This window comes from Exiguobacterium sp. s189 (genome assembly GCF_018617615.1).
In the GTDB taxonomy this organism is placed as follows: domain Bacteria; phylum Bacillota; class Bacilli; order Exiguobacteriales; family Exiguobacteriaceae; genus Exiguobacterium; species Exiguobacterium aestuarii_A.
This window is the reverse complement of record NZ_JACSKM010000003.1, coordinates 286,147-343,817: the sequence shown is the minus strand read 5'-3', so window position 1 is coordinate 343,817 and position 57,671 is coordinate 286,147. Positions and strand designations below refer to the sequence as shown.

At 47.1% G+C, this 57,671-nt stretch carries 58 protein-coding genes and 1 other annotated feature (1 of these 59 running past the window's edge); of the genes, 18 read left to right on the top strand and 40 right to left on the bottom strand.

Going from position 1 to position 57,671, the window contains the following annotated elements; genetic code table 11:
- From KNO99_RS06415 to dnaE, 7 genes are all read right to left on the bottom strand, one after another.
- On the bottom strand, positions 1-344 hold the 5' portion of the coding sequence (locus KNO99_RS06415) for a DUF441 domain-containing protein (protein ID WP_074033425.1). Its footprint begins 121 nt before the window's first position; only the first 344 of its 465 coding nucleotides appear in the window; the start codon lies at positions 342-344; its stop codon lies beyond the left edge, outside the window.
- A gap of 67 nt (positions 345-411) precedes the next feature.
- Positions 412-2,154, bottom strand: coding sequence for a pyruvate kinase (gene pyk, locus KNO99_RS06410; RefSeq protein ID WP_214693235.1), 1,743 nt, complete (start codon positions 2,152-2,154; stop codon positions 412-414).
- Between the two features lie 93 nt (positions 2,155-2,247).
- Positions 2,248-3,216: a 6-phosphofructokinase gene (pfkA, locus tag KNO99_RS06405; protein ID WP_214693237.1), complete on the bottom strand. Its 969-nt coding sequence runs from the start codon at positions 3,214-3,216 to the stop codon at positions 2,248-2,250.
- A 160-nt stretch (positions 3,217-3,376) separates the two neighbouring features.
- On the bottom strand, positions 3,377-4,327 hold the full coding sequence (locus tag KNO99_RS06400) for an acetyl-CoA carboxylase carboxyltransferase subunit alpha (RefSeq protein ID WP_214693239.1): 951 nt from the start codon (positions 4,325-4,327) through the stop codon (positions 3,377-3,379).
- Positions 4,305-5,159 (bottom strand): acetyl-CoA carboxylase, carboxyltransferase subunit beta, encoded by an 855-nt coding sequence (gene accD, locus KNO99_RS06395; RefSeq protein ID WP_214746516.1) that lies wholly within the window; start codon positions 5,157-5,159, stop codon positions 4,305-4,307. Before accD ends, KNO99_RS06400 begins: the two co-directional genes overlap by 23 nt.
- A gap of 14 nt (positions 5,160-5,173) precedes the next feature.
- Complete coding sequence (locus KNO99_RS06390; RefSeq protein WP_214746457.1) at positions 5,174-5,728, bottom strand: FadR/GntR family transcriptional regulator; 555 nt, start codon at positions 5,726-5,728, stop codon at positions 5,174-5,176.
- Between the two features lie 77 nt (positions 5,729-5,805).
- On the bottom strand, positions 5,806-8,973 hold the full coding sequence (gene dnaE, locus KNO99_RS06385) for a DNA polymerase III subunit alpha (RefSeq protein ID WP_214746454.1): 3,168 nt from the start codon (positions 8,971-8,973) through the stop codon (positions 5,806-5,808).
- A gap of 102 nt (positions 8,974-9,075) precedes the next feature.
- On the opposite strand from dnaE, the gene KNO99_RS06380 reads away from it, so the two are divergent.
- A complete protein-coding gene (locus KNO99_RS06380; RefSeq protein WP_074033430.1) occupies positions 9,076-9,267 on the top strand; it encodes a YtzJ family protein in 192 nt (63 codons plus the stop codon).
- A 16-nt stretch (positions 9,268-9,283) separates the two neighbouring features.
- On the opposite strand, the gene KNO99_RS06375 is transcribed toward KNO99_RS06380, so the two are convergent.
- Entirely contained in the window at positions 9,284-10,252 is a 969-nt protein-coding gene (locus KNO99_RS06375) for a DHH family phosphoesterase (RefSeq protein WP_214746451.1), read from the bottom strand.
- A 75-nt stretch (positions 10,253-10,327) separates the two neighbouring features.
- Here KNO99_RS06375 and KNO99_RS06370 point away from each other — a divergent pair, with 75 nt between their 5' ends.
- Positions 10,328-10,642: a YtpI family protein gene (locus KNO99_RS06370; protein ID WP_251130971.1), complete on the top strand. Its 315-nt coding sequence runs from the start codon at positions 10,328-10,330 to the stop codon at positions 10,640-10,642.
- 39 nt (positions 10,643-10,681) lie between these two features.
- On the opposite strand, the gene KNO99_RS06365 is transcribed toward KNO99_RS06370, so the two are convergent.
- Entirely contained in the window at positions 10,682-11,992 is a 1,311-nt protein-coding gene (locus tag KNO99_RS06365) for a DRTGG domain-containing protein (RefSeq protein WP_074033433.1), read from the bottom strand.
- Positions 11,993-12,157: 165 nt separating this feature from the next.
- Here KNO99_RS06365 and KNO99_RS06360 point away from each other — a divergent pair, with 165 nt between their 5' ends.
- The gene (locus KNO99_RS06360; RefSeq protein ID WP_214746449.1) at positions 12,158-13,255 is read left to right on the top strand and encodes a M24 family metallopeptidase; all 1,098 of its coding nucleotides are present in this window, start codon (positions 12,158-12,160) and stop codon (positions 13,253-13,255) included.
- 42 nt (positions 13,256-13,297) lie between these two features.
- Here the strand turns inward: KNO99_RS06360 and KNO99_RS06355 are convergent, their stop codons facing one another.
- Both KNO99_RS06355 and KNO99_RS06350 read right to left on the bottom strand, forming a co-directional pair.
- Complete coding sequence (locus KNO99_RS06355) at positions 13,298-14,020, bottom strand: metallophosphoesterase family protein (protein WP_214746446.1); 723 nt, start codon at positions 14,018-14,020, stop codon at positions 13,298-13,300.
- A gap of 11 nt (positions 14,021-14,031) precedes the next feature.
- The gene (locus KNO99_RS06350) at positions 14,032-14,757 is read right to left on the bottom strand and encodes an SDR family oxidoreductase (RefSeq protein ID WP_214746444.1); all 726 of its coding nucleotides are present in this window, start codon (positions 14,755-14,757) and stop codon (positions 14,032-14,034) included.
- A gap of 183 nt (positions 14,758-14,940) precedes the next feature.
- Here KNO99_RS06350 and KNO99_RS06345 point away from each other — a divergent pair, with 183 nt between their 5' ends.
- Positions 14,941-15,378, top strand: a complete 438-nt coding sequence (locus KNO99_RS06345) for a universal stress protein (RefSeq protein ID WP_012726732.1) — start codon at positions 14,941-14,943, stop codon at positions 15,376-15,378.
- Between the two features lie 52 nt (positions 15,379-15,430).
- Here KNO99_RS06345 and KNO99_RS15455 read toward each other — a convergent pair whose 3' ends face one another.
- The 4 genes from KNO99_RS15455 to tpx form a co-directional block, all read right to left on the bottom strand.
- Positions 15,431-16,027, bottom strand: a complete 597-nt coding sequence (locus tag KNO99_RS15455) for a 3D domain-containing protein (protein WP_214693259.1) — start codon at positions 16,025-16,027, stop codon at positions 15,431-15,433.
- Between the two features lie 377 nt (positions 16,028-16,404).
- Complete coding sequence (locus tag KNO99_RS06335; protein ID WP_214693261.1) at positions 16,405-17,616, bottom strand: acetate kinase; 1,212 nt, start codon at positions 17,614-17,616, stop codon at positions 16,405-16,407.
- 119 nt (positions 17,617-17,735) lie between these two features.
- Positions 17,736-18,629: a class I SAM-dependent methyltransferase gene (locus KNO99_RS06330; RefSeq protein WP_074033439.1), complete on the bottom strand. Its 894-nt coding sequence runs from the start codon at positions 18,627-18,629 to the stop codon at positions 17,736-17,738.
- A 96-nt stretch (positions 18,630-18,725) separates the two neighbouring features.
- Positions 18,726-19,214 carry a thiol peroxidase gene (gene tpx / locus KNO99_RS06325; protein ID WP_214746441.1) on the bottom strand — a complete coding sequence of 163 codons (489 nt, stop codon included), beginning with the start codon at positions 19,212-19,214 and terminating at the stop codon, positions 18,726-18,728.
- A 149-nt stretch (positions 19,215-19,363) separates the two neighbouring features.
- Between tpx and KNO99_RS06320 the strand changes: the two genes are divergently transcribed.
- Positions 19,364-20,182: an NAD kinase gene (locus KNO99_RS06320; RefSeq protein ID WP_214746511.1), complete on the top strand. Its 819-nt coding sequence runs from the start codon at positions 19,364-19,366 to the stop codon at positions 20,180-20,182.
- 53 nt (positions 20,183-20,235) lie between these two features.
- Here KNO99_RS06320 and KNO99_RS06315 read toward each other — a convergent pair whose 3' ends face one another.
- Both KNO99_RS06315 and ezrA read right to left on the bottom strand, forming a co-directional pair.
- Entirely contained in the window at positions 20,236-21,807 is a 1,572-nt protein-coding gene (locus tag KNO99_RS06315; RefSeq protein ID WP_214746438.1) for an amidohydrolase, read from the bottom strand.
- A 74-nt stretch (positions 21,808-21,881) separates the two neighbouring features.
- Positions 21,882-23,612, bottom strand: coding sequence for a septation ring formation regulator EzrA (gene ezrA, locus KNO99_RS06310; RefSeq protein ID WP_214746436.1), 1,731 nt, complete (start codon positions 23,610-23,612; stop codon positions 21,882-21,884).
- A 234-nt stretch (positions 23,613-23,846) separates the two neighbouring features.
- On the opposite strand from ezrA, the gene KNO99_RS06305 reads away from it, so the two are divergent.
- The gene (locus KNO99_RS06305; protein WP_214746433.1) at positions 23,847-24,329 is read left to right on the top strand and encodes a GAF domain-containing protein; all 483 of its coding nucleotides are present in this window, start codon (positions 23,847-23,849) and stop codon (positions 24,327-24,329) included.
- Between the two features lie 222 nt (positions 24,330-24,551).
- Positions 24,552-25,151 (top strand): 30S ribosomal protein S4, encoded by a 600-nt coding sequence (rpsD, locus tag KNO99_RS06300; RefSeq protein ID WP_074033444.1) that lies wholly within the window; start codon positions 24,552-24,554, stop codon positions 25,149-25,151.
- A 34-nt stretch (positions 25,152-25,185) separates the two neighbouring features.
- On the opposite strand, the gene KNO99_RS06295 is transcribed toward rpsD, so the two are convergent.
- Both KNO99_RS06295 and tyrS read right to left on the bottom strand, forming a co-directional pair.
- Positions 25,186-25,812 carry a GTP pyrophosphokinase gene (locus KNO99_RS06295; RefSeq protein WP_214746430.1) on the bottom strand — a complete coding sequence of 209 codons (627 nt, stop codon included), beginning with the start codon at positions 25,810-25,812 and terminating at the stop codon, positions 25,186-25,188.
- A gap of 96 nt (positions 25,813-25,908) precedes the next feature.
- On the bottom strand, positions 25,909-27,156 hold the full coding sequence (gene tyrS, locus KNO99_RS06290; RefSeq protein WP_214746427.1) for a tyrosine--tRNA ligase: 1,248 nt from the start codon (positions 27,154-27,156) through the stop codon (positions 25,909-25,911).
- Positions 27,157-27,204: 48 nt separating this feature from the next.
- Positions 27,205-27,402: a binding site (T-box leader), on the bottom strand.
- Between the two features lie 168 nt (positions 27,403-27,570).
- Here tyrS and KNO99_RS06285 point away from each other — a divergent pair.
- Complete coding sequence (locus KNO99_RS06285) at positions 27,571-30,030, top strand: transglycosylase domain-containing protein (RefSeq protein ID WP_214746424.1); 2,460 nt, start codon at positions 27,571-27,573, stop codon at positions 30,028-30,030.
- Between the two features lie 43 nt (positions 30,031-30,073).
- Here KNO99_RS06285 and acsA read toward each other — a convergent pair whose 3' ends face one another.
- Entirely contained in the window at positions 30,074-31,780 is a 1,707-nt protein-coding gene (gene acsA / locus KNO99_RS06280) for an acetate--CoA ligase (protein ID WP_214746421.1), read from the bottom strand.
- A 155-nt stretch (positions 31,781-31,935) separates the two neighbouring features.
- Here acsA and KNO99_RS06275 point away from each other — a divergent pair, with 155 nt between their 5' ends.
- From KNO99_RS06275 to KNO99_RS06265, 3 genes are read left to right on the top strand one after another with little or no spacing between them, the layout of a single operon-like run.
- Positions 31,936-32,565, top strand: a complete 630-nt coding sequence (locus tag KNO99_RS06275; protein WP_214693289.1) for a GNAT family N-acetyltransferase — start codon at positions 31,936-31,938, stop codon at positions 32,563-32,565.
- Positions 32,566-32,576: 11 nt separating this feature from the next.
- On the top strand, positions 32,577-33,209 hold the full coding sequence (locus tag KNO99_RS06270; RefSeq protein ID WP_214746420.1) for an acetoin utilization AcuB family protein: 633 nt from the start codon (positions 32,577-32,579) through the stop codon (positions 33,207-33,209).
- Positions 33,206-34,375 carry an acetoin utilization protein AcuC gene (locus KNO99_RS06265; RefSeq protein ID WP_214746418.1) on the top strand — a complete coding sequence of 390 codons (1,170 nt, stop codon included), beginning with the start codon at positions 33,206-33,208 and terminating at the stop codon, positions 34,373-34,375. The genes KNO99_RS06270 and KNO99_RS06265 overlap by 4 nt, the downstream gene beginning before the upstream one ends.
- 51 nt (positions 34,376-34,426) lie before the next feature.
- Here the strand turns inward: KNO99_RS06265 and ccpA are convergent, their stop codons facing one another.
- The 4 genes from ccpA to KNO99_RS06245 all read right to left on the bottom strand — a co-directional run bounded on the left by ccpA (position 34,427) and on the right by KNO99_RS06245 (position 37,879).
- Entirely contained in the window at positions 34,427-35,440 is a 1,014-nt protein-coding gene (gene ccpA, locus KNO99_RS06260) for a catabolite control protein A (RefSeq protein WP_214746416.1), read from the bottom strand.
- 127 nt (positions 35,441-35,567) lie between these two features.
- Positions 35,568-36,659, bottom strand: coding sequence for a bifunctional 3-deoxy-7-phosphoheptulonate synthase/chorismate mutase (locus KNO99_RS06255; protein WP_214741397.1), 1,092 nt, complete (start codon positions 36,657-36,659; stop codon positions 35,568-35,570).
- Positions 36,660-36,792: 133 nt separating this feature from the next.
- Positions 36,793-37,341 carry a YtxH domain-containing protein gene (locus tag KNO99_RS06250; RefSeq protein WP_214746413.1) on the bottom strand — a complete coding sequence of 183 codons (549 nt, stop codon included), beginning with the start codon at positions 37,339-37,341 and terminating at the stop codon, positions 36,793-36,795.
- 25 nt (positions 37,342-37,366) lie between these two features.
- On the bottom strand, positions 37,367-37,879 hold the full coding sequence (locus tag KNO99_RS06245) for a DUF948 domain-containing protein (RefSeq protein ID WP_214746410.1): 513 nt from the start codon (positions 37,877-37,879) through the stop codon (positions 37,367-37,369).
- A 169-nt stretch (positions 37,880-38,048) separates the two neighbouring features.
- On the opposite strand from KNO99_RS06245, the gene KNO99_RS06240 reads away from it, so the two are divergent.
- Complete coding sequence (locus KNO99_RS06240; protein ID WP_214746407.1) at positions 38,049-39,161, top strand: aminopeptidase; 1,113 nt, start codon at positions 38,049-38,051, stop codon at positions 39,159-39,161.
- A 41-nt stretch (positions 39,162-39,202) separates the two neighbouring features.
- On the opposite strand, the gene KNO99_RS06235 is transcribed toward KNO99_RS06240, so the two are convergent.
- From KNO99_RS06235 to KNO99_RS06210, 6 genes are all read right to left on the bottom strand, one after another.
- Positions 39,203-39,655, bottom strand: a complete 453-nt coding sequence (locus KNO99_RS06235) for a Dps family protein (protein ID WP_214693309.1) — start codon at positions 39,653-39,655, stop codon at positions 39,203-39,205.
- 97 nt (positions 39,656-39,752) lie between these two features.
- Positions 39,753-41,060 carry a UDP-N-acetylmuramate--L-alanine ligase gene (gene murC, locus KNO99_RS06230; protein ID WP_214746404.1) on the bottom strand — a complete coding sequence of 436 codons (1,308 nt, stop codon included), beginning with the start codon at positions 41,058-41,060 and terminating at the stop codon, positions 39,753-39,755.
- A gap of 85 nt (positions 41,061-41,145) precedes the next feature.
- Complete coding sequence (locus KNO99_RS06225; protein ID WP_214746402.1) at positions 41,146-41,850, bottom strand: hypothetical protein; 705 nt, start codon at positions 41,848-41,850, stop codon at positions 41,146-41,148.
- Between the two features lie 54 nt (positions 41,851-41,904).
- Complete coding sequence (gene ytpR, locus KNO99_RS06220; RefSeq protein WP_214746508.1) at positions 41,905-42,519, bottom strand: YtpR family tRNA-binding protein; 615 nt, start codon at positions 42,517-42,519, stop codon at positions 41,905-41,907.
- A gap of 54 nt (positions 42,520-42,573) precedes the next feature.
- Complete coding sequence (locus KNO99_RS06215) at positions 42,574-43,368, bottom strand: DUF1444 family protein (RefSeq protein WP_214746399.1); 795 nt, start codon at positions 43,366-43,368, stop codon at positions 42,574-42,576.
- Positions 43,369-43,374: 6 nt separating this feature from the next.
- On the bottom strand, positions 43,375-43,686 hold the full coding sequence (locus KNO99_RS06210) for a thioredoxin family protein (protein WP_074033461.1): 312 nt from the start codon (positions 43,684-43,686) through the stop codon (positions 43,375-43,377).
- A 116-nt stretch (positions 43,687-43,802) separates the two neighbouring features.
- On the opposite strand from KNO99_RS06210, the gene KNO99_RS06205 reads away from it, so the two are divergent.
- Positions 43,803-44,135 carry a hypothetical protein gene (locus KNO99_RS06205; RefSeq protein WP_214746395.1) on the top strand — a complete coding sequence of 111 codons (333 nt, stop codon included), beginning with the start codon at positions 43,803-43,805 and terminating at the stop codon, positions 44,133-44,135.
- A 37-nt stretch (positions 44,136-44,172) separates the two neighbouring features.
- Here KNO99_RS06205 and KNO99_RS06200 read toward each other — a convergent pair whose 3' ends face one another.
- A complete protein-coding gene (locus KNO99_RS06200) occupies positions 44,173-45,189 on the bottom strand; it encodes a PTS sugar transporter subunit IIC (RefSeq protein WP_214746392.1) in 1,017 nt (338 codons plus the stop codon).
- Between the two features lie 152 nt (positions 45,190-45,341).
- A complete protein-coding gene (locus KNO99_RS06195; protein ID WP_214746390.1) occupies positions 45,342-46,415 on the bottom strand; it encodes a M42 family metallopeptidase in 1,074 nt (357 codons plus the stop codon).
- Positions 46,416-46,553: 138 nt separating this feature from the next.
- Between KNO99_RS06195 and KNO99_RS06190 the strand changes: the two genes are divergently transcribed.
- The 4 genes from KNO99_RS06190 (at position 46,554) to dhaM (ending at position 48,907) form a co-directional block, all read left to right on the top strand.
- Positions 46,554-46,856, top strand: coding sequence for a PepSY domain-containing protein (locus tag KNO99_RS06190; protein WP_012726763.1), 303 nt, complete (start codon positions 46,554-46,556; stop codon positions 46,854-46,856).
- Between the two features lie 102 nt (positions 46,857-46,958).
- Positions 46,959-47,936 (top strand): dihydroxyacetone kinase subunit DhaK, encoded by a 978-nt coding sequence (dhaK, locus tag KNO99_RS06185; protein WP_214746387.1) that lies wholly within the window; start codon positions 46,959-46,961, stop codon positions 47,934-47,936.
- 19 nt (positions 47,937-47,955) lie between these two features.
- Entirely contained in the window at positions 47,956-48,546 is a 591-nt protein-coding gene (gene dhaL, locus KNO99_RS06180; protein ID WP_214746384.1) for a dihydroxyacetone kinase subunit DhaL, read from the top strand.
- Positions 48,547-48,556: 10 nt separating this feature from the next.
- Positions 48,557-48,907 (top strand): dihydroxyacetone kinase phosphoryl donor subunit DhaM, encoded by a 351-nt coding sequence (gene dhaM / locus KNO99_RS06175; RefSeq protein ID WP_256441180.1) that lies wholly within the window; start codon positions 48,557-48,559, stop codon positions 48,905-48,907.
- A 39-nt stretch (positions 48,908-48,946) separates the two neighbouring features.
- On the opposite strand, the gene KNO99_RS06170 is transcribed toward dhaM, so the two are convergent.
- A complete protein-coding gene (locus KNO99_RS06170; RefSeq protein WP_251126055.1) occupies positions 48,947-49,456 on the bottom strand; it encodes a hypothetical protein in 510 nt (169 codons plus the stop codon).
- Positions 49,457-49,561: 105 nt separating this feature from the next.
- The gene (gene trmB / locus KNO99_RS06165) at positions 49,562-50,209 is read right to left on the bottom strand and encodes a tRNA (guanosine(46)-N7)-methyltransferase TrmB (RefSeq protein ID WP_214746381.1); all 648 of its coding nucleotides are present in this window, start codon (positions 50,207-50,209) and stop codon (positions 49,562-49,564) included.
- Between the two features lie 138 nt (positions 50,210-50,347).
- Here trmB and KNO99_RS15535 point away from each other — a divergent pair, with 138 nt between their 5' ends.
- A complete protein-coding gene (locus KNO99_RS15535; RefSeq protein WP_012726769.1) occupies positions 50,348-50,458 on the top strand; it encodes a hypothetical protein in 111 nt (36 codons plus the stop codon).
- A 36-nt stretch (positions 50,459-50,494) separates the two neighbouring features.
- Here KNO99_RS15535 and KNO99_RS06160 read toward each other — a convergent pair whose 3' ends face one another.
- The 6 genes from KNO99_RS06160 to pepV are packed head-to-tail and all read right to left on the bottom strand — an operon-like array spanning position 50,495 to position 57,513.
- Complete coding sequence (locus tag KNO99_RS06160; RefSeq protein ID WP_214746379.1) at positions 50,495-51,289, bottom strand: phosphotransferase family protein; 795 nt, start codon at positions 51,287-51,289, stop codon at positions 50,495-50,497.
- A gap of 49 nt (positions 51,290-51,338) precedes the next feature.
- Entirely contained in the window at positions 51,339-53,504 is a 2,166-nt protein-coding gene (pulA, locus tag KNO99_RS06155; RefSeq protein WP_214746377.1) for a type I pullulanase, read from the bottom strand.
- A gap of 19 nt (positions 53,505-53,523) precedes the next feature.
- Positions 53,524-54,363 carry an NERD domain-containing protein gene (locus KNO99_RS06150; RefSeq protein ID WP_214746374.1) on the bottom strand — a complete coding sequence of 280 codons (840 nt, stop codon included), beginning with the start codon at positions 54,361-54,363 and terminating at the stop codon, positions 53,524-53,526.
- Positions 54,333-54,908, bottom strand: a complete 576-nt coding sequence (gene thpR / locus KNO99_RS06145; RefSeq protein ID WP_214746371.1) for an RNA 2',3'-cyclic phosphodiesterase — start codon at positions 54,906-54,908, stop codon at positions 54,333-54,335. The genes KNO99_RS06150 and thpR overlap by 31 nt, the downstream gene beginning before the upstream one ends.
- 5 nt (positions 54,909-54,913) lie before the next feature.
- Positions 54,914-56,065, bottom strand: coding sequence for an MFS transporter (locus KNO99_RS06140; RefSeq protein ID WP_214746367.1), 1,152 nt, complete (start codon positions 56,063-56,065; stop codon positions 54,914-54,916).
- Between the two features lie 59 nt (positions 56,066-56,124).
- Positions 56,125-57,513, bottom strand: coding sequence for a dipeptidase PepV (gene pepV / locus KNO99_RS06135; protein WP_371743045.1), 1,389 nt, complete (start codon positions 57,511-57,513; stop codon positions 56,125-56,127).
- Positions 57,514-57,671: the final 158 nt, after the last annotated feature.

Here is a 57,671-nt window from a genome sequence, read left to right as displayed (position 1 = left end):
AGTGCCGTCGTGACGACCGGGTCGACGCGCATCAATTGAACGCCTTGTGCCGCTGCTAAAGCTACAAATATTCCTGAACCAAATGCAACGATTCCAACTGGGCCACGAATACTATTCCACAATTCTTTAAAACCGATATCACCGGTTGCAATCGGGACGAGTACGGCAATGGTAATAATCGTCACACCCCAATTGATTCCTTTCGATGCAAGTGTCGGAAATAATTGATCACCAAACCCTAATGCTTTGATGATAAGTAACGCACTGCTCGCGATAATGATTGACTGGTTTTGTGCAATGACGCCAATTAGCACCAATAGAATTAAAAATAAATATGCACTCATACGTATTCCTTTCTTCGAACGGAAAAAGAACCGACCTTTGTAGAAGGCCGGTTCGATTGTCGTTCAATTATGCGTTGTAGATTTTACCTGTGAGTGGGTCGATTGAAATCATCTGACCGTCACGAAGTGAAGTTGTGGCTGTATCCACACCTACGATGACTGGCTTACGGAGTGATGGTCCAACGATACCAGCGTGGCTTGTCAATCCGCCGTCTTCCGTGATAATTCCAGCCGCTTTTTCGATGGCAGGCATCATTTCTTTATCTGTGAAAGGCGCGACGAGAATCATGCCGTCTTTCGCTTTCGCGTTTGCTTCTTCCGCATTTTTTGCGACAACGACTTCTCCAACGACACCGCGCTCACCGATTCCACGTCCGTCTGCGAGAGCATGACCGACGATGTGGACTTTCATCATGTTCGTCGTACCAGCTGTCGCTGCAGGAATACCAGCTGAGATGACAACGAGGTCACCGTCAGTGACGAATCCAGCGTGACGTGCTGCTTCTGATGCTTGAACCAACATTTCATCCGTGTTGTTTGGCATCGTCTCAGCAACGATCGGGTATACGCCCCAAACGAGGTTCAATTGACGAGCAACGCGCTCTGATTCAGTGACTGCAATGATGTTCGCTTCTGGACGGTATTTCGCCGTACGAGCCGCTGTGTATCCTGATTGTGTTGGCGTCAAGATCGCTTTCGCGTTCAAGTTGATTGCTGTGTGAGCAACCGCTTGTGAGATTGCATCCGTTACCGTATGCTCACTGCGCTTCTGACGATCTTTCAACAAGTTTTTGTAGTCGAGCATGCGCTCAGTGCGTTCTGCGATTGCAGCTTGCATTTGGACTGACTCGATTGGGTAGTCCCCTGCAGCTGTTTCACCAGAAAGCATGACTGCATCTGTTCCGTCCAAGATCGCGTTTGCTACGTCAGATGCTTCCGCACGTGTCGGACGCGGGTTACGTTGCATCGAGTCGAGCATTTGCGTTGCAGTGATGACCGGCTTACCGAGGTCGTTACACTTCTTGATGAGTTCTTTTTGAACAGGTGTTACTTCTTCTGTCGGGATCTCGATACCGAGGTCACCACGAGCAACCATCAAGCCGTCAGAGATTGCCAAGATTTCTTCGATGTTATCCACACCTTCTTGGTTCTCGATTTTCGGGTAAATCTTGATGTGTGACGCGTTGTGTTTTTCAAGAAGTTGACGAATTTCTACCACGTCAGACGCACGACGTACGAACGATGCTGCGATGACATCGATGTCTTGTGAGATACCGAACTCGATGTCCGAGATATCTTTGTCTGTGAGGGCAGGAAGGTTTACCTTGACGTTTGGCAAGTTAACACCTTTCTTCGTCTTGATGATTCCTTCGTTTTCGATCACGCAACGGAGGTCGCGGTTCGGAAGTTTTTCAACGACACGGAGTCCGATGAGACCGTCGTCGAGCATGATGTGTGAACCGACTTCTACGTCTTCGTAAAGACCTTCATACGTTACAGAGAAACGATCTTTCGTTCCGACGATTTCTTCGCTTGAAACGATTGTGACTTCTTTTCCTTTTTCAAGAAGAGCTTTTCCATCTTCAAACGTATGTGTACGGATTTCTGGACCTTTCGTGTCAAGAAGGACTGTGACCACTTTCCCAGCTGCTTTCGCCGCTTCACGGATGTCACGGATACGTGCACCGTGCTCTTCATAGTCACCGTGTGAGAAGTTGAGACGGGCAACGTTCATTCCAGCTTCAATCATTTCAGGAAGACGCTTCTCAGAAGCCGGTCCAATCGTACATACAATTTTCGTTCTACGCATAATATAAAAACCTCCTAGGGGATATAGTGCAACTTACATACAGAAAACGGGGGGCCATGGACCTGATCCCGTCTCTGCAACTTCTAAAATCAATTAGATTGACAATTGGTTGACGAGGTCAATCAATTGCATATCGATTGTGTGCTTGTTGTGGTCGAGCGCCTCATCGATATCAAGATCCATCATCTGGTTATTACGGATTCCGACGACGCGGCCCGCTTTCCCTTCAAGAAGAATCTCAACAGCGTATGCACCCATACGACTTGCAAGTACACGGTCTGCAGCAGTTGGGGAACCACCACGTTGAATGTGTCCGAGAATCGTAACACGTGTCTCCGAGTTCGTCTTCTCAGCAATCAATTTGCCGATTTCTTCAGCACTTCCGGCACCTTCAGCAACGATGACGATCGAGTGCTTCTTACCGCGGGCAATCCCGTGATTGATACGTTCCACGATTGCATTCAACTCTTCTGGACGTTCTGGGACAAGAATCGACTCCGCACCACCAGCGAGACCAGAATAAAGTGCGATATCACCAGCATCGCGACCCATTACTTCAATCACATACGTACGTTCATGAGATGAAGCTGTGTCACGAATTTTGTCGATTGCGTCAAGCGCTGTATTGAGCGCTGTATCGAAACCGATTGTCGCATCCGTTCCCGGAATATCGTTATCAATCGTACCAGGAAGGCCGATTGTTGGGAATCCGAGTTCCGTTAATTTCTGAGCTCCGCGATAAGAGCCGTCTCCACCGATGACCACGAGGGCATCGATATTGAACTTCTTCAACTGTTCTACTGCTTTTGCACGTCCTTCTTCAGTTCTGAATTCAGGACAGCGTGCAGAGCGAAGGAACGTACCTCCACGTTGAATGATGTCGCCGACTGATCCAAGGTTTAATTCGACTAAATCACCTTCGATTAATCCTTGGTAGCCGTTATACACACCGTACACTTCAAGACCTTCGAAAATCGCTTTTCGGGTCACGGCACGGACAGCAGCGTTCATTCCAGGAGCGTCTCCTCCACTTGTTAATACCGCAATACGTTTTAAATTCACGTCACTCACCTCTTATGTGTTTTAACGAAATCTGAAAATAAAATACCATGTCTGACCTTTGTTTTACAACACAAGTATGTGAAAAAAATGCATAGGGTATCCTACAAAGCAGTCACTTGATGAATGAATAACTCTATATTCAAAGCCATTGTTAACGTTTTCACTCACTAATTGTGCCAATTTGATGATATTTGGTCGCACGTCCTTGAATGAGTTGAGAAGTCGACAGATCGAGCAACTCGTTCATGTGCTGTAATAATACAGGTTTCAAGAGTGATGACTGTAATGACACATCGACATGCGCGCCCCCATACACTTCCCCTACAACTTCATCCACGATCCCTAGGTTGAACAAATCTTGTGCTGTAATTTTCATCGTTTCTGCTGCACGCTCTGCTTGTTTGGCATCTTTCCACAAAAGTGCCGCTGCACCTTCTGGCGAGATGACCGAGTACGTACTATTCTCAAGCATCAACAATCGGTCGCAAACACCAATCCCAAGCGCACCACCAGAACCGCCTTCTCCAATAACGACGGAAACGATCGGTACTTTCAACGTCGCCATTTCAAACAAGTTTCGAGCAATCGCTTCACTTTGACCTCTCTCTTCAGCGGCTTTCCCTGGATAAGCCCCTTTCGTGTCAATGAATGTCAAAATCGGACGGTTGAACTTCTCGGCTTGCTTCATGAAACGTAGTGCTTTTCGGTATCCCTCAGGGTGTGGCATCCCAAAATTCCGCTTCATGTTTTCTTTCGTATTCCGACCACGCTGATGCCCGATGATGGTCACCGGAACACCTTCGAATGTCGCAAGTCCCGATACGATTGCCGCATCATCATACCCGTGTCGATCGCCATGGAGTTCCATGAAATCTGGGAACATGTGATGGATGTAATCGAGTGTTGTCGGACGTTTCGGGTTTCGCGCCAATTGTACGCGATCCCACGGTTTCATATTCCCATAAATATCTTTTTCTAATCGGTCGAGCTTTAACTCCAGGTGACGAATCTCACGTGATAGATCAATCCCTTTTGTTTCGGCTGTCTCACGCAATTTGTTTAGCTGTTCGGTCACTTCTTTGATTGGGTCAAACATGTCGAACACCCCCATCGTGTAATCCGATCATTTTCTTCAAGAACGAACGCATCTGCTCACGATGGATGACCGCATCTAATTGTCCAGACTCGAGTAAGAACTCTGCCGTCTGGAAGTTTTCCGGAAGTTTTTCCCGAATCGTCTGTTCGATGATTCGTCTTCCCGCAAATCCAATAAGCGCACCGGGCTCTGCGACGTTTAAGTCGCCAAGCATCGCAAAACTTGCTGAAACCCCACCTGTCGTCGGATGTGTCAAATAGGCGATGTAGAGAAGACCCGCTTCATCATGTTCTTTTAAAGCGATGGACGTGTTCGCCATTTGCATCAAACTGACCATCCCTTCTTGCATGCGTGCGCCACCTGACGCCGTGAATAAGACAACCGGGAGACGACGTGACGTCGCTTGGCGAACAGCAGAGGCAATCGCTTCCCCTACGTAAGCACCCATCGACCCCATTCGGAATCGAGCATCCATCACGCAAACGACGAGAGGTAGTCCATCGATCGTCGCTTTTCCGCAAACGACCGCTTCTTCAATCCCTGTCCGTTCACGGTCTTTATTCAACTTTTCTTCATAATCAGGAAAATCGAGTGGATTCGCTTTGACGGAAGGTCCCGCAAACCGTTCGAATGAACCTTCATCGACGAGCATGTCGATTCGTTCCTGTGAATGAAGCGGAAAATGGTAGCCACAGTCACATACCTTATGATTTTCGTTTAACTGTTTCGTATAATGCATATATTTACAAGATGGGCACTTCGTCATCAATCCCTGTGGAGCGTCAATTTTTGGTTCTCGTTGACGCAACGGCATATATCGTTTCGGTTTCTTGAAAAAAGCAGTCATCGCTTCCCCCTCGTTCATTCCGGCATCCCCATTCCACGCCACGTCTCGACAAAACGTTTACGTTCTTCGAGCGTATATAACTCCCCAACATCTAGTCCTTCAAAAAATCGGTTCACTTCGCTCCAAATCCTGATGAACAACTCATTCTTCAATTGAAAAATGAGTTGCTGACGAAACGTTCGATCCTCTTCGATCACTGCCTCTAATTGAGCTAGTCGCTCCTTCGTCGGCTCTACTTCCGAAAACGCCATTCGCTCTAACAGTTTGAGCATTTCGATGATATCGGTCGCTTTCGTCTGTTTCGTGACGATGAACTCCGACAAAATCTCGATGTAGCGATGTCGGTCCTGTTCACATAGGAAAGTACCCCCGCCGCGCCTTGTCTCGACGATCCCTAAAAAGCTCAATGCGCGTAATGCTTCTCGAACGGAGGCACGACTAATGGCTAGCGTCTCCGCAAGTTCACGTTCGGATGGAAGCCGGTCTCCCGGGACCAACGAAGATTGGACAATTAATTTTCGTATCTTTGAAATATTCTCGTGAAATGTGGATGCGTGTTTTTCATGCATCTGACCGTTCAACTCCCTTATTTGGATCACTTATCAATTTTAAGTGGTCAGACCAATTAGTGCGATTATATCACTTTTTAGGACTTGGTACTAGTTTCTGGACCAACCATTTTATGATCGATTCGTTTTAACACAACATTTTCTTCTCCGAATCGTCTTTTCGCCTCTGCGACGTACTCCTCGTTCGGGTTGATTGAAAAAGCGGATGCCAGTTGTTTCACTTCTTTTGAATCCGTGAACCGACAGACGACCGGAACGTCACCCTGTGCACGCTGAATCCAGTCTTCTAGTTCAGAGAATCGATCTAACGTGAGCCTTACGAACAAAGCTTGACCATGTAATGGGCGCACACGTTCGACAATCAATTGTTTACGTCCATCCCGTTCGTTCGAATGAACTTCAAGCAATAAAATGTTACCCACATAGAGGGAGCGACTGAATTGAGCGAAGGTTCTAGGAAAGACGACGACTTCTTCTTGTGTCATCCCATCATCCACCATCATGACACCCATTCGTTCTTGTTTTTTCGTCATGAACGTACGCACGTCATCCACATACACGACTACATACCCGTTCGTCCCCTGCATAACGTCTTCAATCGTGGAAGGCTCGATGCCCACGTCAGGAATCGACGTAAGCGGAGAGTGCACAACCCATGTCCCGAGTGCTTCCCGCTCTTCTTCAGACCAGTTTGGCTCTTTCGCTTTTTTCTGCTTAAGCCCGAGTGATGACAGTTCATCTGGTAAGAAGTGCGTGCCGGCCTCTTCACGTAAACGTTCGACTGCTCCAAACGCACTCGTCCGGTCACCGTGATACATACGGTCAAGCGCCCCAGCTCCTAGCAAACGTCTTAACTTCAGTTGATCTTTATTCTTCCATTCCATCGCTTCCTGAAGAGTTCGGACGTCTTTCAGCTGTCCGTTCAGCTCGATGAGTCGTTCGACGTCTCGTTTCGTCAGTCCTTGAATCGCTTTAAGCCCAAGACGGACGCCAGGACCTTCGAGTATCGCTTCTGCATGCCCGTGCAATACGTCGGGCGGATACACAGGGATTTTGTCTTTACGCAATAGTCTCACGAGTTGACTGGTCTTCTCCGACGTCACGACATGGAAGACACGTGGATAATGCGCTTTGACGTAAGCCAATCGATAACTGATCAAACTGTAAGCGACCGCATGAGAACGGTTAAACCCATACCCTGCAAACTTTTCAATCCAAGAGAAGATTTGCGACAAGACATCTCGGTTATTTCCTTCAGATTGACGTAAAAACCGCTCTCGTTCTCTTTCAATCGTACCGGTATCTTTTTTGGCAATCGCTCGTCTGACCAAATCAGCCTCGGCATACGAATATCCACCCAGTTTTCGAAGAAGTCGCATGACCTGTTCTTGATAGACGAGCACACCATACGTCGACTTCATGATTTCTTCGACGTCCGGGTGAATCGGTTGATACGGCATCCCATGTTTTCGTTTTGCATACGTTTCAATAAACTGCATCGGCCCTGGTCGATAGAGCGACATCGTCACGACGATATCCTCAAACTCCGTCGGCTTGACTTGACGCAGCGCCTGTTTCATACCAGACGACTCAAATTGGAAGATCCCGTCCGTCTCTCCTCTTGCTAATAATCGGTACGTCCGGGCGTCATGTAAAGGAATGGTCTTCAAGGAGAACATCGCGTCACTCTCGCGGACCAATTCCTCCATTTGACGAAGGCGACTCAAGTTTCGGAGCCCGAGCAAATCAATTTTGAGTAGCCCGATTTCTTCCAAATCCTTCATATTATATTGGGTTACATGCTCATCAAGTTCAGGTTGGAGCGGTGTCACGTCTTCAATCGGCTGACGACTGAGTACAACCCCAGCAGCGTGTACAGATGATTGACGCGGCAACCCTTCTAGCTGTTTCGCAATCCGAATCAACTGTTGACGCTTCTGGCTACCTGCGAACCATTTCATCTGCTTAGGATTCGCCATCAACTCGTCCAACCCACCTGATTTCACTTGTTTACTTGCAGCCTGCCCCTCTTCTAACGTCATGCCGAGCGCCCTCGCGACGTCACGGATGGCCGCCTTTGCCCCAAAGGTTGCGAGTGTACCAATTTGCGCCGCATGAGCCTCCCCATATTTCGATAGCACGTATGAAACGACTTCTTCCCGACGCTCATCTTCAAAATCTAAGTCAATATCCGGCATCGAGACGCGTTCCGGATTGAGGAACCGTTCAAATAGGAGACCATAGCGAACTGGGTCGACTTCTGTAATGTGCAGTGCAAAACTGACGAGCGATCCGGCCGCCGACCCCCGACCTGGACCGACCTCGATCCCGGACTCACGGGCGAAGCGGATGATATCTTCGACAATCAGGAAATACGAAGAAAACCCGGTTTTGGCAATGACGTCGAGCTCAAACTTCGCTCGACCGATATACGGCTCTTTCATCAGTTCCATCGCTTTTAACCGTTCACCGACCAGCCGCTTCAACTTTTGATCAGCATCCGGTAACTCTGGAATCGCGCCTTCCGCTTGTGGAAGATGCTCGAGTTGAATCAGTGCATCAAATCGCTCAAGCTCGCCTAATTCTTCTGAAGTAAACCAGTCGTTCATCTCGCTTGGTAGCCGGACATGCAGACCTTTTTGACGTACATCTTCCTCTGACATCACTTCGCCTTCTCGAATGGCAGAGATTGCCCGGAAACCCTCCACATCTTCAGGTCGCATATATCTCGTTTCAGGGACCGGAATCAGTTGGACGGCGAGTTCTTCTTTCATCATGCGAAGTTGCTTTAACAGTTGTACCTGTTCTGTCGTCTGCGGTGCCGGGAGACCGAGCCATAGTCTGTTCTCGTCTACAAAAGACAGCAGTTGATGATAAAGACGACGTCGATGGACCGGGTCGCTCGCTTTCCAGTTTTCCGGTAGGACAATGAGGGGCATCGTCGTACGTTCATCGATCCCGCCTTCCTTGATGGTTCGGTATTGCTCTTGTAGTTCTGCTTCGTTCGATGCATAAGCAAGTACCGACACATCGAGCCCGTCTAGTCGAAGGACGGTTCTCAGTCCGATGAGCGGCTTCACCCCATAGCGTTTGCAGTAGGATAGAAACGACGGCACACCATAAAAGGCATCGTCTGCGATGGCGACCGCGCGACTGCCTCGCTCTGTCATCTGCATCACATATTGTTCTAGTCGAATCGTGCTTTGTAGTAAGCTATAAGCAGTTCTGACATTAAGATGAATCATCTTCGTCCTCCTCTCTATTTAATGATATTGTCAAACTCAATTCTCCACTTCTCTGATACAATAATTATAGACAAAACTCACGACAAAAGGGGGCAAAAGCGTATGATTATCAATCGGGGACAAATTGCGCGCGATAAGTTAGAAAAATTACAGAACGGTCAAACCGTCTTTGCGGACAGTCCTGAAATCATCGACCGACTTCGAAAGTATATTGCAGAATATCAACTCGACGTCGTCGAAGATGTGACCGACCGCGGCACATGGTTTATCCCACAAGAAAACGGAGACAAATGAAGAGAGCTGACCGCGGTCAGCTCTCTTCATTTTCTTCAAACGTGAACTCTCCTGCCACTTCATTCAAAGCAGCAATAACGTCATCCATTTCATCCCACGTATCAATCGTGGCACCTGACGCCATCGGATGGCCACCACCACGGTAACGCTTCGCCACTTCATTGATGACAGGTCCTTTCGACCGAATCCGGACACGAATCTCTTCTTTGTTTTCGACAAACATGACCCAACATTTCAATCCTTCGAGGCCAGAGAAGCTATTGACGAGTTGCGATGCCGCTTCCGGGGACGCATGGAACGTCCGGAGCACATCTTTATCAATCTTCACATACCCGACGCCTTCTTCTGTGACATTGACGTGCTGTAACACGTACCCTTGTAACTGTAGCGTTGCTAAGTTGGTCTTATACATGTGTCGGTACAGTTTGTTCGTATCGATGCCTTTGTCAATCAATCTCGAAGCAATCTCAAACGTACGTGCCGTGGCATTCCGGAACTGGAAGCGCCCCGTGTCACCTACGATACCGGCATATAATAAGAAGGCCGCTTCTTGATCGATCGGATAATCCCAAATGTTCGCCAACTCCACAATCATCTCGGACGTCGAACTGACCGTGGTGTCCACGATTTGTGTCATCGCATACGGGTCTTCATCAGGGTGATGGTCGATTTTAATGATTGTTTTTCCTTTTAACGCATATGGTCCATCGATTCGTTCCTGATTCGCTGTATCTAGAATCAAAACGAGCGCTTCCTTATACATTTCTTCCTCAACGTGTTCCATCTTTCCTAAAAATTCAAGATCGGGCACCATACCGCCGACTACATAGATCTTTTTATCCGGATGAACCGACTTTAAAATACGTTGGAGCCCGAGCTGGCTCCCCAATGCATCCGGGTCTGGTCTGACATGTCGATGAATAAATATGGTGTCAGCCGCCTCGATTTCTGTTTTGATTGAATCCGCTTTCGCCCATGCCCACATGATGATTCCTCACTTTCTTACACACTATTATGGTATGATGATAACAGATTACGAGAAAGAAAGGGGTTCCTTCACTTGCAACTTGTCATGATTGGACTCATTTTGTTCGCGCTCGGAGCGTACCTTGTCTTCAAGCGTCGTGCTTTTTTGACAAAGACGCCAAACCGTAAAGCCTTGTTCAATACACAAGCTTTAATCTGGTTAAGCTTATTCCTCGCGCTATTCGCCGCGAACCAAATGGTTGGTGGATTCGGTTTAAATTCATCGGTCGGTTGGATTGTCAGTATCGTCATGTTGATCGTCGGCTTAGGCAATGCGGTCGTTGGATTTATCCGTTACCGGAAAATCTATCCGCTCGCCGCAGAAGAACCGACGAATACGCCTTCATAAAAAGAGCACCCGCTACTCATGTAGCCGGTGCTCTTTTCGTTACCGATCAATCAACTGTGCCGTGACAAGCGCCTTGGCGACAAGTTGTGTACCTTGTGTCATTTCTACGTCGACTTTCCCGAACTTCCGCCCAAGATCGAAGACGTTTGCCGACACTCGAATCTGACTCTCAATCTGAATCGGTTTCATGAAGTAGACGGTGATGTTCTCGACCACCAAATCCCCTTTTTTCATATGACGCAGACTGCGCGTCGCCCCTTCGACTAACAAAGTCGTCAACACACCTGATGACGCGGTCCCCATATGGCTCGTCATTTGCGGAGCAACCTCGACAGTGAACGCCGTACCGTTCGACGCGGGATCTTCTTTCAATTGGTTCGTGATCATGTTGTCGAACGTTTCTCCGACTTGCGGCTGACGATTCGCAAGCTGCAACGCCTTCAACACATCTTGACGACTGATGATTCCGAGCAAGCGACCATAATTATCGACGACAGGGAGCATCTCAATCCCTTCCCATACCATCTGGTGCGCAGCGTTGGTCACGCTCGTCTGAACGCCGACCGTAATCGGGCTCTTTGTCATGACTTTCTCGATATCATAGTCGTGCGATTTGTCGATGACATCTTTCGCAGTGATCACCCCGACCACCTTCATCTGCTCATCGATGACCGGATAACGATTATGCTTCGTCCGCTCATTCAATTCGTGCCAACGTTTCACCGTGTCATCCGATTTCAAATAAAACGTGTCATGAAGCGGAATGACAATGTCTGAGACAAGAAGAATCTCTTTCTTGATAAGTCGATCATAGATGGCCCGGTTAATCATTGTTGCGACGGTAAAGCTATCGTAAGAAGTCGAGATGACGGGCATATCATACTTATCCGCCATTCGTTTCACTTCATCCGTCGTATCAAATCCCCCTGTAATCAACACGGCCCCGCCGGACTGCAAGACGAGTTCATGCGCCTTCTCCCGGTTTCCGATGATGACGAGTGAATCGACATCGATATAACGCATCATCGCTTCCAATTTCATGGCCCCGATGACAAATTTAGATAACGTCTTATGCAAACCATTTCGTCCACCCAACACTTGTCCGTCGACGATATTGACGACTTCGGCAAATGTCAGCTTCTCAATATTCTCTTTTTGTTTACGCTTGATCCGAATCGTCCCTACACGCTCGATGGTAGAGACGAAGCCCAGGTTCTCAGCTTCTTTAATGGCCCGATAAGCCGTACCTTCTGATACAGCTAATTCTTTGGCAATTTGGCGGACCGAAATTTTTGACCCAACATCGAGTGACTCGATATGTGCTATGATCTGTTCATGTTTTGTGGTCATACGCGGAGTCCCTTCTCTCAATACATTTTCTACTCTTTCTAGTATACTGTATCAGTCAAACTTGTTCAAACTGTACTAATCAGATTGCAACATTTCCTTTCTGTTTTCGAAACAGCTATAATAGACGAGTAGTCAACGTAAGAGTGAGAAGGGAAGGGATTCATCTTGAATCAACGCACCAATCAAATTGCACAATCTTTAGCGACGAAAGGATTAGACGCGGCATTCGTCACGTCAAAGGCATCTGTATTTTACTTCTCGGGAGTATACGCAGAAGCACACGAGCGGCTGATTGCCATCCTCGTCCTAAAGAATGGGACAACTGCCATCATTTGTCCTGCCCTTGAAAAAGGAATTGTCGAAGCGAGTGACTGGTCAGGTGAAATCGTGACGTACATGGACCACGAGAATCCATGGGATAAAATCGTCAAGTTGTTCCTCGATAACCAAATCGTTCCTGAGCGTATCGGGATTGAAGGCGAGCATTTGACATTCAATCGTGTCGAGCAACTCCGCGCTGGTTTTGCCGGATTGTCGATTATCGATTTGACAGACGAACTCCAAACGTTACGCATGATCAAATCACCGGATGAAGTACGTACAATGAAACGCGCCGCTGAACTTGCAGACATGGCAATCGAAGCAGGAATTCGTTCACTTCGTGAAGGCGTGACCGAGCTCGAAGTCATCGCGGACATTGAATATGCGATGAAACAACAAGGCGTTCGTGAAATGTCATTCGACACACTCGTATTGTTCGGTGAAAACAGCGCTGACCCTCACGGTGTACCAGGCAACAACCGTTTGAAGAAAGGCGATTTCGCCTTGTTCGACCTCGGTGTCGTCTGGCAAGGGTATTGCTCGGATATCACTCGAACGGTCGTCTTCGGTGAAGCGAGTACGAAACAACGTGAAATTTACGAAACGGTATTACAAGCAGAAGAAGCAGCGATCGAGATGGCGAACGTTGGTACGACGCTCGGAGCGATTGATATCGCAGCCCGTCAAGTCATCACGTCCGCTGGATACGGTGAGTACTTCACGCACCGTATCGGTCATGGAATCGGAATCGAAGTTCATGAACATCCATCGATGGCGGCGAACAATGACATGACAGCTCAAGTCGGGATGACGTTTACGGTCGAACCAGGTATTTATCTACCGGGCGTAGGTGGTGTCCGCATCGAAGATGACCTCGTCATGACAGAGAGCGGTCCGATTACGTTGACGAGCTATCCGAAAACACTTCAAGAGATTCAATAAGAAAAAGGTGGGGTCCAAGGACCTCACCTTTTTACGCACTCTTCAATAGAACAATCGGAACATGACGTCGCGTTGCGGAACTTCATAACGTTCCATTTTTTCTAGAAATGTTCGCTTGTCATAAGGCACAGCCCGCACATCAATCTGCATCCTGTTTTCCCCGTCTGACAAAATCGCGAACCGCGCAAGTTCATCTCGTGCGACACCGAGCGCACCTGGATTGACGTACCGCTTCTTCTCGTCTTGGAATAGGTGAACCGGGTGGTGATGCCCAAATAAGATGACATCCCCATCGTATTCTCCATACAACCGTTGCATGTTTTCAAGTGTCGGCTCGAGAATATCATGGAATGGTTCTTCGACGATGGTGGCTTGACGCTTTTCGCTTGGGATGTGGTAATGGATGCCGAATGCCTTTTGACTAGCCAACTCACCCGTGATCGTTCGCGGAAGAGACTCAAGGACATCCACATATCTAGATTGAAGATGACGCGCGACCCACTCATGATGCGGTCGCGTATGCGCATAACTTTCTGGATGACCTTGTCCGGCTAGTAGCGAAACGACCGCTTCATCATGATTACCTGAAATCATGTGTGCCCCGCGGTCAATCAATCGCTCCATGACCGCGTTTGAGTCCGGCCCCATCGCAATCATGTCACCGAGTGACCAGATGATGTCGACCTGCTCTGTATCTAGCGCATGAAGGACTGCCTCTAGCGCCTCTAGATTTCCGTGAACGTCAGTCACAACCCCAATCTTCATCGCTCTCCCCCTCACTTTCGATACTGATGGACCACGTTGACCCCGCCGGTCACATCGATGACGGCGCCCGTAATCATATCTGATTCCTCATGTAATAGGAAGGAAATGAGTCGTGCGATATCCTCTCCAGTTCCGTGTCGTCCGACTGGAGTCCCTTCATCGATTTCCGCCTCCTCGATACGCATCTCTTTTTGAGATCCGACGATGTTTCCTGGATTGACCATGTTTGCCGTAATCCCAAAAGGCGCTTCCTCAAGAGCGACCGATTTCGTCAAACTGACGAGTGCCGTTTTTGCTGCCGCAAACGCTGAACGGTGAATCCATCCGGGAGCCGATGCACTTTCCGGAAACCCGTATGAGATGATGCGCCCGAAACGATTCGAGCGCATCGAAGGAATCGCGCGACGCATCAACCAAAACGAGGCAGACAGGTTACCTGTCACCACTTCATCCCACTCCTCATCCGTCAATTCGACGAGCGGTTTCCGTTCAAAAATGTATGGACCCGCATTTAAAATCAAAGCATTCGGTTCACCAAATCGCTCGACCGCTTCCTCATAGGCCGAGAGCAGCTGTTTGCGATCCGTCAACCCTGCCTCGATCATATGTATCCGCTCATGTTCCCAATCAATCGGATTCCGCTGTAGAATACTGACGTGCCATCCATCTTGCAAAAGACGCTCTGTCACGACACGGCCAATCCCTTTCGCACCAGAAGTAATCATTACATGTTTCATCGTCCAACCTCCTCCGCCTTATTTTACCCGTTCTTTCACGTGAATTCCAAACTTGGACATGTCGTGAACAATTCCATGAAAAAATTCACTCCTTTTCATGACGAAAAAGCGTGAAATTCGAAAGAAGTGGTATACTATATATGTAAGCCGAACGTATATTTCGAGCGAAAGGTTGGGATTTACATGGCAATTGTATACAAACACATTCTATCTGCCGTTGACGGCTCTAAAGAGGCGGAACGTGCATTTGAGACCGCAATCGATGTCGCCATTCGTAACGAAGGGAAACTGTATGTGGGTCACGTGATTGACACGCGTACATTTGCGACAGTTGAAGCCTACGATCGGACGATTACGGAACGCGCAGAAACGTATGCTAAAGAGTTACTCGAAGATTATGTGAACCGCGCGAAAGAACGTGGTGTGAAAGAAGTCGAGACCGTCATTGAATACGGTTCTCCAAAAGTGACAATCGCTAAAAAGATTGCTCCTAACCATGATATTGATCTTATTATTTGTGGCGCGACTGGGTTGAACGCTGTCGAACGCTTCTTTATCGGAAGTGTTTCAGAAAGCATCGTCCGCTATGCGAAGTGCGACGTGCTCATCGTCCGTCAATAATCATCTATTCTCGAAAAAGGGGTCTTGCGCAATCGCAAGACCCCTTTCTTTATTACAACACCTTGACCGTAACCGTTTTACGACCGAATTGAATCGCCGCACTGTGCGAATACATTAAGATGTCGATTTTATTTCCTTTGATGGCGCCGCCAGTATCTGCAGCCGTATACGTTCCTAACAATTTGCTTCCTACATATACTTGAACTTTCGTTCCAAGTGGAATGACACGCGGGTCGACCGCGATCACATTACGTTTTTGTTTACGAACGTCCCAACCGAGAGCCGTTTTCCCAGAACAGCCTTTGCAATAAGGTGTATACGCCGATGCTTTCATCGTGTACGTTTTGCCGACAGACTGTTTCTTCGCTCCTGTTGTCGTGACATAACTTGTCGCAACCCATGCTTTTTTCTTTTTATAATAAACTTGTGTCCAGGCACCTTTTGAACCTAAACGTTGTAACTTTTGACCTTTGTTTAACTTGCCTAAGATTTTTGTACCCATTCGTGCATCTGAACGGATATTTAAATCGTTCACTTTACTGACGACATAAACTTTATTTGAAGAGGCAGCTTGCACTTGCGATTGTGGCAGGAAAAGCGTTGAAACTAAAATCGTAATTAGCATCATCCATCCTAACTTTTTAAGCATGCAATCGTTCCTCCCTTAGTTCAGATTGTGTCATCGATGATTTGTACATCGAATGTTTCGTCCAGATAACTATATGATGAAATATGTAGCAGTGCCGTTACACTTACGGTTCATTTAAATGTCACGAACGTTACAACTTGATGTCAAAACAACCGATTATTTGTTTTAAATTGCACCTTTGAAACGAAGTAGAGATATTTATATAAATACTCATCCAATATATGGTTCTTTCATGACTCAAATGTTACAAAATGATATAAAACATGCACCTAATGTTACAAAGAGAAAAATCATTTGTCCCATTCATTCTCTAGCACGTTAGGAAAAAAGGCTCAAAAAAACCCACGTTACGCGAAGTAACGTGGGTTTGAGTGATCTTATGCGTGCTCTTCAACGAGGTTTGCAATGCGAACCGTATCGCGCGCGATGACCAATTCTTCGTTCGTCGGGATGATGATGACCTTAACCGGTGAGTGTGGGTAGTTGATGAACAACTCTTTGCCTCGTGCACCATTGTTAAGTGAAGGATCCCAGTAGACGCCCATGAATTCAAGACCACGGAGGATACGCTCACGGATGACATCCGAGTTTTCACCGACACCCGCCGTGAAGATGATGGCGTCGACACCATTCATTTCAGCGGCATATTGACCGATGTAACCGTGAATACGGTTTGAGAAGATTTTGAGAGATACTTCTGCACGGTGGTTTCCTTCTGCAGCCGCTTGCTCGATGTCACGTAAGTCACTTGAAATACCAGAGAGACCGTAAACACCAGACTCTTTGTTCATGACGTTCAAGACGTCTTCAGCAGACTTCCCTGTTTTTTGCATCAAAAATGGGATAAGGGCTGGGTCAAGCGAACCTGAGCGAGTTCCCATCGTAATTCCTTCAAGCGGTGTGAAGCCCATTGTTGTATCAATCGAACGACCACCTGCAACGGCAGCGATTGACGCACCGCTACCGAGGTGACATGAGATTAAACGCAAGTCTTCGAGCGGACGACCGAGAAGTTCTGCTGCACGTTGTGTCACATACTTGTGACTCGTTCCGTGGAAACCATATTTACGTACACCGTGCTCTGTATAGTATTCATACGGAAGACTGTACAAGAAGTTCTCTTCTGGCATCGATTGGTGGAATGCCGTGTCGAATACCGCAACTTGTGGAACGTTTGGCAAGATTGCTTGGAAAGCACGAATCCCAGTCAAGTTTGGTGGGATGTGAAGTGGTCCGAGCTCTGTGAAAGACTCGATGTTTTTCATGACTTCGTCGTCGATCACAACCGAATCCGCATACAACTCTTTCCCGTGTAACACACGGTGACCTACGCCAGAAATCTCATCGAACGATTGAATGATATCAAGTTCGATCAGTTTCTCTAACGTCAATTCAACCGCTTCTTTGTGCGTGTGAAGTGGTGTGACCACGTTGAACTTCTGTCCTTCACCGTACTTGATTGTAAAAATTGCATCTTCTTTCCCTACACGCTCAACCAATCCAACTGCGAGCAACTCTTCCGTTGGCATCTCGAGTAACTGGAACTTGAGCGATGAACTACCAGCATTGACTGCCATAATTTTCGTCATGTCATACACCTCTTACCTTTCGTTTTAAACGCGTTTCTTTATCTGTTCAATTTAAAACTGATAACTGTATCATAATGAAGATACTTGATTTTGAATACCTTTTTCAAGTATTTTGTCTATTATTTTTGCGTTGTTTTGAACCAATCATCAATCTGTTTCACTACGTTGGCAACCGCTCGAACGTCCGTGAACGACGGAAGCTCAACGAATAAGGCTTGTTTCGGACGTGTGACGCCTTCCCCTACTTTTTGAAGGAGCAACAAACTTTTCGCATAGCGTTCATCTTTGAACATCGTCGTCGGAAGTTGGATCACACCTTTGACAACCGCTTCACGGTCCATCCATTGTTTTAATTTCCCTTCATCATCTTGTTCAAACAAATTGTTCGGAATGACGAACAATCCGTGTCCACCCGGTTTCGTATGACGGATCGCCTGTTCCATCATCAAGAAATGAGAATAGGCATGTCCTTCATTACGTTTCATGTCGTATTCGGCCGCGACTTCATCATTTGGGTAGTAACCGATCGGTAAATCCGCAAGTGACAAATCACTCGGTTCGACAAACAACGGGGCGAGCGCGTCTTGATGGAAGTATGAAACCGGCTCTCCTAATAAATTGCTGATCGAATAAGAGAGACGAAGCAACAATTCATCGACTTCGACCGCTTGTGCCGTTGCTTCTTTCAATTGCGAGAGGACCGCATGTGTCAACGTGCCTGTGCCGCTCCCAAGATCGAGAATCGTCGCACCATCTTTGAGGAGCTTCGTTGCCAAGTAGCCCATGAACAAACTGACCGCATCCGGAGTCGGTTGGTTGTTCGGTGGGAGTTGCGTCGTTTCTTCAAGCACGAGTAGACTGACAGCTTTCCGCACGTCATCCATCTTCTCATTTTCGATGTCGACATGGTCAAACACTTGCACGAGTGCCTCAATCGGTAATACATCAAGGTCGTTGACAAGTTTTTTCGCTTCTTTCTTCCAATCACGATACAGTTGTTCAAAACGTTCCATTTTCGTTCATCCTTTCCATACAAAACCGGCCCCCATAAGAGGACCGGTCGGTTCACGTACTAGTGTAAGCTATTTTAATCAATTTCGCCAAACGAATCAATTCGCTTGTTCGAATGCCTGAAGCGCTGCTTCAAAATCAACTTCGTCCGTCATTTCATCCATATACTGAACGTACTGGACGACGCCGTTTGAATCGACGACGAACACAGAACGGGCGAGAAGTCGCATTTCTTCGATTAATACGCCGTATGCTTTAGCGAATGATAGATCACGGTGATCAGAGAGCGTGACCACGTTGTCTAGACCCGAAGCTGAGCACCAGCGACGTTGTGCGAATGGGAGGTCGTTCGACACAGTCAAGACCGTTCCGCCAAGTGATGATGCTTTCTCATTGAATTCACGCGTTTGTGCGTCACATACGCCTGTATCAATTGAAGGAATGACACTGATCAACTTTTTCCCCGGATAGCTTGCTAATGTCACTTCTTCTAAAGCTGTCGTCAACACTCGGAAGTCAGGAGCTTGGTCTCCCACTTTCACTGGATTTCCTTGTAATGTCACGTTGTTCCCTTTAAATGTTGGCATGAACTCATCCCCTTTGTTGTAGTTACCTTCTCATCATATCGATGAAATTGAGCCTTTGACAAACTTCCTGCTTTTGGCTCTGTTTCAGTTTTCCCTATATTGGTTGAAGGAAACACGTTATAATAAGGGGGACACCATTGACAAAGGGGATGACTCAGATGAGAAATAACGTCTATTTGTACCATCGTAACGTCAACGAATTCACGAAAGAAGTGAAGAAGCTAAAAGAAATCGGGGAAAAACACGGGTTTAACATCGTCAATCAACCAGAAGATGCGAATATCATCGCTGCGGTTGGTGGAGACGGCGCCTTTTTACAGGCTGTTCGCTATACAGGTTTTCGTCAGGATGCTATCTATGTCGGATTCGGACGCGGATTGAACGAGTTTTATTGTGACTTTGACATACATAAACTCGATGAAGTCGACCGCCTCTTCTCGGACAACTCGACGCGAATCGAAGAAGGTCTCGAAGTACGCAAATATCCACTTCTCTCCGCATCAATCAACGAATCGACACCGCTTCTTTGTTTAAATGAAGCTTCTATTAAATCGAGTATCATCAAATCACTCGCGATCGAGGTATATATCGACGACTTGCACTTTGAGACATTCCGTGGGGACGGAATGGTCGTGTCGACTCCGACCGGTTCGACCGCTTATAACAAATCGTTGAGCGGCGCGATCGTCGACCCACTCATCCCATGTATGCAAGTCAGCGAGATCGCTTCGGTCAACAACAACCGTTACCGCACACTCGGCTCTTCCTTTATCGTCCACGAATCGCGCAAGTTATCACTTCGCATCGTCGAAGACGGAAACGATTACCCGATCATCGGTATGGATAATGAAGCACTTAGTTTGAAGTACACGGACCGGATCGACATCGAACTTTCTGACAAAGTCATCAAGACGGTCAAACTTCGCACGAACTCGTTCTGGCATAAAGTACAACGTTCATTCTTCTAATCAAAAAGAGGAGCCAATCGACCCTATTTAGGATCAATTGGCTCCTCTTTTATTTACGATGTGACGACTTCCGCCTCATATACCGGTTTTCCTTCGACAACCGTCATGACTAAACGATTGTGAAGAATCTCCTCCCCTTGTAATTGGAAGAAGTCCTCGTCCCACACGGTGAAGTTTGCGTTGTAACTTTGAATCAATAACCCGTTTCTTCCGTGCGTACCCGTGGCGACATGAGGTGAATACGTAAAGCTACGAAGTGCCTCATACATCGATAGACGCTCACTCGGATTTAACGTGCTCGAACCCTTAAACGACTGTCTCGCCACCGCTCCGAACAACCCTTTCCGAACATCGACGGATGAAATCGGGGCATCACTTCCCCCTAACAATAATGCTCCCGTATCAAGAAGTGACTTGAAGCGATACACATCATGAACGCGTTCATTCCCTAACCGTTCAAACAACATATCTAAGTCGTCAGAAAGAAAGACCGGTTGCGCATCGATTAGAACAGGCAGGGATTTGATACGCTTGATCAGTGAATCGTTCAATAAGGAAGCATGGATAATGCGGTCCCGCGTTCCTTTTTTAGCTGGATATTTCTCAAGCAGACTGACAAACTGTTCGACGGCCGCATCCCCAATCACGTGAGCCGCCACGTTCATCCCGTACGTACGCGCCTTTTTCACGAGTGCTTCCAAATGATCCGGTCGGTGCACTTCGATTCCTCGCTGAGCCCGGTCATCGGCATACGGTGCTGAGAGCAGCGCTGTCCTTCCACCGAACGAGCCGTCTACGAACAGTTTCATCGCCCCAAAGTCAAATCGTTTTCGTTTTGTCATCGCATCATGTTGAATGACACGGTCCACAACTTGTTCATGAACGAGAAGATGCGCTTGGAATGGCAATTCATCTAGCACGTCCTCATACGCTTGAATCGTCTCTAACGGGTCACCATGATAAAACAAGTCCTCGGTGTGGGCACCGACAATCCCGTGTGCGAACAACGAATCGATGGCACGTCGGAGTGAGGCAGCATTTTTCTTTCGATTCCCACTCAATTCTTTATATAAGAGGTCGAGCGCGGCATCATATAAGACACCGTTCAACTTCCCTTCCTCATCCCGCCCGAGCTTCCCGCCTTCGATGACCGTGTGATGAATCAAGCCGAGGCGCTCGAGTCCTTTCGAGTTCACGACCGCCACATGACGGCAGACACGCTTCAAGACGACGGGACGATCCGAAATGACTTCATCAATCATGTCTCGCGTCGGCATTTCACCGAGTAATCGATCATCAAATCCTTCTGCGACCACCCATTCATCATCTGACCCTTGTTGTTTCATCGTCTCAAGTAATTCTCGAAGGTTGGTCGCCTCGCTTGCATCGACACGGTCTAGCGCTTCCCCGTAACCAACAAGGTGAATGTGCGAGTCTGTGAAGGCAGGATAGACACTCTTTCCTTCTAAGTTCACAATCTCTTCAATCCGACCGGCGTATGTACGACGGAGATGACCCTCTTCGCCCATTTTTAAGATTCGTCCATGCTCCACGAACATGGCCCGCATCATTTCACCCGGTTTATTCAACGTATAGATGTTTCCATTAACCCATAACGTACCCATCTGACGATTCCTCCTTGATTGAAAAAAGATTGACGTCTACGTTTTTCCCGTTTCCGTCAATCTTCATGCATCGTTTATTTTTTTAGTAGTTCTTGCTGTTCTAACCCTTGATCGACGCGTCGACGAATCTCATGCGCGCCATCTTCTTCGAAGCGGCCGAGCACACGCTCACCGATTTCAACGGCAGTACCATACTCCCCGTGTAGAAACTTGTTCTCTGCAAGCGTCAAAGCGATGTGTACTTCGTTGTCACGACGACGGAATCGGTTGGCGTATTGTAACAACTGTTCAGCATACGTCACTTGACGAATCAGCGCATGGACACGGTCGCGGAAGTGATCCATCATTTCTTCTACATCATGACTGAGTCCGACGATATAGGTCATATTGAATGGCGCTTTATCGAACTGTTCATCTAGAGACTGGACGCCTTTTTGAAGTTGACGTAAGTCGTTGGATAAATCGTTCGGGACGACAGGCATCGCGCTTTTCGCCAGAAGGCGGCGGTGCGCAGACAATTCTTTCTTCCACGTTTCGAGCTTATGGCGTACTTCAAGTTCTTCTTTACGTAACGAATTCGTGTCCTCGATGAATCGCTCATGCATGGCATTGAATTGATCGAGCGAACGTTTCGCTTCTTGGACTTTCGATTTGATCATGCTATACGGCAACATTTGAGCGACGAGCGCTTGCTCGATATCGAGTACGTTCGCCGTGAGCGTCGTCCGTTCGCGTTCTAACTGCTCAAACTCCTCGCCGACGCGAGCATTGATCTCATAGTTACTGACGAGTCGAGACATTTCTGTTTGCAGGTTACCCATGATTTCGGAAGACTGACGTTCACGCTCCTGAATCGTCGCAAATTCCTTCTTCACATATTGGCGTGCATCGACTTCCGTCCGGAACGCTTCAAACAGCTGGTCGATATCGGAACTCAACTGTTGCATGTCCTCTTCGAAATGATCGAATTCCAATCGTTCGATGCGAGCCATCAGTTCCTCGCGACGATCTTCCGCTTGATCGATTTCTTCCATTAATCCGAGCGGTTCGAGCGCATACCCATCCATTTGCATTTCTTTATGTCCAGCCCGTAACTGTTGAAGTTGTTGTTTCAACTCCACTTGGACCGTACGTACGAATTGCGGAATGATCCGAATCAATTCACGGATATGACCGACTTGGTCCGATAAGGCTTGTCCAGTCTCGAACGCCTCAGAGACTTGACCGACCTGTTTCAAATTGATCATTTCACTGCGCTTCGCCTCAGCGGCGGCAATCTCTTGCTCGACGAGCGTATACGTCGGTCCGAACGCATGATTTTGTGAGTTTAATGTTTTGCGGAACTGATACAATTCTTTCTCGTCTTGCTTTACGATGTCCATGAGCGAAGTGTGGTGTGTCGTGAACTCATCCATCTCATCGAGCATGGCGTGTACCATCGTCTCGAGTTCTTCGATGAGTTGTTCTGTCGCATTCAAGTCCGCCTTTACTTTCATGAAGCGATATTTGTCCAAGTCTTCCTCGGCTCGGTATAACGCTTCATCGATTTGACCTGCATGCACACTGACCAACTCATCCCAAGATTGATGCCAACGATCGAACTTTTCTTTCGTTTCCCCTTCCATTGGCCATTGCTTAAACTTCTGAAGTTCAACCGGAATGCTCGCGCTGAGCACACTTTGTTTTCTCATATCTAAGTCATCGATTTTTTGGTAAAAATTCCTTCGAATGAGCATACTCCCCAACATGCCGCCTAATACGACGACGATGATTCCAATGATTAACCCATAAATTCCGTAATCCATCTTTGTCACAACCTCCAAGCCGCTTTCGTGGACTTATGTACCTTATATAAAAAGAAGTATTTTATAAGAATAGATATACCTAATCATATTATAGAACCAATGATTTGCATAGGTTTTCCAATGGTTTCAGTGGAGATTGTTCATTTTTTCGGAACTTTCACGCAAGACAAATTCGAATTTTGCGTGTACCATAATGCTAAATTCTAAAAACAAGAAAGATGGAGGGGATTCAATATGTTCCAAACAACATCCTATTCAGGTGATTTAGCTGCCGGTTACGATCTATTAAATAAACAACTCGCCGCTCTATTAGAAGGTGAAACAAATGCTGTCGCCAACCTTGCTAACGCAAGTGCTTTACTAAACCAATTTTTAGATCGAATCAACTGGGTCGGCTTTTATGTGACAGACTCTGAGAATAGTCTCATCCTCGGTCCTTTCCAAGGTCTTCCGGCTTGTGTGCATATCGCATTCGGAAAAGGCGTTTGTGGAACAGCGGCGTCTACACAGGAAACGCAGCTCGTCGCTGACGTTCATCAATTCCCAGGGCATATTGCGTGCGATGCGGCTTCGAACTCTGAAATCGTTGTACCACTCGTACGAGACGGGAAGACAATTGGCGTCCTCGATATTGACAGTCCAGAATTCGATCGTTTCTCCGAAGTCGATCGTGTTGGACTCGAACGTTTTTGTGAGACGCTACTTCGCTTTATTTGATTGACAAGCATTTACTTTCATCGTATACTCATCTTTGTGCATGAAATGACGATAGCAGTCATAGACAAACGTATCCACCTTTCGGGCCTCGACTTAGTCGGAGGGGCATCTCGTAGCTTCGCTATCAAGTGAAGGTGCTTGCACCTTGAAAGGGGCGTTACTCGTCTTTGACACCGTTGTTCTTTTGTGCAAAATACATGAACAACAAGGAGGAGTCCAATCATGGCTCGTTACACAGGTCCAGCTTGGAAACTCTCGCGTCGCTTAGGCATCTCGCTTAGCGAAACGGGTAAAGAATTAGTAAAACGTCCTTACGCACCAGGTCAACACGGAAATGGTCGTAAGAAAATCTCAGAATACGGTCTTCAGCTTCAAGCGAAGCAAGCACTTCGTCACATGTACGGAGTGAACGAGAAGCAATTCCGCCGCATCTTCAACGATGCTGGTAAAATGCCAGGCATCCACGGTGAGAACTTCATGTTCTTGCTCGAATCACGCCTTGACAACCTCGTTTACCGTTTCGGCCTCGCTCGCACACGTCGTGGAGCACGCCAACTCGTCAACCACGGTCACATCACAGTTGACGGATCACGCGTAGACATCGCGTCTTACCGCGTAAAACCAGGTCAAGTTATCGCAGTTCGCGAAAAGTCGAAAAACGTGAAAGCAATCGCTGAAGCTCTTGAAGTAGCACCAGCTACAAAAGACTTCGTATCGTTTGACGCTGAGAAACTCGAAGGTACATTCGTACGTCTCCCAGAACGCGCTGAACTTAACGACCAAATCAAAGAGCAACTCATCGTCGAGTACTACTCACGTTAATGCTTTTAATCCCCTTCTTCGTGAAGGGGATTTTTTATTTCTTCAGAATTTCTTGTCGAATGCGCCCCATCTGTGTATCGAGGGCATCGGCCATCCGTGACGCCTCAATGAGTTCTTCTTTCGATGACTCCGGTACTTCATGCTGATATTTATATTGAAGCTTATGTTCCGTCGCCGCCCAAAAATCCATAGCAAGTGTACGAATTTGAATTTCAGCCGGTACCCAGATGATCCGCTCGGCCAAATAAACTTTTGTCTTCACGATGAGATGTAAACTCCGATACCCGCTCGGCTTCGGATGTTCGATATAATCTTTGATTTCAATGATGTCCAAATCATCCCGCGTCTCTAAATGACGCAAAATCTCATAGATGTCATCACGGAAGCTCGTGACAATCCGAATCCCCGCCACATCATGGACGTGTTCCCAAAGTGCAGACACCTCTAGAGGTAAGTCTTTCCGCTTCATTTTGCGCACGATGGACGGTAACGTCTTCATTCTCGTCTTTACGTGTTCAATCGGTGAATAACCGAGTCGCGTCTGCCAATCCAAGTCAATGATCCCGAGATCGCTCTCGAGCTCCGTGATCGCCATTTCATAATATCGAAAGTGTTCACGCCATTGATGGAACTGGTCGCCGAAAAATTCTTCAATCTCCATCGCCATCCCTCCTATCTCCTCATTTTATCAAATCCGAATAACATAGAATGTACAAAAAACGTCCATTCCCCAACAGATAAGGAACGGACGTGATGATTATACGTGACGAATCACAAAGTACTTTTTCTTACCGCGACGAATGATTGTGAATTCACCGAGCGTGTCTTCGCGCGTGACGACTTTATCAAGCGCTTGTTCGCGTTCGCCGTTCAAGTAAATCGCTCCGTTCGTCACATCTTCACGTGCCTGACGTTTCGATGGTGAAATCTTCGCCTCGACGAGGAGGTCGACGATGTTGCGCTCGCCATCAAGCTCGAATTGCGGCATTCCTTTGAAAGCATCTTCCATGTCTTCAGGTTGAAGCGACGTCAAATCTCCGCTAAAGAATGCTTTCGTGATGCGTTCCGCTTGTTCAAGTCCTGCTTCACCATGGACGAGCTTCGTCATCTCTTCTGCGAGACGGCGCTGCGCCACACGCTTCTCAGGTGCTTCTGCCACTTCAGTTGCAAGTGCTTCAATCTCTTCATGCGACATGAATGTGAAGTATTTGATGAACTTGATGACATCTGCATCGTCGACGTTGATCCAGAACTGGTAGAACTCGTAAGGTGACGTCTTGTCAGCGTCTAACCAGACCGCACCGCCAGCTGTCTTCCCGAACTTCTGTCCGTCCGACTTTGTGACGAGCGGAACCGTGAGACCGAACGCTTTTTCTGAATGACCGAAGCGACGAATCAATTCAAGACCTGCCGTGATGTTACCCCATTGATCACTTCCACCGACTTGAAGACGACATTTCTCTGTCTCGTATAGTTTCAAGAAGTCGTAAGATTGAAGCAACATGTATGAGAATTCTGTGTACGAAATCCCGTTCTCCATGCGTGAATCGACAGAATCTTTCGCAAGCATGTAACTGATTGGGAAGTGCTTCCCGATGTCGCGAAGGAAATCGATGATGGACATCTCTTCCGTCCATTCGTAGTTGTTGCGAATCGTGATCGGGTTCTCCCCTTCAAGTGGAAGGAATCGGCTCAACTGATCTTTGATGCGGTCCGAGAAGAGTTTGACCGTATCTAACGTGTTCAATGAACGTTCATCCGAACGACCTGACGGGTCTCCAATCATACCTGTCGCCCCACCGACGAGCGCGATGACCTGGTGACCTGCTTGTTGGAAACGTTTCAGCGTCAAAATTGGGAGCAAGTGCCCGATATGAAGCGAGTCAGCTGTCGGGTCAAATCCCGTGTACAACGTCGTTGGTTGTTTCAGTTGTTCTTTCAATCCTTCTTCATCTGTCATTTGGTTGACAAGCCCTCGAAACTCTAAGTCTTTTAATAGTTCCATCTGTTCCACTCCTTCAATTGACATAAAAAAAACGTCCCTTCTCATATGAGAAGGGACGGAGATTCCGCGGTACCACCCTACTTGTCGCAATTTGCGACCGCTTGAGCGAGAGATAACGGTCTCGAACCGGCCTAAAGGCACGCTCTGAAAGTGTAATTCATCGTTTGGCATTGGCTAGTTCACAGCAACCACTAGCTTTCTGGACAAGAGGCCCACCGACTACTTCGCTTTCTTCATCGCGTCATGATATTGTTGACTATGCTATTCATTTTATAAGCATCGTTTTCTACTTGTCAACTCCATTATCGAAACTTGCACGAGACTTCGGTTTCAAGGTAAGGTGTAGGTTGAATTGTGCTATAATCGAATATATTACTGTCTAAAATAGTTTTACACCATATTAAGGAGGCTGTCATGCTGCAGAAGATTCGAGACTTATGGAATAATCCGACGTCCATGAAAGCACGTCGCTATGCCAATGTGATCTATGATGTGTCTTGGAACGTCTTACTCCTCACCATCATTTCTGTTGTACTAATCGGATTTTTAGGTGCCGGAATCGGTGTCGGATATTTCGCATCCCTTGTCAAAGATATGCCGACCCCTGCCTATAAGACGATGACGTCACAAATCAATACGTACACGTCGACGTCAAATATTTATTTCGGGAGCGGAGAACGTATCGGGAACTACACGACCGATGAAGTACGCATTCCAATCCCCGTAGAAAAAGTATCACCCTATGTGGTCGATGCGCTTCTTGCGACAGAGGATGTCGAGTTTTATGAACATGATGGTGTCGTGCCAAAAGCGACGCTTCGTGCCATCTTACAAGAAGCGACAGGGTCAGAGGATCGCACAGGTGGTTCGACCTTGACGCAACAATTGATTAAAAACCAAATGCTGACGAATGAAGTATCGTTCGAACGGAAAGCAAAAGAAATCCTACTTGCCCTTCGTCTTGAAAAAGCAATGGATAAGGATGAGATTTTAAATGCCTACCTAAACGTCGTCTCATTCGGTCGTAACTCGATGGGACGTAACATTTCAGGAATCGAAGCCGCTGCAAACGGCGTCTTCAACACATCTGCTGAGAAATTGACGCTTCCACAAGCAGCATTTTTAGCAGGTATTCCGAAAAACCCATTCTTCTATACACCTTACTATCAAGGTGGGGTCATTAAAGAAGATGTGTCAGGTGCGGTCAACCGAATGAAGACCGTCTTGAACCGGATGTATGTCGCTGGGAAGATTACACAAGAAGAGTATGACGCAGCGTATAACTATGACATTACGCAAGACTTCATGAAGACGCAGTCGAAACCACGGGATAAGTATCCGTACGTTATTGATGAAGCCGAGCTTCAAACACGACAAATCGTCACAGACTATTTGATTAAACAAGATGGAATCAATGTGAACGACCTTGAACCAAAAGAACTGAAAGAAATTAAATCTAGCTACGCAAAACGTGCTCACAACATGTTACGGCAGGGCGGGTTTAATATTCAACTGACACTTGATAAAAAAATTCATGAAGCGATGCAACAACCTGCCAAAAATGCAGGGAACTTCGGACCAAATCAGTACGTTAAGGAAAATGACAAAACATATCCTGAACAAACGTCTTCCATCATGATTGAGAACAAAACCGGAAAAGTTCTTGGATTTGTGGGTGGTCGTTATGTAAATGGTAAGCCGGATGATTTGAACAGAGCATTTTACGCAAACCGACAAATCGCTTCCACTGCAAAACCAATTCTAGTCTATGCTAGCGCAATCGAAGCTGGAATGATTACACCTGCTACACAAATTATAGATGAAGAATACTTCTATAAGTTTGATTACAGTAATCGAAAAGACCCTGTTAATAACGAAGGTAAGACATATCGTGGTCCAGTTACTGTGCGCGATGCGCTTAAACTTTCTTTAAACGTTCCTGCCGTTAAAATTTACGAAGAACGTAATCAAATGATGGCTGATACTCAACATCTTGTCGATATGGGAATTGAAGTATCAGATGTTAACCGCAATGCCTCATCGATGGCACTTGGGGTAGGCGAAGTCACACCAGTTAAGTTAGCCTCTGCGTATGCGATGTTAGCTAACTACGGAGAACATGTTGACCCATATCTCGTCGAACGCATTGACTATCAAGGTGAAACGATTTATGAGGCAAATCCAAAGAAAACACGGATATACTCTGATCGCACATCATACCTTGTCGTTGATATGCTTCGTGATGTCTTCACATCTGGTACTGCCACTTATGCAAACTCATTGTTCAACGTGCCTGGCGACTGGATTGGGAAAACAGGTACAAACAACGATCGAAAAGATTCATATTTGATTGGTTCAAATCCTGAAGTGACTCTAGCAGTATGGTCTGGCTACGACACACAATTGGCAACCATGCAAAATGGTAATGGGTATGGTCAATACTATCAACGGACGCAACGGATTTGGTCAGAAACGATGAATCTCGCGTATGCAGCCAATGCTGATGCTTTCAATGTCAATGCCCGCTTCAAACAACCTTCTAGCGTAACTGCGAAAGACTTCAAAGACTCTGGTTCATTCTCTGAGAAGAAGAAAGTAGAAGAGAAAGAAAAAGAAGAGGAAGAGAAGAAGAAGGAAGAAGAGAAGAAACGAGAGGCGGAGGAAGCGAAAGAAGAGGCTGAAGAGAAGAAACAAGAAGCCGCTGCCGATGCTGCCGCTAAGAAAAAAGCTGAAGAAGAAGCTAGAGCAAAAGCTGAAGCCGAGGCCGAGGCAAAGAAAAAAGCCGAGGAAGAAGCGAAGAAGAAAGCTGAAGAAGAGGCTCAACAAGAAGCCGATCAACCAGCTGAAGAGAACACCGATTCAGACGGTGCATAAACAAACGGTCGACACATCGCGTGTCGACCGTTTTTTGTATATCTTAATCTTCCATCGTCGAGAGGTCACCTGTCTCAAGATTCAACTCCCAAGCTTTTAAGACGCGACGCATGATCTTACCGCTTCGCGTTTTCGGCAACTTGTCTTTGAATTCGATTTCACGTGGTGCCGCATGCGCAGCTAATCCTTCTTTGACGAATTGCTGGATTTCTTGTTTTAATTCATCCGATGGTTCGTAACCTTTTCGAAGCGCAATGAATGCTTTGATGATTTCACCTCGGATTGGGTCCGGTTTCCCGATGACACCCGCCTCAGCGACAGCCGGGTGCTCTACGAGTCGGCTTTCGACTTCAAACGGACCGACGCGTTCTCCAGCCGTCATAATGACGTCATCCACACGTCCTTGGAACCAGAAGTATCCGTCTTCATCCATGTAAGCCGAGTCGCCCGATACGTACCAATCTCCCCAGAAATAGCTCTCATACTTCGCGTCGTTCTTCCAAATCTTCCGCATCATTGATGGCCAAGGCGTCTTGAGTGCCAAGTTCCCCATTCGGTGTGGCGGAAGTGGTTGACCGCGGTCATCCAAAATGGCAGCTTCGCACCCTGGAATCGGTTTCCCCATTGAACCAGGTTTGATGTCCATCGTCGGATAGTTACAAATCATCATCGCGCCGGTTTCTGTCATCCACCACGTATCGTGGATGCGGAGGTCGAACGCCTCGTGCCCCCAACGAATGACTTCAGGATTCAACGGCTCACCGACCGATAAAATGTGTCGTAGTGACGACAAGTCATACTTTTCAAACGCCTCATCGCCCGCGCCCATGAGCATCCGGAACGCCGTCGGTGCACTATACCAGACCGTCACACCGAATCGTTCGATGACCGAATACCAGAACTCAGGGTTGAATCGTCCCCCGACGATGACGTTCGTCGCCCCGTTCAAGAACGGCGCAAAAATCCCGTAGCTTGTCCCGGTTACCCAGCCCGGGTCAGCGGTGCACCAGTAAATATCGTCCGGCTGAAGGTCAAGCACCCATTTACCGGTCATCATATGTTGAATCATGGCATTATGAACATGAAGGACTCCTTTTGGCTTCCCTGTTGATCCAGATGTATAGTGTAAAATCAGACCGTCTTCTCGATCGACCCATGTTAATCCAAGTTCTGTCGTCGCCCCGTTCGCCAATTTCCGATAGTCGAGCACTTTCTCCGACTCTTCGACATCGTCACCGACGAGCAGAATCGTCTCGAGGTGTGGCAACTGGTCGACCGGTACACGCGGCAACAATTCTTTCGTCGTCACGATCACTTTTGCTTCAGAGTCGAGCAATCGATCGTGTACCGCCTGTTCCATGAACGCCTCAAACAACGGTCCTACGATGGCACCGAGTTTGATGGCACCGAGTAAAATAAAATAAAGTTCTGGTTGACGTGGCATAAAGATAAAGACACGGTCGCCTTTCTCCACACCAATCGACTTCAGAACATTTCCAGAACGATTACTTTCTTGCTTCATATCCGCATACGTGTAGCGCTCTTCCCGATCCCCATCGAAATAGAGCAATGCCACTTTCGTCGCCAATTCACTTTCCGCATGACGATCGATTGCTTCGTATGCCAAATTGACCTTCCCCGTTAAGTTCCAAGAAAATAAAGCTTCTGCTTGTGTCCATTCAAACGACTGACAAGCCTCTTCATACGACGCTAATTGATGTTCCCCTGTTAACGCTTTCAATTTTTCCATCGCTAAAGATTCGCCTCCCCTGTACAGATTGGTATAACCACTTTCAGTATAGTGTTAAAATTATGACAAATCAATGAATTTCCAATTTCATCAAAACAGGATGATTCCTACTTGATGAAAGCGCTATAATAAGAGGTGGAAAAGGTGGTGACCCAATGGAAAAACAATATCATTCAAAAGTGTGGCAGACCTCACAAGGTGACGTCACGATTGACGGTCCGGTTGCGCCCGACGTGTTGCAGACGTATCGTCTTGATGAAGGATTGACGGCTTTTCGTGAACCAGAAGATCAGCACGAGGCTCTTGTCGATATTGCTGGGTTGAAAGAAGGAAGAATTATTGTCGCTAGACAGGATGATCTCGTGATCGGTTACGTGACATTCCTCTATCCTGACCCGTATGAGCGTTGGAGTGAAGGAAACGACCCATACATCCTTGAACTTGGGGCAATCGAGGTGAGTCCTCGCTTCCGTGGTCAACGCATTGGGAAACAATTACTTGAAGTATCGATGATGGACCCACATATGGATGACTTTTTGATTTTAACGACTGAATATTATTGGCACTGGGATTTGAAAGGTAGCGGACTCTCGATTTGGGATTATCGAAAAGTTATGGAGAAGATGATGAATCACGGTGGACTTGTCTTCTTCCCGACAGACGATCCTGAAATCGCCTCTCACCCTGCCAACTGTTTGATGGCTCGCATCGGCAAAAACGTGCGCCAAGAATCAATTGACCATTTTGATTCGCTACGGCTTCGCCGGCGATTCATGTACGACTAAGGAGGGATTTCATGCTAATCGAACAGATGATGAATCGACATGTCGTGACGATTCAACCGACCAATACGATTGCTCATGCCGCCAAATTGATGCGCGAGCATCGTGTCCGACATTTGATTGTGACTAATCCGGCCCGCCAAGTCGTCGGGATTGTCGGACAATTCGAGATGAGTGGTGCAACGAGCGTCTTTCATCCCGAAAGTGAAAATGCAGACTTTCAAAACCCTGTATCGAGCATCATGCGATCCGAGGTACCGACAGCGCATCCATTCGACTTCTTTGAAGACGCCGCAGCTTTGTTTTACGAAAACCGGCTAACTTGCCTCCCGATCGTCGAGCGAGGGAAGCTCGTCGGTGTATTAACAGAGACCGATTTATTACGTTATTTCGTACAATTGACCGGCGCACTCGAACCGAGTTCACAAATTGAGATCCTCGTCGAAAATACGACCGGTACACTCGAAAAAGTGACCCGACTCCTCGCCAAAACGAACGTCAATATCATCAACGTCTTCGTTCATCCGACAAGTGATCCGTATAAACGCATCATCTCGTTCCGTGTCCAGACGATGAACCCGCTCCGAATCATCGAACGGTTGAAACGTGAAGGCTATGATGTCCTCGGTCCGGAGATGTCGCGATGAGACCGATTTACATATTTGGCGAAGACGAGACGTCTTATCGCTTTCATGAGGATCATCCATTCAATCCGCTACGGCTGGAATTGACGACGTCACTTTTGATTGCAGCCGGAAAACTTTCCAAATCGGAATGTGTGTCTCCTCCACTCGCCTCGGTTGAAGAGTTAGCGCTCGTTCACGACCTCGATTATATCGAAGCCGTCCAAACTGCGGCTGCGGGAGAACTTTCTACGCTGAAAGCGAATAAGTTTGGGCTTGGTACGGAAGACACACCTATCTTTCCGACGATTCATGAGGGAGCCGCTCGGCTTGTCGGCGGGACGATTCATGCGCTCGATTTGGTCGCGAGCGGGAAAGCGGAGCGCGCCTTTCATGTCGGCGGCGGTTTACATCATGGCATGCGACGTAAAGCATCCGGATTTTGCGTCTATAACGATGCAGCTGTCGCCATCGCACATGTCAGGAAACAATACGGATCGCGCGTCCTTTATGTCGATACCGATGCGCATCATGGAGACGGCGTTCAATGGCTCTTCTATGACGATGATGACGTGATGACACTATCGATTCATGAGACGGGACGTTATTTGTTCCCAGGTACCGGAATGGTGACAGAACGAGGAAACGGTAAAGGATACGGCTACAGTTGGAACGTACCGGTCGATGCGTTCACTCAAGATGATTCTTTTTTGACGTGCTATGAGACTGTCTTGCGCGAAGCGTGCGAATGGTTTAAACCCGATATCATCTTGACCCAAAACGGTGCAGACGCCCATGCCTTCGATCCGCTCACCCATCTGGCATCAACAATCCGGACGTTTGAACAAATTCCTCAGATTGCCTCACGTCTGGCAGATGAATATACAGATGGCCGTCTCGTCGCCCTTGGTGGCGGCGGGTATGACTGGTATCGTGCCGTGCCACGTGCTTGGGCTCAAGTATGGGCTGGATTAACGAGAGAGGCACCCTATTCTGGGGATATCCCGCAAGAGTGGATTGAGAAGTGGTCCGGTATCGCTGGTCAACCGTTGCCTACTCGGTGGGACGACTCACTTTATTCGTTTGACCATATCCCGCGACGTCAACAAATCGAAGAAAAGAATTGGGAAGTCACGAAACGAGCCTTTTGGCCGTTTATCTCAAATGACCGAAAATCAATTTATGTATAAAAATTAGCCTCCCCTTCCCTCACATGATGTGACGGATGGGGAGGCTTTTCGTTAGTCTTGGCGAAGCGAATCACGACGCTCAATCCGGTGAGGAAGCACGACGTTTTTCTCTTCGATTTCTTCTGCGTTCAAGATCTTTGTCAAGAGACGCATCGCGACGGCTCCGATATCGTACATCGGTTGAACGACAGTCGTCAACTTCGGACGAATCATCGTCGCGAGACGCGTGTTATCGTGACCGACGACTTCAAAGTCGTTCGGAACCGAGAAGCCTGCATCTTGAATGGCATGAATGACACCGAGGGCCATCTCATCAGTCCCAGCAAAGATTGCTTTCGGGCAATCGTCTCGCTGCAACATTTTTTGCATCGCTTCAAGACCTGATGCGTATGTGTAATTCCCGAGAATCATATCGTTGTCGTGGAACGGAAGACCTGCATCTTCGAGAGCACGACGGTATCCCGCGAATTTCTTCTCGCCATTGATCTGTTGCTCGAGTGGTCCAGTGATGAATCCAACACGGTCATGTCCGTGGTTGATCAACATCTGAGTCGCATCATATGCCGCTTGCTCATAATCGATGTTGACGGCCGGGAGGTCATATCCTTGGTTCAACGTCGCTGCGAGAACGATTGGAACCGGTGATTTTTTGAACTCTTCGACGAGATCTTCATGTAAGCGTCCACCCATGAAGATGATGCCGTCCACTTGTTTCCCTAATAGCGTATTCAATAAATGAACTTCCTTGTCACGACTTGAATCCGAGTTTCCAAGGATGATGTTGTATTTGTACATCGTCGCCACATCTTCAATGCCTCGTGCCAAATCAGCGAAGAAAATATTTGAGATGTCCGGTACGATGACACCGACCGTCGTCGTTTTCTTACTTGCTAGTCCACGCGCGACGGCGTTCGGACGATACCCAAGACGGTCAATCGCATCTTGTACTTTCTTGCGTGTCGTCGGTTTGACGTTCGGGTTTCCGTTGACAACACGAGAGACGGTTGCCATGGACACCCCGGCTTCTCGTGCGACATCGTAAATCGTTACGTTGTTACTATTCATAAACTACTCCTCCTACAAGTCCTGATTTTCAAAAAGTTTTCATAAAACGTCTTAAAAAAGGAAGACAGGTATCTGTCATCCATTTACCCTGTCTTCATGCGATATAAAACGTTTCCATTTGGAAAGCTTACTTTTTCACCAAATCAAGTTGGGGAAACTGGACCGTCAGTCCTTCCACAAATTGATCGAATTGATCGAAATCCAATTGTTGTTGCGCATCCGATAATGCAATGGCAGGATTCGGGTGTACTTCGACCATGACACCGTCTGCCCCGATAGCAAGTGCCGCTTTCGCAGCCGGCAACAACAAGTCACGACGACCTGTCGAATGGGTGACGTCTACCATAACCGGTAAATGCGTCTCTTGTTTCAAAATCGGCACTGCCGTGATGTCTAACGTATTGCGTGTCGCACGCTCATACGTCCGAATCCCTCGCTCGCATAAGATGACTTGGCTGTTCCCACTCGCCATAATGTACTCTGCCGCATAAATGAACTCTTCGATTGTAGCGGATAATCCACGCTTCAACAAGACCGGTTTGTCTGTCTTACCGACTTCTTTCAACAAATCAAAGTTTTGCATATTCCGGGCACCAACTTGAATGATATCGACATATGGCAAGGCCGACTCGACTGCACCTGGTGTCATAATCTCCGTGATGACACGTAAATCATGACGATCTGCCGCAGCCTTCAGCATTTTCAACCCTTCAAAACCTAAGCCTTGGAAGTCATACGGCGATGTACGTGGTTTGTATGCCCCGCCTCGCATCACTTTCACTCCAGACAACGCGAGCTTCTCTGCGACGGCGTTCACTTGTTCGAACGATTCGACGGCACATGGCCCCGCAATCAGCTGCGGACGTCCATTCCCAATCGTCACGTCCTTCACATGGACCAACGTATCTTCCGGTTGACGTTTACGCGAAACGAGTAACGTCTTATCCCGGTCTTCGCCTTGTAGTTCAGCAGACGCTTTGAATACTTCTTTAAAAATATGTTGAAGACGTGACGTTTCGAACGGTCCTTGATTCGAAGCTGCGATGAAATCGAGCATCTCTCGTTCCCGGACCGGGTCGTATCGTTCGACGCCTTGAAGACGTTTGATTTTTCCAATTTCGACGGCAAGTGCACCACGCCGACTTAGCAAGTCGAGCATTTCATGGTTCAATTCATCCATTTCTCGACGTAATCGATTCAATTGATCTTGTGGACTCATTCGTTTCCCTCACATTCTTAAGCCGTTCTTTCCAGAAACCTAATTATATCGAACTTTGTGCGCTTTGTCATAAGGAAACCTTCTACGTCACAAAATCACCAAAAAAGGACCGAACGCATTCGGCCCTTTTACATCATTCTTCTTTTTTAAGGTCTTTCTTCAAATCATTGAGTTCTTCTTTCGACTCATCATCGAGCATCTCATTGACAGGTGCTTCGAGTGAATCGTCTGACTCAGATTCAAGCGATGAGTCCGTCGTTTCTTCTTCAGCCGCGCGGTCCATCTGTTCTTTCACTTCAGATTCCGCTTCTGCGACAAGTTGATCCGCTTTCTCCATCGCCTCTTCGATTGAGAGATCATCCTCGTCCATCTGTTGTTTTAACTCGGCCGCTTCACGCGCCTTATCTTTCACGATATTGAGGACCGGTGCCGCTTTATCGCTCGCCACTTTAATCCACTCACCGACGACTGGCTCTGCCTTCTCACGCATTTCCTTTGATTTGACAGTCAATCGTTCACGCGATGTAGATGTCTTTTCGTCTAGGTATGTTCTTACTTCCCGTCCGCTTTTCGGTGATGTCAATAGTGCGACAGCCGCTCCGACGATCCCTCCGAGAATGACACCCGTCAAAAATCCACTACTTGATTGATTCTGTTCTGTTGGTTGTTTTTGGTCTGTCATGTGTGAGTTCCTCCCCGATGTATCGTTATTTGATTGTATCGTCCGTGTTAATCATGTCGGGCGATACAGGTGCTTCCTCTTTCTTTTCGCGTCGTGTACGACGACGTGGACGTTCTTTCGTAGTAGATGATTCTGGTTTGTTTTTCTTGAACAATTCTACCGCGACCGATCCCCATCGAACCGCTTGAGCAATCTGTTCTTTGTTTTCATCCGCTGCCGAGTGGACAGAAGTTGAGACGGTACGGACCGATTCAGTTACCTCGTTCAGTGATGTACCTAATTCATCGAGTGCATGGGCAACAGGTGCGAGCAACTCTGTTTTTTCTTCCACGTTGTCGATGAGACGGTTCGTCTTATGTAAGAGCGCCGTCACTTCCATTGTGATTCCGTCGAGCTGGCGTTCTAAGTTTTCTGTCGTATTGGCGACGCTACCGAGTGTACGGTTTACATTCGATAAGACACGTGCCAAGAAGATGACGAGTACGACAAACGCGAGGGCTGCAATCAGGCCAGCGATGCCTCCTAATGTGATCTCCATTCAATCCATTCCTCCTATTCAATCGTTTCTTGTTTCATTATAGCACCATTATGACTGAAAAGATTTGCTACAACCGTTTTCGCCATTCGGTCTGATTATTCCTTTACCCGTTTTTATGTTTTCGATTACACTAAAATAGAAATTCATAAAAATAATTAGGGGTGGTCGTGTGAGAGATCCAAGAATTACACAATTAGCAGACGGTTTAATCAATTATTCCGTCAAGTTACAACCGGGGGAAAAAGTACTGATTGAGAATTTTGGCGTAGAGGAATCGCTCGTCGAGGCACTCGTCGAAAAAGCATATGAGGCCGGCGGACACCCATTCGTCTTGTTGAAAGAGAGCCGCATCTTACGCAAATTGTATACGGGAGCAAGTCGTGAGCAACTCGAACTCATGGCTGACATCGAACGGAAACAGATGCAGGCAATGGATGCGTACATTGGCTTACGTGCCGGTGATAACATCAACGAACTTTCTGACGTGCCGAGTGAGCAACAAAAACTCGTCGGTGCCACACTCGGTAAAATGCACACGGAAGACCGTGTCAAAGGGACGAAATGGGTCGTACTTCGTTACCCTTCTCCATCGATGGCACAATTGGCAGGTAAATCAACAGAAGCGTTCGAAGACTTCTACTTCAATGTATGTACACTCGACTACGGCAAAATGGACCGTGCCATGGACGGATTGGTCGAATTGATGAACAAGACAGACCGTGTCACATTGAAAGGACCAGGAACGGACCTCTCGTTCTCTATTAAAGATATTCCGGCAATCAAGTGCTCTGGTCAAATGAACATTCCAGACGGTGAAGTGTTTACGGCACCGGTAAAAGATTCGGTCAATGGCGTGATCACGTACAACACGCCATCTCCATACCAAGGATTCACGTTCGAGAATGTAAAGTTGACGTTCAAAGACGGCAAAATCGTGGATGCGACGGCCAATGATACAGAACGAATCAATGAAGTGTTCAACACAGATGAAGGAGCTCGTTATGTCGGTGAGTTCGCAATCGGTGTGAACCCGTACATTCAACATCCGATGAAAGATATCCTCTTCGATGAGAAAATTGACGGCAGCTTCCACTTCACGCCAGGTCAAGCGTATGACGATGCCTATAATGGCAATAATTCGTCAGTTCACTGGGACCTCGTTAACATCCAACGCCCGGATTATGGCGGTGGTGAGATTTGGTTCGATGATGTCCTCATTCGTAAAGACGGACGTTTCGTCATCGATGCGTTGCTTCCACTCAATCCGGAAAACTTGAAATAATATAAAATGGTGCGCCTTCGTCAGGCGCACCATTTTTGTGGTTACAATTTTGTTTTTTTACCGAGTGCGGCAGACATCATCCAAATCTCTTTTTCGAGTCGCTCGATATGAGAGACGAACGTATCTTCAATCGCTTCATCCCCGTCTTCAAAGTTTTCCATCGCATCTTGCATCTCTTGGCGAATTTGTTTGAAGTCGTTGATGATATCTTTAATCATCTGATCCGTTTCCGCATGACGATCACCTTCTGTCAGCGTCGAGTGTTCCAAATACTCTTTCATCGTCGCAAACGGTTCACCGTCATTCATAAGAAGTCTTTCCGCTACGTCATCGTAGAGTTCCGCCACTAAGTTATAGAGCTCTTCGAGTTTCTCATGATACGTAAAGAAGTGAGGACCGCTAATGTACCAATGATAATTATGCAGTTTCACAAACAGTAACCCATAGTTTGCGACTTCCTTGTTTAACGTATTGAGTGCACCTTGACTAGCCATTCCAAACATCTCCTTTGTCATATTCATCGATAGTACTATTACCGAGATTTTGGTTGGCTAAACATAAAAAAGGAGAGACATTCGTCCCTCCCCCGTCTTATGCTTCAAGTTTTACGATTTCTTCATATTCACGTTGATACGTTTGGATGTCACCTGCACCCATGAACAAAAGTACTGCCTTGTCATGATTGCGTAAGACGCTCGTACCACCACGTTTCAAAATATGCGCACCGTCGATGCGTGATTGAAGGTCCTCGATTGTGACAGTCCCTTCTTGTTCACGGGCTGAACCGAAGATATCACAAAGATAGACCGTATCTGCTTCAGCCAATGCTGTTGCAAAGTCATCCATGAATGATTTAAGACGTGTGTACGTATGTGGTTGGAAAATCGCAACGACTTCCCGCTCTCCATACTTCTTCCGAGCCGCTTCGACCGTTGCACTGATCTCACGTGGGTGGTGTGCGTAATCGTCAACGAGTACTTGATTGTTAAGCGTTGATTCACTAAAACGACGCTTCACCCCGTTGAATGATGCAAGACGCTCTTTCACCAACTCTTTTGGTAAGTTCTCGTAATCACAGGTAGCGATGACAGCTAGAGCGTTCAACACGCTATGGTCGCCGTATCCAGGAATGCGGAACGTTCCGTAAAAGTCGTCACGTAAAAAGACATCGAACGTCGTTCCGTTTTCGGTCGACGTAACGTTTTCCGCACGGAAATCGTTATGCGTCCCAAACCCGTAATAGACGAGTGGTACGTTCGCTTGAATGTGCTGAAGATTCTCATCATCGCCACAGGCAATGATTCCTTTCTTCACTTGCTTCGCCATCTCCTGGAATGCATCGATGACATCGTCTAAACCAGAGAAATAATCCGAATGGTCAAAGTCGATATTCGTCATGATGGCATAGTCCGGACGGTAATATAAGAAGTGACGCTTATATTCGCAAGCCTCGAAGACAAAGTTCTTTGAATCGGCAACACCTTCACCTGTTCCATCACCAATCAAGAATGATGTCGGTTCGATTCCACGCATGACGTGTGCAAGCAAACCTGTAGTCGATGTTTTACCGTGTGACCCTGTGATGGCGACACTTGTGTAATGATTCGCGAGCTCACCTAAAAACTCGTAGTACTTATAAATCGTCAATCCGAGCTCACGCGCGCGTACGATTTCTGGATGATCGTCACTGAACGCGTTTCCTTGTACGACGATTTGATCTTCAGAAATATTTTCAGGGTCGAATGGCAAAATTTCAATCCCTTTTCGTTTTAATGCTTCTTCTGTAAAAAATGCTTTTTCAACGTCCGATCCACGGACCTCATTATTCATATCAAATAAAATTTGAGCTAAAGGACTCATGCCCGTTCCTTTAATTCCGACGAAGTGATAACGGTTCATCTGTAAATAGCCCCCCTAATTCATTGCGGCTCGTCAAAATGCGACAAACCTTTGTCATTATAGCAAAACTCACTGAGTCGTGCTATTACAGATTATTGTTTTTTTGTGCAAGTCGTCGGCTACGGTACATCGCCATGCGATCTTTTGGCGTCATCATCACATTTACAGGCGGTTGGTCGGCTTTAAACGAAACTTGAACAGCCGGTGTCAATTCGGTGTCAGCCGGTAATTCTTCTTGTTCAGATGGTGTTTGTAATTTTTCTGCAATCTGCTCAATCGACTCTCCGATTTGTTCCACAGAACCGTCGAAGTCTAAACTTTCATCTGGCGCTGCATGTTGATGAACTTCCACGACCTCTTCTTTTTTCGAACGGGATAAATCCGTTGATTGCATAAAGACGGACGAAAAACCGTTATCTAAAATCGAAACCTGACCGAGAATCGATTTTTCTTCTTCGGTCGTTTCCCCGGAAATGTCTTCAACATGTTCTGCGTCTATTTCAGGACTAATGCTAACGATCTCTTCATCTTGAAGCGACTCTTCAGACGGAACCACTTCAGACGCTGTGCTCATTTCGAACGGTTCTCTCGTTTCAGGAGAATGCTCGACCGGCAGAACAATCTTCGGTTTTGGACGGGCATATCCGTAAATCGGTGAAGGAACATCAGTCGGAATGAATTCATCGGTGATATCTACCTTCGGAGGTGGTGAGACCGGCTGTCCTTCTTTCGACAGCTCTCGTTTGATTCGATCTGCTTGTTGTTTCAATGAACGTTCATATGCATCCATACTTGATTCCTCGCTTTTTCACTCAATCCATATTTAACAAAAAATCGGTCGAGTTTAGCGACCGATTTCAAATGCTGTACCTACTTCATATTCGTTATCTAATACTAAAATCCCTTTTTCTTGCGGGGCATTTGGAAGATTTAATTCACGCGCCGAGCAAATCATGCCATGCGAGCTCTCTCCACGAAGTGCCGATGGTCGAATAATCAAACCGGTCGGCATGACCGCTCCTGGTTTGGCTACGACTACCTTTTGACCAGTCGCGACGTTTGGTGCGCCACATACGATTTGAACAGTGCCTTGGTCGATTTGAACTTGGCAAACGGATAACTTATCCGCATCCGGATGTTTTTCCGCACTTTCCACATAACCAACGACAAACTTCGGTGTCACATCTACCCATAAGAAGTCTTCGTCAATTCCATTTTCCTTCAAGACAGCTTGTACCTGTTCAACCAATTCCGTCGTCAAATCAACTGGACCGTTCCAACCTGTGACGTCAAAGTGCTCACTTGCTTGAAACAAATTATATCCGTTGACGGCTCCGTCTTCAGATTTGACGATGGCAACGTCACCTGTTCGTTCTACAGATTGATGGTGACGTTCTCCCTCTTTCAATAACACCATGAGTACATCGCCGATTCCTTCTCGGTTATAAAACACATTCATTTGCATACGTTCCTACGTCCCTTCTTTCAAACTCATCTCACTTATTTTATCAGATTATGTGTTCGATGGCGGGGTCTTTTTTCCGACAATAAAAATCGGTTCAAGTTGCCCTGCCTCATAATGAAAGGCGAGTGCAGTTACTGGGACACGACCATTCGTAAAGAAGTCAAACATCAATTGCTGCATCGCATCATACCCTTGGTCGTTTCGGATATCGGCGATAATCATCACATCTTGATGTGGTACACCGACAAGCATATCCCCTTCAACTCGGCGCTCCATCATTCGAAGAAAATCATCGTTTAAAATGCGCGATGCCTCGTAGCCGTCTCGCGTCGATAAAAAGTAGAACGGGTTGCCTGCAACTTCATCTTGTTTCATCTCGGTCGGGAGTTTTTTGACATTTTCCCGGGCAATGCGTTCAATCGTTTCAAGCGTCAAATCACCGGATACATGCTTCTCCTCGATTAAACGATAGCCGTTCCCGCGATCGAGCGCGTAAAAGATGGCGGTCTCCGCCGTATGCGGACTGAAAATAAGTGGTTCTCCACTTTTCGTCGTCTTTGCGAACGAGTTCGAACGAATGACCGGATAGATGGCATCCAATTTTCCGGCGAGTGAGATCTGATCATCTGCCTTCATTGCCGACTCGATGTATTCGATGACTTCATCGACTGCCACTTTGCCCCGCGTTTTCGCTTTCGCGACGATTGGTGCGAGTCGAATATTCACACCAAAGCGATCAGTTTTCCGTTCGACGCGCAACACCTCATTCTCGCGGTCATAAGATGTGCGATAGTCCTCTTTGAAATTCGCTTCTAAATAGCGTCTTAACTCATTCCGTTCCATAAAGGGTCACCCTAATCCATTCAAGAATGCTTCGACCTGTTCCGGCGTCTTCCGTTCGCGACCGACATAGCGATCGATTTCCTTACCATTTTCAAATGCGACAAAGCTTGGAATCCCAAAAATATCGAGCTCTTGCGCGAGTTCCATAAACTCGTCACGGTCAACGTAATAAAACGTCCAGTCTTCAAATTTCTGTTCGATTTCAGGCATGAACGGGTCGAGGAAACGGCAATCTCCACACCATGTTGCCGAGAACATGAAAATACTTTTTGATTCTTTTGCTTCTGTATATTCTGCCATTGTTGATAATTGTTTCATGATTAACCACTCCTGTTCGTTTTTTCCTCACTTATAATAGCATAAGTCCTGTCACACATTCTGCTCTGCTGTTTGTTATAATCAAAGCCGAAACTAGTTGAAACAGGTGAAACTATATGAAATTGACACGAGAAAAATTGAATCCTGAAATGAAACATCCGCTCGAACAGATGGTCGGCGTCTTTGGGATGCTCGCCATTTTGCGATATGGATATTTATTTATTGATACCGATAAAACGAGACTCGAGATCTTGATTTGGCTAGTTGTGGGCTTTGCCATCATTTATGTCCTCGAAAAGTGGCTCAAGCAACTCGCCCGTCATTTACCGATTGTACGAAAACGATATTTGATCCCAATCTATGTAATCGTCCTTCTACTGTTCCTCATCAGCTTCCGTGTCCCTCGCGAGACGGTTGATTCTGTCAAAGTCTTATTCGGTATCGGATGACACGAAAAGGCGCCGTTTGCTTCAAACGGCGCTTCTTTTAATAGTCAATTTTCATATCGTTTGGCTGAATACGTCCAGTCCTTCTCAATACAGCGTATACCGCATAACTTAACAAAGCAGGTCCGATGACTAGGAAGCCGAGGACAATGATAAACGTGTACCAACTGAAGCCCATCGTTTCTAGCATGACAATCGGACCGACGAGTCCACTTGTCCCCATCCCTGCCCCAGCTGCCACACTTTCTAGTTCAAACAATAGAATCGCGATTGGTGCGAGGACAGCCCCAGCTAATGTAGGGGGTAAAAGAATCCAAGGATTTTTCACGATATTCCCGACTTGAAGCATCGACGTTCCGATTCCTTGCGCAATCGCTCCGCCGACTCCGTTATCGCGATAACTCGTAATCGCGAACCCAATCATTTGAGCAGCACATCCGACCGTCGCGGCACCAGCGGCAATACCGTTCAACCCGAGCATCAAAGCGATGGCCGCACTCGAAATTGGCGCAGTCAATGCCAACCCCATGAGTGTCGCTACGACGACTCCCATGAACAATGGTTGTTGCTCAGTCCCCCACTCAATCCAACTACCGAGCTGTGTCATGAACATCCCTACATATTTCCCGATATATGTCGCTGTGAAGAAACCGACTGCGATTGTCGTAAATGGCGTCACCAAAATATCAAGCTTCGTTGATTTCGATACAAGTTTTGATACCTCAACGGCTAAAAGTGTGGCAACGTAACTACCGGCCGGTCCAAACTCATATCCGAACGTCCCGACAACGAGTGCAGAAAATAAAATAAGAGGTGGCGCCTCAAGGGCATAAGCAATCGCGATCCCGATCGCTGGACCCGTCAGACTCATCGCCACGTCCCCAATTTGAACGAGCGTAGCGCTTATTCCAGCAAATGCGGTCCCTTCAAGCTGACCACCAATCGTCTTCATAATCAAACCGATGATCAACGTACTGAACAACCCTAGTGCCATATAACTAAGTGCCGTCACAAAATAAACAGACGGGCTAAGTGAGATTCCTTTTTTCTTGAACATATGAGATCCTCCTTACAATCATACAGGTGTATTGACATGAGTAAACAACATGTATAAACACCTCTATCAGTATAAGGTGTTTTCTTGAAATAGCAAGAACATCTATACAAAAAAACCGTCCACTCAACATCATGAGTGAACGGCATGTACGTTTAGCGAGACGGACGGAGTGTTTCAAGCGTCGAACGGTCAAGTCGTTTGACCAACGCTTTCAGTAATGCTTTCGCCGCATCGTAGTCGTCTGTATGAAGAATCGAAGCATGTGTATGGATGTAGCGTGATGCGACACCGATAACAGCTGTCGGTACACCTTCTCCACTCATATGCACGCGTCCAGCATCCGTACCGCCTGGCGAGACGAAATACTGCGTCTTAATATTTTCATCAGAAGCCGTGTCGAGCAAGAAGTCACGCATTTCAGGCGACATGACCATGACCCGGTCTAAAATTCGAATCAAGGCACCCTCACCGAGTTGTCCAAACTCCGTCTTACTTCCAGATGCATCGTTCGCCGGTGAAGCATCAAGTACGAGTGCCACGTCTGGCTGAATCAACTCAGATGCCGTCTGCGCTCCACGTAGCCCAACTTCTTCTTGTACGGTAGCACCCGAGAATAAGATGTTCGGGTGGTCTGCTTTTGTCGTCTCTTCTAACAATTCGACAGCAAGACCGACACCGTAACGGTTATCCCATGCTTTCGCCATAATTTTTTTCGGGTGATGAAGTGGCGTAAAAGCGCTCGATGGTACTGCAGGAACACCAGGACGTACTCCCCATGATTCTGCTTCTTCTTTTGAATCGGCACCGATATCGATGAACATTTGTTTGATGTCCATCGGTTTACTCATCGCATCTGGTCCGAGTAAGTGAGGCGGTGTCGAAGCGACGACACCTGGGATTTTCCCGTTCGAAGTGATGATGTCAAAACGTTGTGCCATGAGCACTTGGCTCCACCATCCGCCGAGCGGTTGTATGTATAACATGCCATTCTCCGTGATGCGTGTCACCATGAAGGCAACCTCATCCATGTGACCGGCTACCATTACTTTAGGTCCCGTTTCGTCCCCGACACGTTTCCCAAAAATTGATCCGATGCCATCTGTGACGATTTCATCTGAGTGTGGTTCAATTCGTTCACGTACGAACTGACGAACTTCTGACTCGAACCCCGGAGCACCTGGTAGTTCTGTTAACGTCTTAAATAAATCTCTCGTCTTTTGATCCATCTTTTATCATCCCTTCCTAACCGTTCTTGTCTCATTATATACAAAAGTTTTGATAGGATGCGAATGCTTTTCATTCCATTCGGGTACAGGTTTTGGTACGATGTACATGATAGCCATAGTTCAAGGGGAGGTAGTCATATGAAAAAAAGGTATTGGTTTATTGGAATCGGGGTTGCCGTCATTGCCGCACTTATGACGAAAAAGGCTTTAGATGAACGTAGCTTATCTGCAGAAAACGCGTTGGAATACACAAAACGTGCTTTCTCAGCGAAAGGTCATGTCCAAGGGGCATGGATCTCTGCATCACCTGAGATTTATACGTATGACGGTCGTGAATACGATGTCTACAAAGGTGGAATCTCGGTTCTAGAGAATGACGAAGAAAAAACGTATGAGTTCACAGTCGACTCTGAGACTGGCGCTTTACTCGAATATGCATGACACGAAACCGACGAATGATTCGTCGGTTTTTTTGTTTAGTTGCAGCGAAAGAGTGGAAAATTGAAATTGGTAGTTTTCAATTAAAAAAAGGAGTGATCTCGCGTGAAAAAGCTAATCGGTGAGGCAAGTGAACTCGTATCGCAAATGGTAGAAGGAATGGTCCATGCCCATCCTGAACTGTACGGTCGTGTCGAAGGATTCAATGTCATCCGTCGGGCGAACGGTGCAAAATCCGGTAAGGTCGGGCTCGTCTCGGGTGGTGGTAGCGGACATGAACCTGCACACGCCGGTTATGTCGGAGACGGCATGCTCGATGCGGCAGTTTGCGGGGAAGTTTTTACATCCCCTACTCCGGACATGGTGCTTGAAGGAATCAAAGCAGCTGACGGTGGCAACGGTGTCTTGTTGATCGTCAAAAATTATTCGGGGGATGTCATGAACTTCGAACTCGCCGCCGAATTGGCTGAAGGAGACGGGATTAAAGTCGACCATGTTGTCGTCGCTGATGACGTCGCGATTTCAAACAAGGAAGACCGTCGTGGTGTTGCTGGTACCGTCTTCGTTCATAAAATCGCAGGTGCCGCTGCAGCAAGCGGTAAATCACTCGAGGAAGTTAAATCGATTGCAGAAAAAGTCGCATCACACGTCCGCTCAATGGGGATGGCGGTAGAACCTTGCTACATGCCAGTGAGTGGCAAGCCTGGTTTCGACTTGAACGAGGAAGAAATGGAAATCGGGATCGGGATTCACGGGGAGCGCGGTGTCGAACGTAAACCAACGAGCGATGTCGACCAAATCGTCGATGACCTTCTCAGCCATTTGAAAAAAGAAGTTGAGCCTGGCGAAGTCGCCGTTATGGTAAATGGAATGGGCGGGACTCCATTGTCCGAACTATATGTGACGTATCATTTCGTCGCGCAAAAACTCGAAGCTGCTGGATATACGCTGAAACGTAAATATGTCGGTAACTACATGACGTCACTCGAGATGCACGGATTCTCGATTACCCTTTTACCGCTTGATGATGAGATGACCACTTATCTAGATGCTCCATCGGAAGCACTTGGATTTAAACTTTGATGAATGAGGTGTTTGTTTTATGTTGACGATTGATCGGATGAAGCAAGCGTTACGCGACACACAAGTCGGAATTGAAGACCAGAAAGACACACTGACAGATTTAGACCGTGCCATCGGGGACGGAGATCACGGGATCAACATGTCCCGTGGTTTCGACGCGGTCTCTTCCATTTTAGACGAGGAGTATGACTCTCTCGGTGCGCTCAGTAAAAAAGTAGGCATGACCTTGATGTCGAAAGTAGGCGGTGCGGCTGGTCCATTATATGGTTCTGCTTTCGTCAAGATGGCGACCAAGTTCGGGGATGCGACCGAAGCTGACTTTGACCTTCTCAAAGAAGCACTCCAAGAAGGTTCAAATTCGATTAAAGCGCGAGGAAAGTCAGAAGTCGGTCAGAAAACGATGGTCGACGTTTGGGATCCGTTCCTTGAACATGTGAAACAAGGGGACGACTACAAACAACAGTTAGACGAACTTGTGCAAAAAACGGAAGATATGGTGGCGACGAAAGGTCGAGCTTCCTACTTCGGTGAAAATTCGCGTGGAACGGTCGATCCGGGTGCTCTCTCCAGTTCGATTCTGTTAGCCGCGATTATGAAGGAGGTCGATTGACATCGTTGAATTGATTATCGTCTCGCACAGTGCAAAAATTGCGGAAGGGATCCAAGATCTCATGAAAGAGATGGCGCCATCCGTCCCCATCCATCTAGCCGGCGGTCTTGAAGACGGTTCGATTGGAACAGACGTCACCCGCATCTTGGAGGCACTCGACCAAGTCGAAGGGGAAGCGCTTCTTCTCAGCGATATCGGTTCGGCGACGATGAACGCCGAACTTGCCATCGACATGTATGAAGGAAGTAAAGAGGTCGCATTTTTCGACGGTCCGATTGTCGAAAGTGCATTCATCGCTTCAGTTTCCTCAGGAAACGACATGTCTCTCACAGATATCGTCGAACAGCTGAAGCAACAATGAAAAAGCACCCCGTTCAGAAGAACGGGGTGCTTTTATGTCTTAACGTGGGTTGTCATTCTTTTCATATACGGCATTCATATATGAGCTTGTTGAATAGAAACGTGGTACGACCAAGAACAAAATGAGTGCTGGAATCGCAATCAATAGAAGCAATACCAATACCGGCAACCAGTAGACAATTTCATGACCGAGCATATCGATGTTCGCATCTGCGAATTCGGCTGCTCCTTCAACTTCTACGAGGTCTGCTGATGAAAGGATTTTGTTGTCTGTCGCATCAAAGTAATGGTACTCGGTTTTACGTGTGATGAAGATCCCATCACGAATCGTATCGAGTTCTACGACAGCCGCGATCACTTCGTTGCCATTTGAATGGCGAAGCGTCTCTTCTTTGATGATTTCAGCTGTTCCTTCTTTATAATCGTAATGCGTCGCTTTCAAATCCTCTTCGAGTGCGTCCAAGAACGCTTCGTTCGCTGAGGTATTCATTGGTGCGATTGTTAGAATGAAGATTACTGCAAGCAGGCTTGCCCATGCTTTTTTCAACATCCCCATGTTCCCCCTTCTCTTATTCCAGTTTAGCGTCATTCCTATTGTACCAAGAAGAAAGAAAAAAGTGTGAAGAAAATACTATTAAAATAAGAAAAAAGCGTGTCAATTTTTCGGACGGAATACAGCTTCCATTCGATAAATCGGCTGACCGAGCGCACTGAAGCGCTCTTCATACTCTGTTCGAATATTATCTTCCGGTTCATTTACATGCAAATCAAGTGAAATTTCTGTGAAGAACATCCCATATTGACTCATGCTTTGAAGAGAATATTCAAAGAGTCCGCGGTTGTCCGTCTTGAAATGAATCTCCCCTGCTTTCGGAAGAATTGCTTCATATGTCGCTAAAAATGTCTTGTACGTCAAGCGACGTTTCGCATGGCGTGTTTTCGGCCAAGGGTCCGAGAAGTTTAAGTATACGCGGTCGACTTCTCCAGCTTCAAAATATTCGACGAGTCGCTTCGCATCAACCGTCAGTACTCTTACGTTCGGCATCGGTGTCTCGACGAGCTTTTGAACGATTGAGACAGCTACGCTTTCAAATAGTTCGATTGCGATAAAGTTCACGTACGGATGTTGTTTTGCCATCCCTAAAATGAATTGTCCTTTCCCTGAACCGACTTCGATAAAGAGCGGGTGGTCATTGCCGAACTCGGCGTCCCACTTCCCTTTTAATTGTTCAGGATGTTGAATAAATACGTGTTCTTGAGCTTCCATATATTCTTTTGCCCAAGGCTTATGTCGTAAACGCATGAAAATCCTACCTTTCGTTCATCAAATGTTCAAGTTTAATGGGAATATGCACGTTACGTACGAGCAGTCCTCTTGCGATTATACACGAAATCATAGTTTAATGAACGTGAATCATCCTTCACAAGGAGGTTAGATACGATGAGTACATTAGATCAATTCTTAATTTTTTATGCGGCTCCACTTACGTTTTTCGCAGGCGTCATCGCAACGTTCGTTTGGGCTTACTTCATGAATCCAGACGACATCTAAACACATTCAAAAAGGGGTGGCACTCAGCCATCCCTTTTAATTGATTCGTTCATACGCCTCATCGATCAATTCGCGCAGTACATGAAAACCTTCTGTTCGTGCTGCATCGTTTCGTTCCCCATAAATCGTTAAAATCGTTTGGGCAATCGCATACCAATGCATTCGATTATGAAGCTCACTCGAAACCTCGACCCCATAATGCGTGAACCAACGCTCCCATTCCGTCTCTTCGACATAGCTATAGACTACCATCGCCAAATCAAAGGCACGGTCCGCGATGATCGCATCGTCCCAATCCGTCAAATAGAGAAGACCGTTTTCATCTTCAATCCAATTGTTGTGATTTAAATCAGAGTGACATACGACGAACTCTTGCTCGTCGACTTTCGGCAAATGGTGTTTTAACCATTGAATCGCCTCTCCAATCGTTGGATCTGTCTCATCTTGTTCATATGCTTCACACTGACGAAGCAACAAGTGCGGCGTCACCGGTGTGTGATTTAATTGTTGTAACATGAACAATAGCTCTTTCGAATCATGAATCTTTCCGAGTTGTGCCGCGACATCTGGTCGCTTCATATCTTCTGGTGAAAGTTCGCGGCTCTCAATGAATTGCTGGGCACTTAATACGTCCCCGTTAAACATCCGCTTTGTCCAAAGAAGTTTCGGAACAATTCCTTCCGCTGAAAGAATCGCCAAGAATGGAGAAGAGTTCCGTTTCACAAAAATCTTCTGTTGGCGCGTCGTCGCTACATACGCTTCGCCCGTAATACCTCCGGCAGAAGCGACTGTCCACTCTTTACCGAGCGCACCGACTATATCTGAATACATATTCATCACGCTCAAATCTTACTTGAATTAAAGAGATACAATCAACATCTTAACACGCGAGAATCGTCATTGACAACGACTCGACTTGAATGTGTGACGGGTTTCTTTCGATTGGGACGAGGCTAGCAGTCTCCCCCTGAACGTAGACGTTCCATTTCGCATCGCTCTCGAATGACAGTTTTTCGAACGTTCCATTAATATATACGCGTACCCGCTGCCAAGCGTCATACGAGTGGCTCGCCGTCAGTTCATAAATGATGACGCCCGGCGGCGACGGCAAGAATGTGAAATGGTCAATGACTTCCTGACGTGAATCGTAACGGAAACACGTATGCAGTCGTCGCAGTTTCAAAAGTGTCTTCACATACTCGATCTCACTGATTCGCGCATCGCGTAAGTCCCAATCGAAGTGATTGATGTGGTCTGGTGAATTATAGCTATTCTCTACGCCATGCTTCGTTCGACCGAACTCTTGACCCGCATGGATAAACGGAATCCCTTGAGACGTGATGACGACTGCATTAGCGAGTCGCTGCATTGCGAGGCGAGTCGCTTCATCAACCCCTTCACACGACAACTGTAATTTGTCATAAATCGTATAATTGTCATGAGCTTCGGCATAGTTGATTGAATACGTCGGACTCGGGAATCGTCCGACCGTCACGTTCGGGATATGGACGGCCCCAGTCAGACATTCACGGAGCTCCCATTCTCGCCACTCATTTCCTGAAATGAATCCACGTTCTCGATCATTGAAGGTTGACCCTTTTAAGGCATCCCGAATCATATCGTTGAAGTGTCCGATTCGAGGCATTCGGGCTGCATTTTGCGAAGTCGCCTTTAAGGACTGTCCGAGCGGTGTCGCCAAGTCCCACCCCTCTCCATACACAAGGATGGACGGGTCAACTTTATCAAGGGCGGCTCGCACCTGATTCATCGTCTCGACGTCATGGATTCCCATCAAGTCGAAACGGAATCCGTCCACTCGATAAGTTGTCGCAAAGTATGAGACGAAGTCGACAATCATTCGCCGCATCATATAACGTTCCGATGCCGTATCATTCCCGACACCGGTCCCGTTTGCGACCGTTCCGTCATGCTCATACCGAAAATAATAATAAGGAACGAGAGCCTCGAGCGGAGAATGTTCACGAATATAGATGTGATTCATCACGACGTCTGTGACGACACGGAGACCTGACCGGTGAAGATCCGCGACAAGTGACGCGTACTCGAATACCCGACTCATCGGAACATCCGGGCTAGAGGCGTAACTTCCTTCAAGGCTGAACCAATGAATCGGGTCGTAACCCCAGTTATACGGCATGCGTGTCGCTTCATCGACACTTCCAAAATCATGAACGGGTAACAATTGGACATGGGTCACGCCGAGTTCTTTTATATAATCAAGTCCTGCACTGTGACCGTCTTTCGTCTGAACTCCCTTTTCACTCACCCCTCCATATAGACCTTTCAGTTGGCTCAACGATGAAGGGTGGCTTGTAAAGTCTCGGATGTGCAGTTCATAAATAACAGCATCGGTCGCTTTCCAAAGAGGTGGACGCGGAGCTTCATCGACTTGTTCATTCACAAATCGTTCCACGTCCATCAATACCCCGTACTCTCCGTTCAAGCTAACGGCTCTTGCATAAGGGTCAACGACTTGTCTCGTATCGACGGGCGTCTTTACTTCTAAGCGATATAGCATCCCTTCGAACGCTTTAGGCACTTCTCCATTCCATTCCCCTCGTGTACCACGATTCATATGGAAGCGTTCGAGTTCACGGTGGTTCGTGTCGTCATGGACGGTAATCCACATCGAGAGTGCGACAGGCGACCATACGGTCACTTCCATCCCGTGTGGCGTATATGACACACCGAGTGGTCCATCATATGAGAACCGACGTTCGAACTCTTCGGAGCGCACTATTTCTCGTGGAACGATGACCGTCGTCTTTTGTCCCGGATGAAACACTGTATACATCATGTCTAAAGAAATGGGTTCATATAGTCGCAGAATTTGTTCAATCATCCCTGATTCGTTCACATGTTGTTGTTCGACCATGTAGTCGATCGGGCGTCCATTCTGTTCAATTTGTACTGGAACGGATTCATATTCGCGCACAATCTCAAGTTGTATGGTCTCAAATGATACGAAAGACGCGCTCTCAATCGTTACATGCGAGGCAGTCTTTTGATCTGGTGTATGATGCATATGCGTCCCTTCCTCTCAATCACTGATCCATAAATTGACGAAACGGCATCTTGGCTGTCACTTCTAACAATGTAGCGACATCGCGAACTTGTTGCGCTTTTACAATCGGTGCGCGCCCATTCACTTGTTTCATCCATTCTTTATACTCATTTCGTCCCACATAATGCGTCGTTCGAACGCTCGGAACGTTATCAAAATAACCATCTGTTGCAATGACGACCTTTTGAAGGACACCCGCATAGTTCGGTACAATTTGGCGAACGAGTTCTTCGGTGCGTGTCAACGCAATGAGCGGGTTCACTACACGAGTATTTTCCCCTTTCAGCGGTTGATGAACCCACGTCTTCTCTTTCGATATGTGATAGATGCTTCGGTCTCCCTCGAGCCACTCTACGATATAGAGATGCGTCGGACCGACAAGGACATGACTTAATTCAACGGTCGCACCGTTCCACTCAATGACGGGACGATAAAAGAAGAAGTGTCGTTCATTCCATTCGGAACGCATCACGCGATATGCAAAATCTCTCGTGAATGCCAAATGTGGTAAATCTGCCTCAAGTACCCCTTCACAAGCAAATTGCAGTTTTTGAATGTGTCGGCGCTCTCGAAGTAATTTCTGATACTGTGATTCGGCGAGTGGTTTCGGTTCTAGTTCAATCCGTTCCGACTTCGCCCAAAATTTCCACCACGGTCGATCGATCTCAAGCACTTCGACTGGACTCAGTCGATTGTTTTCATGAAGACGCTGCAATCGGGCCATATCGGATTCTACATATTCTAAATAGCGATTGTATTGATCTAATACATCACGTTCATATTTTGAGATTACGTCAAAAATTTTAACCGGGATTGCCATATGTCCTCCTCTGGCCGTCTTAACGGAAATACTTCAATCGCCCTATAGGACGGAGTATGATTCGGCTGCACTTCATACAGGATCACTTCTTCCACCGCCTCGGTCACGTTGAACTCGGGTGGGACGTAAGCAATCCGTTCCCTTTTGTCCCACTTTTTTGCGAGAGTGACATGAGGGACGAATGTTTTTCGGTCTAAATTCGGAATCAATGCGACGAGCTCTTGACGCAGCGCCGTCGCAAATCGCTGAAGAGCATCTGACGCATCAGGTACAATTGTCAACACGCGTGGACGGTCCGCTCTCCCGAAATGGTCGATGGTACGAAACGTCAACGTGAACGGAAGGGTTTCTTGACTGATTCTTCTAGTGATTTCTTTCACTTCATCCAGCTCTTCACCATCGATCCCCCCTAAAAATTGTATCGTCAAATGAAACTCGTCCGGTCGATAAATTCGCCGATACGAGTAATATGGTAAGATGGTTTGTTGCACAGCGGCGAGTTCGGCCGCTTCGATCGGAATCGCAATAAAATAATGCGTGCTCATCTGATTCATCCTTTCAGTGCGCGACGTGACAGTCCAATCCAAATCACTGCCCCGATTGCCGTGACAATCGTATACATCCAAAATACGCCGATGATGTCATCGAGTTCGATGATTGTACCACTCAACTTGTTGAATCCCGCTGTCGCAAGTCCTGAAGTCAACGCCATGTAAACACCGATTGCCGTTGAAGAGACTTGACGGTCGACAAGTTTCCGGACGAACTGAAGCGCGACCGGGATTAAAAGTCCGACGACGAGACCTTGTGCAATCGCCAGAATCCAAACAACCCAAATAGGTGGCTCCAATGCAAGGATTCCATTTCGCATGGCCGAGATGGCTGCCGCCCCGACGAGTACCGGGACACTGCCGAAGCGTTCTACAAATTGTGACGCCACTTTCATGAAGGGAATTTCAAACAAAACCGCGACGAGGAATAGTGTTCCGACGAGCGTCGTCGATCCCCCGCTACTTGTCACGTACAATCCAAAATAATAGTTGTTCGCATAAATTGGTCCGAAGACGAGCATGCCCCCGAGCAGAAAGAATAAGAAGGACTTATTCCATACAGCTGTCCATGAAATCGGAGCTAACGTGACGTCACGAATCGAGCTCTTTTCCGGAATCATTCGGACGAACACACTTCCGAGGATCAATAGGACGGCACTTAATACGAACGTACTAGCAAGGCCCCACGTCGTATCGGAAATCCACCCCATCGCAAACACCGCGATGGCAAAACCTGCCGACCCATACAAACGAATCGCTCCATAATCCACTTTTGAACGTGTCGTATAGTCGAGTGTCATCATATCGACGAGCGGAATGTGTGCACATTGGAATACTGACCAAATCACCATGAGCATCACAATCCATACATATGAAGTCGCTACTAAAAAAGTAAACGAAATGAGGGCTGCGCTTAACATCGCTAACATGAGCCACGCCTTCACCCGCCCGGTGCGATCGGTCAACATTCCCCAAAGTGGTTGTACACCAATCGAAAGAATGGGAAGAATGGCCACGATATTTCCGACCTGACTCGGTGTGAGTCCGAATTGATCTTGTGAAAAATATAAAGCCATGTAAGGGATCAATGCCCCTTGCGCGAAGAAAATGGCGACATATACAGATTGAAACAATCTTTTTTGCGAATTCAATGATAACTTCCTTCCTAAAGGACAGAGAGCCGACTACATCAGTCAGCTCTCCACGGTTCTTATTTAGCGAGCTCGTAAATCGCTTCAGCATAAATCGCTGCTGCGCGTAATAAATCTTCTATCTCCATATATTCATCGACCTGATGCGCCACATCTTTAGCCCCTGGGAACAATGCACCGAATGCGACCCCCGCCTCGAGTGAACGGGCGTAAGTTCCCCCACCGATTGCCATCAAGTTCGCATGCTCCCCCGTCTGACGTTCGTACACACTCGCAAGCGTCTTCACGAGCGGATGATCTTCAGCCACGTGATGTGGTGGCATATGTTGACGCGTCTTCAATTCGAAACCGAGCGACAACGCGATTTCACGTAGGTTTTGCAACCGCTCTTCAAACTTCGCCGTATAAGGGTAGCGAATGTTAACCGTAGCCGTGCGCTCATCTTCGTGATAGCGGAACACACCACCGTTGATCGTCAAATCACCTGTCTCGTCACTCGCCTCAATCCCGAGTGAAATCCCGCGAGAATCGGCAAACACATGACGAACGAGTTCAATATAGCGTTCCCCTTGAATATCGAGAGGAAGGTGCAACAGGAATCCAGCGAGGACGTAGGCCGCGTTGATCCCGTTATCCGGTTCCATCGCGTGTGCCGCTTTCCCTTTCATCGTGAACGTATATGTCCCACGGTCATATACGCATGTCCCGTCTGCTTCATATTTTTCAAGATAAGCCTCGAATTTTTCTTCGAGTACCTCGTCTGTCTTCAATTCAGCTTTCGCGAAGTCCGGAACCATGTTCGGACGCTCCCCACTCGTAAATGAGAGAAGGTGATACGCCGACTCTGGTGCCCGTTGAATCGGAAGTTGTGTCAACACACCGTCATATAGCCCTTTCTCTGCGTTAATGATCGGGAAGTCCGCGTCTGGTGCAAAGCCGTATGTCGGCATCTGTTCTTGTTTAAAGTATTCGCGGACACAGCGCCATTCGCTCTCCTCGTCACAACCTGCGATCAGGCGGACACGTTTCGAGAGCGGTAACCCGAGTTCTTTGACGATGCGTAAACCATAGTAAGCAGCCATCGATGGTCCTTTATCATCATTGCTTCCGCGAGCGACGATTTTTCCGTCCGATGTAATCGTCGGATTGAACGCACCATACGTCCATCCTTCACCTGCAGGGACGACATCAAGGTGACATAAGATTCCGACGATATCCTCACCATCCCCATACTCCAAGTGTCCTGCATATCCACCGACGTCCTTCGTTTTAAAGCCATCTCGCTCACCAAGCTCAAACATGTAATCGAGCGCTTTTCGAACCTCTGGCCCGAATGGCATGTTCGGCGCGGCTTTTGATTCATCGAGCACGCTAGGGATTTGTAGTAATCCTTTTAAATCTTCTAAAAATGCATCTTTACGATTGTCGACTTCTTGTCTCCAATTCATGTTCATCTCCCCTTTTGCGAATGTTCTCTCCCTTACTAGTATATCCAAATGAATGAAAGACGAACATTCATTTAGAAAAGTTTTTTTCGTTCGTGTTTGACCTTGTTTTAAATACAAAAAAACAATCTTCATTCGATATTTACGTTCATAATCAAATC

Coding starts and splice junctions, on each gene's coding strand:
- KNO99_RS06305 (WP_214746433.1), top strand. CDS start 23,847: ATGTTCCAAACAACATCCTATTCAGGTGATTTAGCTGCCGGTTACGAT.
- ezrA (WP_214746436.1), bottom strand. CDS start 23,612: ATGGATTACGGAATTTATGGGTTAATCATTGGAATCATCGTCGTCGTA.
- ccpA (WP_214746416.1), bottom strand. CDS start 35,440: ATGAATAGTAACAACGTAACGATTTACGATGTCGCACGAGAAGCCGGG.
- thpR (WP_214746371.1), bottom strand. CDS start 54,908: ATGAGCACGCATTATTTTATTGCGATTCCGATCGAAGCGGCCGAACTC.
- KNO99_RS06275 (WP_214693289.1), top strand. CDS start 31,936: ATGGAAAAACAATATCATTCAAAAGTGTGGCAGACCTCACAAGGTGAC.
- KNO99_RS06215 (WP_214746399.1), bottom strand. CDS start 43,368: ATGGAACGGAATGAGTTAAGACGCTATTTAGAAGCGAATTTCAAAGAG.
- tyrS (WP_214746427.1), bottom strand. CDS start 27,156: ATGGAACTATTAAAAGACTTAGAGTTTCGAGGGCTTGTCAACCAAATG.
- murC (WP_214746404.1), bottom strand. CDS start 41,060: ATGAACCGTTATCACTTCGTCGGAATTAAAGGAACGGGCATGAGTCCT.
- KNO99_RS06400 (WP_214693239.1), bottom strand. CDS start 4,327: ATGGGGGTGTTCGACATGTTTGACCCAATCAAAGAAGTGACCGAACAG.
- KNO99_RS06235 (WP_214693309.1), bottom strand. CDS start 39,655: ATGGCTAGTCAAGGTGCACTCAATACGTTAAACAAGGAAGTCGCAAAC.
- accD (WP_214746516.1), bottom strand. CDS start 5,159: ATGACTGCTTTTTTCAAGAAACCGAAACGATATATGCCGTTGCGTCAA.
- pepV (WP_371743045.1), bottom strand. CDS start 57,513: ATGAATTGGAGACAAGAAGTCGACAATCGTAAAGATGCATTTTTAGAA.
- KNO99_RS06250 (WP_214746413.1), bottom strand. CDS start 37,341: ATGACAGACCAAAAACAACCAACAGAACAGAATCAATCAAGTAGTGGA.
- KNO99_RS06355 (WP_214746446.1), bottom strand. CDS start 14,020: ATGAAGATTGGGGTTGTGACTGACGTTCACGGAAATCTAGAGGCGCTA.
- dnaE (WP_214746454.1), bottom strand. CDS start 8,973: ATGATTCATCTTAATGTCAGAACTGCTTATAGCTTACTACAAAGCACG.
- KNO99_RS06170 (WP_251126055.1), bottom strand. CDS start 49,456: ATGTTGAAAAAAGCATGGGCAAGCCTGCTTGCAGTAATCTTCATTCTA.
- dhaL (WP_214746384.1), top strand. CDS start 47,956: ATGTTGACGATTGATCGGATGAAGCAAGCGTTACGCGACACACAAGTC.
- KNO99_RS06195 (WP_214746390.1), bottom strand. CDS start 46,415: ATGGATCAAAAGACGAGAGATTTATTTAAGACGTTAACAGAACTACCA.
- KNO99_RS15535 (WP_012726769.1), top strand. CDS start 50,348: ATGAGTACATTAGATCAATTCTTAATTTTTTATGCGGCTCCACTTACG.
- KNO99_RS06265 (WP_214746418.1), top strand. CDS start 33,206: ATGAGACCGATTTACATATTTGGCGAAGACGAGACGTCTTATCGCTTT.
- KNO99_RS06285 (WP_214746424.1), top strand. CDS start 27,571: ATGCTGCAGAAGATTCGAGACTTATGGAATAATCCGACGTCCATGAAA.
- rpsD (WP_074033444.1), top strand. CDS start 24,552: ATGGCTCGTTACACAGGTCCAGCTTGGAAACTCTCGCGTCGCTTAGGC.
- pulA (WP_214746377.1), bottom strand. CDS start 53,504: ATGCATCATACACCAGATCAAAAGACTGCCTCGCATGTAACGATTGAG.
- ytpR (WP_214746508.1), bottom strand. CDS start 42,519: ATGAATGTGTTTTATAACCGAGAAGGAATCGGCGATGTACTCATGGTG.
- KNO99_RS06225 (WP_214746402.1), bottom strand. CDS start 41,850: ATGGATGCATATGAACGTTCATTGAAACAACAAGCAGATCGAATCAAA.
- KNO99_RS06205 (WP_214746395.1), top strand. CDS start 43,803: ATGAAATTGACACGAGAAAAATTGAATCCTGAAATGAAACATCCGCTC.
- KNO99_RS06315 (WP_214746438.1), bottom strand. CDS start 21,807: ATGGGTACGTTATGGGTTAATGGAAACATCTATACGTTGAATAAACCG.
- KNO99_RS06270 (WP_214746420.1), top strand. CDS start 32,577: ATGCTAATCGAACAGATGATGAATCGACATGTCGTGACGATTCAACCG.
- KNO99_RS06380 (WP_074033430.1), top strand. CDS start 9,076: ATGATTATCAATCGGGGACAAATTGCGCGCGATAAGTTAGAAAAATTA.
- KNO99_RS06345 (WP_012726732.1), top strand. CDS start 14,941: ATGGCAATTGTATACAAACACATTCTATCTGCCGTTGACGGCTCTAAA.
- KNO99_RS06350 (WP_214746444.1), bottom strand. CDS start 14,757: ATGAAACATGTAATGATTACTTCTGGTGCGAAAGGGATTGGCCGTGTC.
- KNO99_RS06255 (WP_214741397.1), bottom strand. CDS start 36,659: ATGAGTCCACAAGATCAATTGAATCGATTACGTCGAGAAATGGATGAA.
- pyk (WP_214693235.1), bottom strand. CDS start 2,154: ATGCGTAGAACGAAAATTGTATGTACGATTGGACCGGCTTCTGAGAAG.
- KNO99_RS06335 (WP_214693261.1), bottom strand. CDS start 17,616: ATGACGAAAATTATGGCAGTCAATGCTGGTAGTTCATCGCTCAAGTTC.
- KNO99_RS06160 (WP_214746379.1), bottom strand. CDS start 51,289: ATGTATTCAGATATAGTCGGTGCGCTCGGTAAAGAGTGGACAGTCGCT.
- KNO99_RS06320 (WP_214746511.1), top strand. CDS start 19,364: ATGACTCAGATGAGAAATAACGTCTATTTGTACCATCGTAACGTCAAC.
- KNO99_RS06390 (WP_214746457.1), bottom strand. CDS start 5,728: ATGCATGAAAAACACGCATCCACATTTCACGAGAATATTTCAAAGATA.
- KNO99_RS06150 (WP_214746374.1), bottom strand. CDS start 54,363: ATGGCAATCCCGGTTAAAATTTTTGACGTAATCTCAAAATATGAACGT.
- KNO99_RS06200 (WP_214746392.1), bottom strand. CDS start 45,189: ATGTTCAAGAAAAAAGGAATCTCACTTAGCCCGTCTGTTTATTTTGTG.
- KNO99_RS06365 (WP_074033433.1), bottom strand. CDS start 11,992: ATGACCACAAAACATGAACAGATCATAGCACATATCGAGTCACTCGAT.
- KNO99_RS06210 (WP_074033461.1), bottom strand. CDS start 43,686: ATGAAACAATTATCAACAATGGCAGAATATACAGAAGCAAAAGAATCA.
- KNO99_RS06245 (WP_214746410.1), bottom strand. CDS start 37,879: ATGGAGATCACATTAGGAGGCATCGCTGGCCTGATTGCAGCCCTCGCG.
- trmB (WP_214746381.1), bottom strand. CDS start 50,209: ATGCGTTTACGACATAAGCCTTGGGCAAAAGAATATATGGAAGCTCAA.
- tpx (WP_214746441.1), bottom strand. CDS start 19,214: ATGCCAACATTTAAAGGGAACAACGTGACATTACAAGGAAATCCAGTG.
- KNO99_RS06375 (WP_214746451.1), bottom strand. CDS start 10,252: ATGTGGGCATGGGCGAAAGCGGATTCAATCAAAACAGAAATCGAGGCG.
- KNO99_RS06190 (WP_012726763.1), top strand. CDS start 46,554: ATGAAAAAAAGGTATTGGTTTATTGGAATCGGGGTTGCCGTCATTGCC.
- acsA (WP_214746421.1), bottom strand. CDS start 31,780: ATGGAAAAATTGAAAGCGTTAACAGGGGAACATCAATTAGCGTCGTAT.
- KNO99_RS06330 (WP_074033439.1), bottom strand. CDS start 18,629: ATGGAACGTTTTGAACAACTGTATCGTGATTGGAAGAAAGAAGCGAAA.
- KNO99_RS15455 (WP_214693259.1), bottom strand. CDS start 16,027: ATGCTTAAAAAGTTAGGATGGATGATGCTAATTACGATTTTAGTTTCA.
- KNO99_RS06295 (WP_214746430.1), bottom strand. CDS start 25,812: ATGGAGATTGAAGAATTTTTCGGCGACCAGTTCCATCAATGGCGTGAA.